This window comes from Embleya sp. NPDC025285, from assembly GCF_055558835.1.
Genome location: NZ_JBVHLU010000006.1, coordinates 55,589 through 103,842, shown reverse-complemented (window position 1 = coordinate 103,842; position 48,254 = coordinate 55,589). Strand labels below are relative to the sequence as shown.

Annotated in this window: 41 protein-coding genes (1 of these 41 cut by a window edge); 27 read left to right on the top strand and 14 right to left on the bottom strand. The window is 71.1% G+C overall.

Going from position 1 to position 48,254, the window contains the following annotated elements; translation table 11 throughout:
• Positions 1 to 483, bottom strand: a 483-nt coding sequence (locus tag ACZ4FV_RS06135; RefSeq protein ID WP_465321972.1) for a glycoside hydrolase family 78 protein, incomplete at its 3' end; no start/stop codon positions are given.
• Between the two features lie 167 nt (positions 484 to 650).
• Between ACZ4FV_RS06135 and ACZ4FV_RS06130 the strand changes: the two genes are divergently transcribed.
• The gene (locus ACZ4FV_RS06130; protein WP_395869040.1) at positions 651 to 3,164 is read left to right on the top strand and encodes a DEAD/DEAH box helicase; all 2,514 of its coding nucleotides are present in this window, start codon (positions 651 to 653) and stop codon (positions 3,162 to 3,164) included.
• A 33-nt stretch (positions 3,165 to 3,197) separates the two neighbouring features.
• A complete protein-coding gene (locus ACZ4FV_RS06125; RefSeq protein WP_395869038.1) occupies positions 3,198 to 3,584 on the top strand; it encodes a hypothetical protein in 387 nt (128 codons plus the stop codon).
• An 88-nt stretch (positions 3,585 to 3,672) separates the two neighbouring features.
• On the opposite strand, the gene ACZ4FV_RS06120 is transcribed toward ACZ4FV_RS06125, so the two are convergent.
• Together ACZ4FV_RS06120 and ACZ4FV_RS06115 are read right to left on the bottom strand one after the other, a co-directional pair.
• Positions 3,673 to 4,992: an ammonium transporter gene (locus ACZ4FV_RS06120; protein ID WP_395869036.1), complete on the bottom strand. Its 1,320-nt coding sequence runs from the start codon at positions 4,990 to 4,992 to the stop codon at positions 3,673 to 3,675.
• Positions 4,993 to 5,204: 212 nt separating this feature from the next.
• Positions 5,205 to 6,098: an IclR family transcriptional regulator gene (locus ACZ4FV_RS06115; protein ID WP_465321970.1), complete on the bottom strand. Its 894-nt coding sequence runs from the start codon at positions 6,096 to 6,098 to the stop codon at positions 5,205 to 5,207.
• 119 nt (positions 6,099 to 6,217) lie between these two features.
• Between ACZ4FV_RS06115 and ACZ4FV_RS06110 the strand changes: the two genes are divergently transcribed.
• The 4 genes from ACZ4FV_RS06110 to ACZ4FV_RS06095 all read left to right on the top strand — a co-directional run bounded on the left by ACZ4FV_RS06110 (position 6,218) and on the right by ACZ4FV_RS06095 (position 11,576).
• Complete coding sequence (locus tag ACZ4FV_RS06110; RefSeq protein WP_395869031.1) at positions 6,218 to 7,330, top strand: LLM class flavin-dependent oxidoreductase; 1,113 nt, start codon at positions 6,218 to 6,220, stop codon at positions 7,328 to 7,330.
• Between the two features lie 38 nt (positions 7,331 to 7,368).
• The gene (locus ACZ4FV_RS06105) at positions 7,369 to 8,967 is read left to right on the top strand and encodes an alpha/beta hydrolase (RefSeq protein ID WP_465321969.1); all 1,599 of its coding nucleotides are present in this window, start codon (positions 7,369 to 7,371) and stop codon (positions 8,965 to 8,967) included.
• A gap of 119 nt (positions 8,968 to 9,086) precedes the next feature.
• Entirely contained in the window at positions 9,087 to 11,039 is a 1,953-nt protein-coding gene (locus ACZ4FV_RS06100; protein WP_395869027.1) for a TerD family protein, read from the top strand.
• 102 nt (positions 11,040 to 11,141) lie between these two features.
• Positions 11,142 to 11,576: an SRPBCC family protein gene (locus tag ACZ4FV_RS06095; RefSeq protein ID WP_395869025.1), complete on the top strand. Its 435-nt coding sequence runs from the start codon at positions 11,142 to 11,144 to the stop codon at positions 11,574 to 11,576.
• A 96-nt stretch (positions 11,577 to 11,672) separates the two neighbouring features.
• Here ACZ4FV_RS06095 and ACZ4FV_RS06090 read toward each other — a convergent pair whose 3' ends face one another.
• Both ACZ4FV_RS06090 and ACZ4FV_RS06085 read right to left on the bottom strand, forming a co-directional pair.
• Positions 11,673 to 12,392, bottom strand: a complete 720-nt coding sequence (locus tag ACZ4FV_RS06090; protein ID WP_395869023.1) for a M50 family metallopeptidase — start codon at positions 12,390 to 12,392, stop codon at positions 11,673 to 11,675.
• An 85-nt stretch (positions 12,393 to 12,477) separates the two neighbouring features.
• A complete protein-coding gene (locus tag ACZ4FV_RS06085) occupies positions 12,478 to 13,482 on the bottom strand; it encodes an FHA domain-containing protein (protein WP_465321967.1) in 1,005 nt (334 codons plus the stop codon).
• A 181-nt stretch (positions 13,483 to 13,663) separates the two neighbouring features.
• Here ACZ4FV_RS06085 and ACZ4FV_RS06080 point away from each other — a divergent pair, with 181 nt between their 5' ends.
• Positions 13,664 to 14,455 (top strand): ATP-grasp domain-containing protein, encoded by a 792-nt coding sequence (locus ACZ4FV_RS06080; protein WP_402239948.1) that lies wholly within the window; start codon positions 13,664 to 13,666, stop codon positions 14,453 to 14,455.
• A gap of 52 nt (positions 14,456 to 14,507) precedes the next feature.
• Here the strand turns inward: ACZ4FV_RS06080 and ACZ4FV_RS06075 are convergent, their stop codons facing one another.
• Entirely contained in the window at positions 14,508 to 14,987 is a 480-nt protein-coding gene (locus ACZ4FV_RS06075; protein ID WP_465321965.1) for a hypothetical protein, read from the bottom strand.
• 317 nt (positions 14,988 to 15,304) lie between these two features.
• Here ACZ4FV_RS06075 and ACZ4FV_RS06070 point away from each other — a divergent pair, with 317 nt between their 5' ends.
• The 8 genes from ACZ4FV_RS06070 to ACZ4FV_RS06035 all read left to right on the top strand — a co-directional run bounded on the left by ACZ4FV_RS06070 (position 15,305) and on the right by ACZ4FV_RS06035 (position 25,708).
• Complete coding sequence (locus ACZ4FV_RS06070; RefSeq protein WP_402239944.1) at positions 15,305 to 16,228, top strand: helix-turn-helix domain-containing protein; 924 nt, start codon at positions 15,305 to 15,307, stop codon at positions 16,226 to 16,228.
• Entirely contained in the window at positions 16,221 to 16,412 is a 192-nt protein-coding gene (locus tag ACZ4FV_RS06065; protein ID WP_395869014.1) for a DUF397 domain-containing protein, read from the top strand. Before ACZ4FV_RS06070 ends, ACZ4FV_RS06065 begins: the two co-directional genes overlap by 8 nt.
• A 240-nt stretch (positions 16,413 to 16,652) precedes the next feature.
• Positions 16,653 to 19,241: a valine--tRNA ligase gene (valS, locus tag ACZ4FV_RS06060; RefSeq protein WP_402239942.1), complete on the top strand. Its 2,589-nt coding sequence runs from the start codon at positions 16,653 to 16,655 to the stop codon at positions 19,239 to 19,241.
• A gap of 96 nt (positions 19,242 to 19,337) precedes the next feature.
• A complete protein-coding gene (locus ACZ4FV_RS06055; protein ID WP_402239939.1) occupies positions 19,338 to 20,276 on the top strand; it encodes a DUF7065 domain-containing protein in 939 nt (312 codons plus the stop codon).
• Between the two features lie 232 nt (positions 20,277 to 20,508).
• Positions 20,509 to 22,506: a SpoIIE family protein phosphatase gene (locus ACZ4FV_RS06050; protein ID WP_465321964.1), complete on the top strand. Its 1,998-nt coding sequence runs from the start codon at positions 20,509 to 20,511 to the stop codon at positions 22,504 to 22,506.
• A gap of 155 nt (positions 22,507 to 22,661) precedes the next feature.
• Entirely contained in the window at positions 22,662 to 23,594 is a 933-nt protein-coding gene (locus ACZ4FV_RS06045) for a heme/hemin ABC transporter substrate-binding protein (protein WP_465321961.1), read from the top strand.
• Positions 23,595 to 23,783: 189 nt separating this feature from the next.
• Positions 23,784 to 24,884 carry a FecCD family ABC transporter permease gene (locus tag ACZ4FV_RS06040; protein ID WP_395869258.1) on the top strand — a complete coding sequence of 367 codons (1,101 nt, stop codon included), beginning with the start codon at positions 23,784 to 23,786 and terminating at the stop codon, positions 24,882 to 24,884.
• Positions 24,884 to 25,708 carry a heme ABC transporter ATP-binding protein gene (locus ACZ4FV_RS06035; RefSeq protein WP_402239934.1) on the top strand — a complete coding sequence of 275 codons (825 nt, stop codon included), beginning with the start codon at positions 24,884 to 24,886 and terminating at the stop codon, positions 25,706 to 25,708. The genes ACZ4FV_RS06040 and ACZ4FV_RS06035 overlap by 1 nt, the downstream gene beginning before the upstream one ends.
• Positions 25,709 to 25,853: 145 nt before the next feature.
• Here the strand turns inward: ACZ4FV_RS06035 and ACZ4FV_RS06030 are convergent, their stop codons facing one another.
• The gene (locus tag ACZ4FV_RS06030) at positions 25,854 to 26,777 is read right to left on the bottom strand and encodes an alpha/beta hydrolase (RefSeq protein WP_465321960.1); all 924 of its coding nucleotides are present in this window, start codon (positions 26,775 to 26,777) and stop codon (positions 25,854 to 25,856) included.
• Between the two features lie 84 nt (positions 26,778 to 26,861).
• Positions 26,862 to 28,040, bottom strand: coding sequence for an FAD-dependent monooxygenase (locus ACZ4FV_RS06025; RefSeq protein WP_402239931.1), 1,179 nt, complete (start codon positions 28,038 to 28,040; stop codon positions 26,862 to 26,864).
• 169 nt (positions 28,041 to 28,209) lie between these two features.
• Here ACZ4FV_RS06025 and ACZ4FV_RS06020 point away from each other — a divergent pair, with 169 nt between their 5' ends.
• Both ACZ4FV_RS06020 and ACZ4FV_RS06015 read left to right on the top strand, forming a co-directional pair.
• Positions 28,210 to 28,902 (top strand): TetR/AcrR family transcriptional regulator, encoded by a 693-nt coding sequence (locus tag ACZ4FV_RS06020; RefSeq protein ID WP_395868999.1) that lies wholly within the window; start codon positions 28,210 to 28,212, stop codon positions 28,900 to 28,902.
• A gap of 61 nt (positions 28,903 to 28,963) precedes the next feature.
• A complete protein-coding gene (locus ACZ4FV_RS06015; RefSeq protein ID WP_402239928.1) occupies positions 28,964 to 30,526 on the top strand; it encodes an APC family permease in 1,563 nt (520 codons plus the stop codon).
• 98 nt (positions 30,527 to 30,624) lie between these two features.
• On the opposite strand, the gene ACZ4FV_RS06010 is transcribed toward ACZ4FV_RS06015, so the two are convergent.
• From ACZ4FV_RS06010 to ACZ4FV_RS06000, 3 genes are all read right to left on the bottom strand, one after another.
• Positions 30,625 to 31,224, bottom strand: a complete 600-nt coding sequence (locus tag ACZ4FV_RS06010) for an LURP-one-related family protein (protein WP_395868997.1) — start codon at positions 31,222 to 31,224, stop codon at positions 30,625 to 30,627.
• A 575-nt stretch (positions 31,225 to 31,799) separates the two neighbouring features.
• Entirely contained in the window at positions 31,800 to 31,988 is a 189-nt protein-coding gene (locus ACZ4FV_RS06005) for a hypothetical protein (protein WP_395868995.1), read from the bottom strand.
• The gene (locus ACZ4FV_RS06000) at positions 31,985 to 32,236 is read right to left on the bottom strand and encodes a hypothetical protein (RefSeq protein WP_465321958.1); all 252 of its coding nucleotides are present in this window, start codon (positions 32,234 to 32,236) and stop codon (positions 31,985 to 31,987) included. Before ACZ4FV_RS06000 ends, ACZ4FV_RS06005 begins: the two co-directional genes overlap by 4 nt.
• Before the next feature lie 107 nt (positions 32,237 to 32,343).
• On the opposite strand from ACZ4FV_RS06000, the gene ACZ4FV_RS05995 reads away from it, so the two are divergent.
• Together ACZ4FV_RS05995 and ACZ4FV_RS05990 are read left to right on the top strand one after the other, a co-directional pair.
• Positions 32,344 to 33,162, top strand: a complete 819-nt coding sequence (locus ACZ4FV_RS05995; RefSeq protein WP_395868991.1) for a helix-turn-helix domain-containing protein — start codon at positions 32,344 to 32,346, stop codon at positions 33,160 to 33,162.
• On the top strand, positions 33,159 to 33,356 hold the full coding sequence (locus ACZ4FV_RS05990; protein WP_395868989.1) for a DUF397 domain-containing protein: 198 nt from the start codon (positions 33,159 to 33,161) through the stop codon (positions 33,354 to 33,356). The genes ACZ4FV_RS05995 and ACZ4FV_RS05990 overlap by 4 nt, the downstream gene beginning before the upstream one ends.
• A 70-nt stretch (positions 33,357 to 33,426) precedes the next feature.
• Here ACZ4FV_RS05990 and ACZ4FV_RS05985 read toward each other — a convergent pair whose 3' ends face one another.
• Entirely contained in the window at positions 33,427 to 34,119 is a 693-nt protein-coding gene (locus tag ACZ4FV_RS05985; RefSeq protein ID WP_395868987.1) for a nucleotidyltransferase domain-containing protein, read from the bottom strand.
• 104 nt (positions 34,120 to 34,223) lie between these two features.
• Positions 34,224 to 34,940, bottom strand: coding sequence for a hypothetical protein (locus ACZ4FV_RS05980; protein WP_395868985.1), 717 nt, complete (start codon positions 34,938 to 34,940; stop codon positions 34,224 to 34,226).
• 219 nt (positions 34,941 to 35,159) lie between these two features.
• Between ACZ4FV_RS05980 and ACZ4FV_RS05975 the strand changes: the two genes are divergently transcribed.
• The 8 genes from ACZ4FV_RS05975 to ACZ4FV_RS05940 all read left to right on the top strand — a co-directional run bounded on the left by ACZ4FV_RS05975 (position 35,160) and on the right by ACZ4FV_RS05940 (position 47,353).
• Positions 35,160 to 35,972: a hypothetical protein gene (locus ACZ4FV_RS05975; RefSeq protein WP_395868983.1), complete on the top strand. Its 813-nt coding sequence runs from the start codon at positions 35,160 to 35,162 to the stop codon at positions 35,970 to 35,972.
• Between the two features lie 355 nt (positions 35,973 to 36,327).
• A complete protein-coding gene (locus tag ACZ4FV_RS05970; protein ID WP_395868981.1) occupies positions 36,328 to 37,926 on the top strand; it encodes an acyl-CoA carboxylase subunit beta in 1,599 nt (532 codons plus the stop codon).
• Between the two features lie 183 nt (positions 37,927 to 38,109).
• Positions 38,110 to 40,092, top strand: a complete 1,983-nt coding sequence (locus tag ACZ4FV_RS05965; protein WP_402239921.1) for an acetyl/propionyl/methylcrotonyl-CoA carboxylase subunit alpha — start codon at positions 38,110 to 38,112, stop codon at positions 40,090 to 40,092.
• On the top strand, positions 40,089 to 41,876 hold the full coding sequence (locus ACZ4FV_RS05960) for an acyclic terpene utilization AtuA family protein (RefSeq protein ID WP_465321955.1): 1,788 nt from the start codon (positions 40,089 to 40,091) through the stop codon (positions 41,874 to 41,876). The genes ACZ4FV_RS05965 and ACZ4FV_RS05960 overlap by 4 nt, the downstream gene beginning before the upstream one ends.
• A 3-nt stretch (positions 41,877 to 41,879) precedes the next feature.
• Positions 41,880 to 43,046 (top strand): acyl-CoA dehydrogenase family protein, encoded by a 1,167-nt coding sequence (locus tag ACZ4FV_RS05955; RefSeq protein ID WP_402239917.1) that lies wholly within the window; start codon positions 41,880 to 41,882, stop codon positions 43,044 to 43,046.
• A gap of 230 nt (positions 43,047 to 43,276) precedes the next feature.
• Positions 43,277 to 44,554 carry an alpha/beta hydrolase gene (locus ACZ4FV_RS05950; protein WP_395868973.1) on the top strand — a complete coding sequence of 426 codons (1,278 nt, stop codon included), beginning with the start codon at positions 43,277 to 43,279 and terminating at the stop codon, positions 44,552 to 44,554.
• Between the two features lie 224 nt (positions 44,555 to 44,778).
• Positions 44,779 to 46,341: an AMP-binding protein gene (locus ACZ4FV_RS05945; RefSeq protein WP_402239913.1), complete on the top strand. Its 1,563-nt coding sequence runs from the start codon at positions 44,779 to 44,781 to the stop codon at positions 46,339 to 46,341.
• A gap of 52 nt (positions 46,342 to 46,393) precedes the next feature.
• Entirely contained in the window at positions 46,394 to 47,353 is a 960-nt protein-coding gene (locus ACZ4FV_RS05940) for a DUF1152 domain-containing protein (protein ID WP_402239910.1), read from the top strand.
• 80 nt (positions 47,354 to 47,433) lie between these two features.
• On the opposite strand, the gene ACZ4FV_RS05935 is transcribed toward ACZ4FV_RS05940, so the two are convergent.
• Positions 47,434 to 48,254 carry the 3' portion of a DUF6745 domain-containing protein gene (locus tag ACZ4FV_RS05935; RefSeq protein WP_465322019.1) on the bottom strand. It continues 208 nt past the right edge of the window, so the window shows 821 of its 1,029 coding nt (coding positions 209-1,029); its start codon lies beyond the right edge, outside the window — the gene reads right to left on this strand; its stop codon occupies positions 47,434 to 47,436.

The window sequence follows — 48,254 nt, the reverse complement described above, 5'->3', positions numbered from 1 at the left end:
TTGTGGTGTGCGGGTGGCTTGCGGTGCGTAGTCCTGGGGCGTCGGGCGGGCCGTCCACCGGGTTTTGGGGCTCCAGGGGGAGTCGTGGCCGTGGGTGTCGCGGATTCGGACGGTCCAGTAGTAGGTCGCGCCCGGTTCGTAGCGGAAGCCCGATGGGCGGATGCCCGTATGTCGGGTGGAGTGGACCAGGCCGCTGTCCCAGGCGTTCGGGTCCACGCCGCCGCGGGTGATCGTGTCGACGGCGTAGGGATCGGTCGAGACGACCAGGCGGTAGCCGGCCTGAGGAGGGGTCCTCCCGACCGGGCGTAACGTCCAGCCGATCCCGCCGGTGTCCCCGTTCGGGTCGTACGGCAGCGCCTCCACCGTCGGTGCGACGTCGGATGCGGCGGTCCGGCCGTGGGTCGTGCAGCCGAGCAGGCCGGCCGCCAGGGTTCCCGCGAACGCCACGCGCCCCAACTGCCCCATGCGTCGTGCGGGCCTCACGAGCACCCCTGTCCCCGGTGACGGATGATCACCGCGACCCTAGGGATGTGACACGCGTCACCGGAAGCCGGGCGGCCCGGCGCCCGGACCGCCCGCGGCGACGCGCGGGGATCGGCGGTATCCGGGTTGCGTGCGGGCGCGGGGCCGGGAGCAGGCAGGATAGACGGGTGACTCTCATCGATCTGCTCCCCGCCGAGGCCGACCCCGACGCCCTGTACGAAGCCTTCGCGGCGTACGCGGAAGAGCGCGGCCTCACCCTGTATCCCGCGCAGGAAGAGGCGCTGATCGAGCTGGTCTCGGGCAACAACGTGATCCTGAATACGCCGACCGGCTCGGGGAAGAGCCTGGTCGCCGCCGGCGGGCACTTCGCGGCGATGGCCCGCAAGGAGCGCAGCTTCTACACCGCGCCGATCAAGGCGCTGGTCTCGGAGAAGTTCTTCGACCTGGTGGCCCAGTTCGGCACCGAGAACGTCGGCATGATGACCGGCGACGCCTCGGTCAACGCGACCGCGCCGATCATCTGCTGTACCGCCGAGGTGCTGGCCAACATCGCGCTGCGCGACGGCGCGGACGCGGACGTCGGCTTCGTGGTGATGGACGAGTTCCACTATTACGGCGACCCGGATCGGGGCTGGGCCTGGCAGATCCCGCTGATCGAACTGCCGAAGGCGCAGTTCCTGCTGATGTCCGCGACGCTCGGCGACATGGACCGCTTCCGGAGCGACCTCAAGCGGCGCACCGGTCGGACCACCGCGATCGTCAAGTCGGCCACCCGCCCGGTCCCGCTGTACTTCTCCTATCGGGTCACTCCGCTGCACGAGACCATCGAGGAGCTGCTGACCACGCGTGAGGCGCCGATCTACATCGTGCACTTCACCCAGGCGTCGGCGGTCGAGCGGGCCCAGTCGCTGATGAGCATCAACATGTGCACGCGCGCGGAGAAGGACCAGATCGCGTCGGTGATCGGCGGTTTCCGGTTCACCACCAAGTTCGGCCGGCAGCTCTCGCGGTGGGTGCGGCACGGGATCGGTGTGCACCACGCGGGCATGCTGCCCAAGTACCGCCGGCTGGTGGAGCGCCTGGCCCAGGCCGGTCTGCTCAAGGTGATCTGCGGTACGGACACGCTGGGCGTCGGGGTCAACGTGCCGATCCGCACGGTGTTGTTCACCGCGTTGTCCAAGTACGACGGCCAGCGGGTGCGCCGGCTGCGGGCGCGCGAGTTCCACCAGATCGCCGGGCGGGCCGGGCGGGCCGGCTTCGACACGGTGGGCAACGTGGTCGCGCAGGCCCCCGAGTACGAGATCGAGAACATCAAGGCGCTGGCCAAGGCCGGGGACGACCCGAAGAAGCGCCGCAAGGTGGTCCGCAAGAAGGCCCCCGAGGGCTTCGTCGGCTGGAACGAGGAGACCTACACCAGGCTCCAGGAGGCCGAGCCGGAGCCGTTGGCGTCGCGCTTCCGGGTCACCCACGCGATGCTGCTCGCGGTGATCAACCGGCCCGGCAACGCGTTCGAGGCGATGCGGCACCTGCTCACCGACAACGACGAGCCGCGCGCCCAACAGTTGCGGCACATCCGGCAGGCCATCGCGATCTATCGCTCGCTTTTGGACGGCGGCGTGGTGGAGAAGCTCGCCGAGGCGGACGAGGAGGGCCGGACCGTCCGCCTCACCGTGGACCTCCAAGCCGACTTCGCGCTCAACCAGCCGCTGTCCACCTTCGCGCTGGCCGCGTTCGACCTGCTCGACCCGGAGGCACCGACCTACGCGCTGGACGTGCTCTCGGTGGTCGAGGCCACGCTCGACGATCCGCGCCAGATCCTCGCCGCGCAGCTCAACAAGGCCAAGGGCGAGGCGGTCGGGCAGATGAAGGCGGACGGGATCGAGTACGAGGAGCGGATGGAGCGCCTCGCCGACATCCAATACCCGCGCCCGCTAGAGGAGTTGCTCGAACACGCCTACGCGATCTACATGCGCAGCCACCCTTGGGTCGGTGACCACCCGCTGTCGCCCAAGTCGATCGTGCGGGACATGTACGAGCGGGCGATGACCTTCGGCGACTACGTCGGCTGGTACGAACTCGCGCGCACCGAGGGCATCGTGCTGCGCTACCTGGCGAGCGCCTACAAGGCGCTCAACCAGACCGTGCCGGACGACGCGAAGAACGAGGACCTGCACGATCTGATCGCGTGGCTGGGCGAGTTGGTCCGCCAGGTCGACTCCAGCCTGCTCGACGAGTGGGAGAAGCTGGCCAATCCGGACGCGACCCAGGAGGAACTCGACGACATCGAGGGCCGCACCACGCCGGTCACCGCGAACGAGCGGGCGTTTCGGGTGCTGGTGCGCAACGCGCTCTTTCGTCGGGTGGAACTCGCGGCGTTGCGGCGCTACTTCCAGCTCGGCGAGCTGTCCGAGCAGGAGGGCGACGGCAACTGGGACGCGGAGCGCTGGCAGGACGCGCTGGAGGGTTATTGGGACGAGCACGACTCGATCGGCACCGGTCCCGACGCGCGCGGCCCCAAGCTCATGCAGATCACCAAGGAGGACTCCGCGTGGCGGGTCCGCCAGGTGTTCGACGACCCGGCCCAGGACCACGACTGGGGGATCACCGCCGAGGTGGACCTGACCGAGTCGGACGAGACCGGGCGCGCGGTGTTGCGGGTGGTCGCGGTCGACCGGATGTGAACCCGGGGCCCGGCGTTGGGGCAGACTGGGCCCATGACGAAGAAGCGGTCCACCGTCGACGCACACGGTTCGATCCTGTCCTGGCGCTCGCACAACTCGGTGTTGTCGATCGCGTCGGAAGGCTCGGTGTTGTCGATCGGGTCGGTGGGTTCGGTGTTGTCGGTGGGCTCGGTCGGCTCCGCGCTGTCCCTCGGCTCGATCGGCTCGGCGCTCTCCGCCGCGTCGATCGGCTCCTACCTGGGGGCGGCATCGGCGTTCTCGGCCCAGTCGGTGTGGTCCGCCTTCTCGATCCAGTCCAGCGGCGCCGTCTTCGACCACCACAACGCCCGAAAGCTCGCCGCCCGCCGAGCGCTCCTGCCGGCGAGCGCCGCGATCGCCGGCCTCGCCACGGCGGCAATCCTGGTCCGCCGATCGCGCTGACCCCCTCGGCCGTACGCGCCGGCCCGGCCGCTCCTGAGCGCCGGCCGTACGCGGACGCGGCCGAAAGGAGCCCGACCGGCGAGTCGGCTCAGTCCGCGTCGAGGCCCTCGGCCGGTTGGGTGCCGGGGCGGAAGGGCATGCTGCCGGTTCGTTTGGTGCCGGCGAACGCGGTGAGGTCGTAGGCCGTTTCGGCGTGTACCGCCAGATCCAGGCCCAGTTGTTCGTGGTCGGCGTGGGCGCGGAAGCCGATGGTGCGGTCGATCGCCTTGGCGATCGTGTACGTGACGCCGAAGGAGAACGCGGAGACCACCACGATCGCCACCAACTGCTTGCCGAGCAGCGCGGCGCCGCCGCCGTGCAGCAGGCCCTCCGGGCCGCCGGTGACGTCCTTGGCCGCGAACAGGCCGATCAGCAGCGTGCCGACCACGCCGCCGACGTAGTGCACGCCGACCACGTCGAGCGAGTCGTCGTAGCCGAAGCGGTGCTTCCAGCCCACCGCGAAGCTGCACAGGACACCCGCCGCCAGGCCGATCACCAGTGCGCCGGGCAGGTCCACCACGCCGCAGGCCGGGGTGATCGCGACCAGGCCGGCGACCGCGCCGGAGGCGGCGCCGAGCGTGGTGGCGTGTCCGTCCCGGCGCTTCTCCACCGCGAGCCAGCCGATCAGCGCGGTGCACCCGGCCGCCTGCGTGTTCACCAGTGCCTGTGCGGCCAGGCCGTTCGCGCCCAGCGCCGAGCCGCCGTTGAAGCCGAACCAGCCGAACCACAGCAGACCCGCGCCGAGCACCACGAGCGGCAGGTTGTGCGGTCGCATCGGATCCCGCTTGAAGCCGATCCGGGGGCCGAGCACCAGGGCCACCGCCATGCCCGCGGCGCCGCAGTTGATCTCGACCACCAGGCCGCCCGCGAAGTCGAGCGCGCCGAGCCGGTGCGCGATCCACCCGTTCGGCCCCCACACCCAGTGCGCGAGCGGTACGTACACGCACAGCACCCACACCGCGCAGAAGAGCACCCACGCCTTGAACCGGGTGCGGTCCGCGATCGCCCCGGAGATCAGTGCCACGGTCAGGATCGCGAAGGTCAACTGGAAGGCCATGAACAGCAGCTCGGGCACCGTGCCGTGCAGGTCGGTGGGCTTGATGCCGGCCATGAACGGCTTGTCGAGCGCGCCGAGCAGTCCGCCGCCCAGATCGTCGCCGAACGCCAGGCCGTAGCCGAAGGCGATCCACACCACGGTCACCACGGCGATCGCCACGAAGCTCATCATCAGCATGTTCAGCACGCTCTTGGCCCGGACCATGCCGCCGTAGAAGATCGCCAGGGCGGGGGTCATCAGCAGCACGAGCGCGGTGGCCACGAGCAGCCACGCGGTGTCTCCGGCGTTCAGGGCGTCGGTCGCGACGGTCATGCGGCTCCCTCGTGGGCCTGATCTGGTCTCAGGTCAGGGTGGGCAGGCCGAGTTTCCTGGCGTATACCTCGGTGTTACGCGCGGGTTAAGGAACCCGCCCCGTGTTACGCGCGCATTGCCCGACGATGAGCGAGTGCGCACGCGGTGAGCGGGTCGACACGTACGTGAAACACGACCCGCCCGGCGGGGCGAGTGCCCGATCGGCGCCCGGCCTACTCCGGTACCCGGCCGCCCGAGCGGCGGGTCACCAGCCGCGCGACCGAGCCCAATCGTTCGCCGTGGGCCATCACCTGACGGCCCGTCACGCCCTTGAGCCCGTTCAGGGTGAGAGCGACCGCGACCCGGCCGGCGGCGTCGAAGACCGGGGCGACCAGGGTCGAGATGTCGTAGACGGTGTCCGGGTCCACCGCGATCAGCTCGTACTCCTCCTCGCCCAGCGCGGCGGCCAACTCGGCCAACCGGTCACGCAGCAGCGCGGCCTCGCGCGGATGTTCGGCCATACGCTCCAGCGTGCCGCCGATCCGGGTCCGGGTCGGGCTGTCCAGGGTGATCGAGTACCCGCGCTCGCGGACCGCGGCCAGGGTGGGCGGCAGATGCACCCGGGCCGTACCGCGCACACGCTCGTCCAGCCGGTCCAACCACGCGTCGACCTCGGCCGGCGCCGACCACGCGTGGAAGACCTGGCCGAGCGGCGGCACCATGCGCAACCGCTGACCGACCCGGACGTCGGCCGAGGCCAACTGCGGCCGGCCCTCCACGGCCAGGATGACGATCTCGTCACCCACCGCGACGCTGGCGATCAGCTCGGTGGCGAACTCGTCGGCCAGCCCGCCCATCTCGGCCCGGGCCAGGTCCACCGCCCGATTGCCGCGCAGCGCCGCGTCGCCGAGCGCGACCAGGGCCGGGCCCAGCTCGTAGGTCTTGCGGCGCGGATGCCGGACCAGGTAGCCGGCGTCCTCCAGGGCCTGAAGCACCGACAGGGCGGACGCGAGGTTGATGCCCAGGGCGGAGTGCAGCTCGGACAGCGTGTAGGCGTCGCCCGGGTGGGCGGCGAAGAAGTTCAGGATCTCCACCGCGCGACCGGCGGCGAGGGCGGGACGGACCATGACGGCGACTTTCCGACCCGGCGGGCACCTTGTGGCCGGTACCTGGGCGGGTCACACTCGGGACCACGGAATACGGGATTCGAAAACATTTTTCAGCATATCGAAAATGGGGTGCTCCGATGAAGCTCGACGTGCTCTACGAAGTGGACGTGCCGCGCCCGTGGCACGGTGAACACCCCTACGGCCAGCGGCGCGAGGAGCAGCGCGCGTATCGCGAGGCGATCGAGCAGATCCGGCTGGCCGACCGGGTCGGGTTCCACACCGTCTGGGCGGTCGAGCACCACTTTCGCGAGGGCCGCTCGCACATGCCCGCCTCGGAGGTCTTCCTGGGCCACCTGGCCGGGATCACCGAGCGGATCCGGATGGGCTTCGGCGTCACGCTGACCCCGTTCGGCTTCACCCCGCCGCAGCGGATCGCGGAGAAGGTCGCGACCGTGGACATCCTGTCCGGCGGCCGGGTCGAGTGGGGCACCGGCCGCTCCACCCCGATGGAGCAGACCGCGTTCGGCGTGGACATCGCCAAGTCCCGGGACGACTGGCGCGAGGCGATCGAGATCGTCACCGGCATGTGGCGCGAGGAGTACTTCGAGTACGAGTCGGAGCGGTTCTCCTTCCCGCGCCGGATGGTCACCCCCAAGCCGTTCCAGGACCCGCACCCACCGTGCTGGATGGCAGCCACCTCGCAGGGTTCGGCGGAGATCGCCGGTCGCAACGGGCTGGGCATGTTGTCCTTCTCGATCATGCAGCCGTTGGAGACGATGGCCGCCCAGGTCGCCGCCTACCGCGCGGCGGCGGCGAACCCGACCCCGCTCACCGACGTGACCACGAACAAGGTCGCGGCCTACACGCTGGTGCACACCACCGGGAGCAAGCAGGTCGACCGGCGGGTCTGGGACTCGGTCGCGTGGTGGTACAAGAACCTGGCCATGTTCACCCTCGAATGGGAACTGCCGCACCTGTCCCCGGCCGAGCAGGACAAGACCTTCCCGCTGCTCAAGCCGATGTTCGAGGGCAACGTCCCGGTGGAGACCTTCGACGCGGCGGACATGATCGTGATCGGTGACGTGGAGACCTGCGTACGCAAGATGAAGCGCTACGCGGACCTGGGGGTGGACGAACTGATCTGCTACGTCCAGTGGGGCTTCCTGGAACACCAGGACATCCTGCGGACGATCGAAATCCTCGGCAAAGAGGTCATTCCGGAACTGGAGAAGTATCAGCCAAACAAATAGTGGGCACAGTCGGTCGGTTACTGATAATCCTTGGCGCCGTGACCACCTCCATATACGCGTCGCGCCTGCGACGCATCGCTCCCGTCGGCCTCGCCCTCGTGCTGGCCGCCGGGTGCGGCGGCTCCGGCGGCGGAGCCGAGTCGAAGACCGAGCGGCGGCCCACCGCCGCGCCTTCGCCCACCGGTACCGCCACCGCGAGCACCCCGACGGCCAAGCCGATCGGTGCGGACGACCCGGCGCTCAAGGAGTTCTACGGCCGGAAGCCGGCCTGGGCAAAGTGCGCCGACGACAAGGCCACCAAGGCGGACGAAAGCCTGCTGGAGTGCGCGAAGTTGCGGGTGCCGCTGGACTACGCGAATCCGGCGGCCGAGGCGATCGAGGTGCAGGCGTACCGCAAGAAGGCCACGGGGGAGCGGCTGGGCGTGCTGGCCGTCGACCCCGGCGGCCCGGGATCGGGCGTGCTGCGCATGGTGGCCGGGTTCGGGCAACGCCCGGCGCTCGCCGAACGCTACGACGTGGTCGGCATCGACCCGCGCGGCACCGGTGACAGCAACCCGGTCACCTGCGTCGACAACGCCGGCATCGACCGGCTGCGCGGCCTCGACCCGACCCCGGACGACGCGGCCGAACTGGCCTCGATCTCGGCGTTCTACGCGGAGTTCGCCGACGGCTGCACCGCGCGCGGCGGCAAGCTGCTCGCGCACCTGGGCACCCGGGAGGTGGTGGGCGACCTCGACGTCCTGCGCGGTGCGCTGGGCGAGGACAAGCTCAACTACTTCGGCTACTCCTACGGCACCTTCCTCGGCGCCGTGTACCTGGAGACGTTCCCGGGCCACAGCGGCCGGATGGTGCTGGACGCGCCGATGAACCCTGCACTGGACCGGGTCGCGGCCGCGCGCAGCCAGGCCCGCGGCTTCGAACAGACCTTCCGGGCCTTCCTGGCCGACTGCCTGAAGCAGTCGGACTGCCCGTTCGACGGCACGGTCGACGAAGCGGTGCGCACCCTCGCCGACCGGCTGCACAAGCTGGGCGAGAAGCCCTTCAAGGCCGCGGGCGGTCGCACCATCGGCGAGGGTGAGGCCGTCAACGCGATCTCCCAGGCGGTCTACAGCGAACAGGCCTGGAAGGACCTGCGCGCGACCCTGGCGATCTACCTGGGCGACGACGCGCGCCGGGCCGCCTCGGCCACCGACTACTGGCTGGGCCGCGAGGAGGACGGCTCCTACCCGCGCGACCACGCCGCGGCCAATGTGACGATCAACTGTGCCGACGGACGGCAGTTGACCATCGCCGAGGCCGACGCGCTGGCCAAGGAACTGGCCGACCCGCTGCCGATCACCGGACCCGGCGTGGCCTGGTCCTTCGCCGCGCAGTGCCGACCGGCCGGCGCCGATCGGGCCCGCCCGATCAGCGCGCCGACCGCGCCGCCGGTGCTGATCGTCGGTTCCACGGGCGACCCGGCGACGCCGTACGAGCAGGCCCAGGCGCTCACCCCGCAACTGCCCGGCGCGGTCCTGCTCACCCGCGAGGCCAACGGGCACGGCTCCTACAACCGCGGGAACACGTGCGTGGACACCGCGGTGGAGACCTACCTGATCAAGGGCGAACTGCCGGCGGCCGGTACACGCTGCACGTGACCCGGGCGGACATCCGTCGAAACCGTCGGTGCCGCACGATGTCGAGCGGGCTCGCACACCGCGCCCCGGATTGCGCGCTCTGCCCGGCACGTTCCACCGGCGCGTTGTACGGTCCGTGAGTGACAGTCACATCCCTGGTTCCCTGGCCCGCCGACTACCCCGGCGACTACGCGGTCGTCGACGTCGAGACCACCGGGCTGCGAAGTTCGGATCGCATCGTCTCGGTCGCCGTGGAGTTACTCGACCGAGCCGGTACGGTGACCGACCGCTGGTCGACGCTGGTGGACCCGCGACGCGATCCCGGACCGGTGCACATCCACGGCCTGACCCCGGAACGGCTCGCGGGCGCGCCCACGTTCGACCGGATCGCCGACGACCTGGCCGAGTACCTCGCCGGACGAGTCCTGGTCGCGCACAACGCGCCGTTCGACTGGGGCATGTTGACCGCGGAGTTCGGCCGTCTGGACACGCCGTGGCCGATGCGGCGGCGGTTGTGCACGATGGCGCTGGCCCGGCACCTGGAACTGCCGATCGGCGACTACCGACTGGCCACCCTCGCGGCGCACTACCGGGTGCGGCAACTGCGCGCGCACGACGCGGTGGACGACGCCCGGGTGCTCGGCGAGATCTTCCGGTACAGCCTGCACGAAGCGGCGGGCGCCGGCCTGCCGCTGCCGCTGACCGTGCCGGACGCCGGCTCCGGGCTGCGCCGCGCCGCCGCCGCCCGCACGCGCCGTCCCGAGCGGTCGGTGTCGGCCAAGGCGCCCTGCCCGTGGACGAATCCGGGCCGGCTCGACCTCGGGGTGGGGCTGATCCAGGGCATGCGGGTGGCGTTCACCGGCGGGGGCGGCCGATCGCGCGAGGAGTCGGAGCGGCGGGCGACCGAGGCCGGTCTGTACGTGGCGACCTCGGTCAGCGGGAAGACCTCGGTGCTGGTGACCGACGACGCGGGCAGCGGCAGCGGCAAGAACCGCAAGGCCGCGCAACTGGGTACACCGGTGATCGACGAGGCCACGTTCGCGCGCTTGTTGGCGCGGGTGTCGCCGGGCACGGCGGTGGCCCGCCCGACGGCGGCGCCGGTGGTCGCGCCGGCGGTGCTTCCGGCGCCCCGTACGGAGCCCGACCCGGAGCCCGAGACGGATCGCGGGCCGGCATCCGTGGCCGGCGCGGCCGGTGCGATCCAGGCGCCCGTCCCGGCCGAGGCGCCGAGCGCGCCCCCGTCGGGCCCGGCCCCGGTCGCTCCGCCGCGCGTCCCCATTCGCCCGACGGTGCGTCAGGTCCTGGTCCTCCAGGGCCGGGACGAGCACGGCGAGGGCGGCCGGGTGCGCCAACTCGTCCTCGACTCCGGCGCTCGGCTCCGGATCAACCTCACCTCGACCGTGGACACCGTGGTGGTGCTGCCCGGCGCGGCGACCGATCCCCGGATCGCCCGGGCGCGGGCGTTCGGCGCGGTGTGCCTGACCGAGGCGCAATGGCACGCCTCACTCGCCGACGCGCCCGAGTCCGGCCCCCGAGCCGAGCCCGGGGCCGGCCCGGCCGGTAGGGGCGACAACCTCCCGCGCGGCGGCACCGTGCAACTGCCCGGCGGCGCCGACCCGGGCCGGTGGACGCTGAACGCGTCCTGGGCCTGGGAGCGCCCGGACGAGGACATCGACATCGTGGCCTTTCTGCTCGACGAGCACGAACGGGTACGCGGCGACGCCGATTTCGTGTTCTGGAACCAACCGGCCACCCCGTCGGAGACGGTCGCCCTCGACGCGTCCGGCCCGGCCGAGCAGACGGTCACGCTCGAACTGGATGCGCTGCCACGTGACGTACGTCGCGTCGTCATCGCGGCCTCGGTCGACGGAGCGAGCACATTCGCGGCGGTCGGGCCGATCGAGATCGACGTGGCGCCTTTCCAGGCCACCTCGTTCGTCCGCTCGGTGCTCGACGCCGCCACCGTCGAACGGGTGTTGCTGCTGGGCACGTTCTACCGCCACGGCGCCGGCTGGAAGTTCCGTACGGAGGGCCAGGGCTACGAGTTCGACCTCGCCGCACTGGCAGGCTCGTTCGGCGTGGAGATCGCCTGAGACCCGTTGCCGACCGGCCGCTGGGGGGAGTGCGATTCGGTACCCGGGCGGCGGAGTGGTTTGCTTGACCCGGCCGACAGCAATCGAGGGCAAGGAGTGGTCATGGCGCAGGTCAGGGCAACCGCACAGACGACTGTGGCGGCGAAACCGGAAACGGTTTTCGCGGCCGTCGCCGATTACGCGGACGTGCGGCCCAAGCTGCTCACCGAGCACTTCTCGGAGTACGACGTGCGCGAGGGCGGCAAGGGCGCCGGCACGGTGGCGCACTGGCGGCTGCAGGCCACGAGCAAGCGGTCGCGAGACTGCCTGGTGACGGTCACCGAGCCGGCCCCCCTGACGCTGGTGGAGACCGACGCCAACTCGTCGATGGTCACCACGTGGACCGTGTCGCCGGCGGGCGCGGGCAGCCGGGTCGAGGTCGTCACGGTGTGGAACGGGGCGGGCGGCATCGGGGGCTTCTTCGAGAAGACCTTCGCGCCCGCCGGGCTCAAGCGGATCTACGACGGCGTGCTCGCGAAGCTGCCCGACGCGCTCTGATCGCGGGTTCCACGAGACGTGGGACGACGCCGGCCGGCCCCACCGCGAGGTGGAGCCGGCCGGCGTCGGGCCGATCGTTTTGGTGTGCGGCAGCGCTCAGGTGAGCAGCGAGCCCGCGCCGATGCCCAGGGCCGCGGCCGAGACCAGGCCGAAGAAGCCGACCCACACCGTCCCGGGGATCTTGGTCAGGTCGGCGAGCTGATCCGCGTCCGACCACGGCGCGCGGCCACGACCGCGCATTTGCTGAAGCTCGAAGACCGGCCGCACCCCGGACACCAGCAGGAACCACACCAGCAGGTACGCGAACGCCGCCTGGATCCGCGCACTGGCCAGCCAGGAGATCGCGAAGATCACCCCGCCGGTGGTCAGCAGCACCAGCGCGCCGAACCAGTTGCGTATCGCGATGAACATCAGCGCGAGCAGCACCAGCGCCACCCACAACACCATGGTGATGTGCGCGCCCGCGAGCAGCGCCGCACCACCCGCGCCCAGGATGGACGGCGTGATGTAGCCGGCCATCGCGGTGAAGATCATGCCCAGGCCCGTCGGCTTGCCCACCGACACGGTCACCCCGGAGGTGTCCGAGTGCAGTCGGATGCCGGACAATCGGCGCCCGCTGAGCAGCGCGACCATCGCGTGCCCGCCTTCGTGCGCGATCGTCACGACCGAGCGCAGCGGTCGCCAGGTCGGGCGGTACAGCACCACCACGACCGCGACCGCCCCGGTCACGAGCGCGAGCCAACTCGGCGGATCCGGTTGGGTTCCGACCACCCGGTCCCACAGGTCCTGCAACGACACCGTGTCGACGCTGCTCACGCCACCCCTCTCGTCTCACGTCCGCCCCCGCCCCGCCTCGAACGCTACCGCCCGCCGAGCCCTGCGGTTCGCGCCCGCCCCCGGCTCATCCCCGCGGTACGGCCCGCCGCGCCACGTGCTCGGTGTGCTCGACGTCGCGCGGCGCGGCCTTCGGGTCGAAGTCGTGCGCGCCGACCTCGACGCGCACACCGCCGCCGAGCACGAGCCGGTCGCGCGGGGCGAGCATCTCCTCCACGTCGACGGCCAACGGCCGACCGGGTTCGTGGCCGGCTCCGTTCCAGCGCTCGATCTCGGTGCCGTTGGCCGAACCCAGGTCGACCGCGAGCACCCGCTCACCGGCGCGTCCGGTCGCGAAGCGCAGCAGTAGGTGCTGCCGGCTGACGTAGCGCACCGCCTCGCCGAATCGGTGCTGCCGGGTGCCCAGGTTGTAGCCGTTCGCGATCCGGCCCCGGCCCAGGACCAGATTGATGCCCAACTCCAGCGGCAGGCGTTCGATCGACTCGCCGGTGGCGTGGTCGGCCAACTCCACCTGTCGGGTCGCCCGCCGGGGGCCCTGGGCCGCGAGCACACTCGCGCACTCCGGGCAGAGCGCCCGCGCGCCGACGTCCACGCGCGGCCACACCGGGATCAGGCCCGTCCACGTGCGCGCGTACGGACAGCGCGGTTCGATGCACCGCCACCGGGTGTTCAGGATCTCCGGGCCCGGGTGCGGCCGCGCGGACCCGTCGAGCCCTTCGACGTCTTCCTCCGGCGCGAGCGGTCGGAGCGGCTCGGGGTCGATGCCGCGCGGGACGAAGTGCACGCCGTGCTCGTCCTGGTGCCAGTGATGGAAACGTTCCGGGTGCGACCGGACCCACGGATGCCGAGCACGGAAGTCGAGGAAGAGGTCCCCGCTGAGCACGTGCAGCCCCTCGGCCTCGGCGCGTTCGAGCAGGAACGTGTCCGCGACCGCACGCACGCTCACCTCGCCCCGGGCCGCGCGGCGCGACAATTCGCTGCGGTCGGCCGCGTCCAGAGCCGGCAACAGCGCCTTGGCCACCACGAGTTCGACCCGGACGCCGGCACCGTGCCGGGCCCGCCACGCGCTCACGACCGCGTCGAGCCGGGCCGCAAAAGGCCCCTTCGCGCCGATCGGATGAAGCCCTTCGGAGTGACACACATCGGCCACATCCACGATCGCGTTCCACACACCGTCCCCCTGACCGAGCCCTCGTGCAATTCCTATCCGAAACCCGGTCGCCGCGCCGGGCTACACGCCCTAACGTGCGATCGTGATCGAGACCCTGGCCCTGTCCGCGCAAGCCACCACGACCGCAGACCTGTTGGCCCGCGCCGCCGTCGAGCGCGGCATGGCGGTCGCCGTGCTCGACGGTCCGCGGCCCGACCTGCGCGGATCGGCGGTCTACTACGGCGGACCCCGGTTCGCCGACACGGTGGCCGAGTCGCTGGACATAGCTTTGCTGGAGCCGGCCGACCACTGGCTGACCACGCTGGACGAGCGCTGGACCCGGCGGGCGATCACGCGGACGACCATGGCCGAGGCGCGGCGGCTGCGCGTGCCGGCTTTCGTCAAGCCGCCGAGCGACAAGTCGTTCGAGGCGGCCGTGTACGCCGACGGCACCCGACTGCCGCCCGCCGTTCCCGGCGAAACCCCGGTCCTGGTCAGTGAGATCCGGACATTCGTCGCCGAATACCGGCTGTTCGTGTTGGACGGCGTCGTGCACACCGGCTCGCGCTACGCGCGCTTCGGCCGACTCGACCCGCTGCCGCTCACCGAGGATCCGCGGGCCGGCGAACTCCTGGCCTTCGCCGCCGAGATGCTCGCCCACACCGCCGCCGACCTACCCGGCGCGGTCGTGGTGGACGTCGGCCTGGCCGGCACCGCCGACACGGCCGAGGAGTACTGGGTGGTGGTCGAGGCCAACATGGCCTGGTTCAGCAACATCTACGCCGCGGACCCACCCCGCTGCCTCGACGCGATCCGAACCGCCGCCGGTCCGCGCGCCTCGCTACGCCCGACCGACACCCCTTTCGTCCGCCCGTCCCCGCTCACCCACACGTAGTTCGCGCCCGTTTCCGGCTTCGACGGGCCATGGCCTCGGGTGCCGGGGCGGCTCAGGGCGTGGGGCCGGGGCGGTGGGATTCGGCGTGGAGGTAGGCGGCGGCCAAGGTCGGGACGCAGGTCAGGTTGGTGCTCAGGCCCGGGCGCACGATCCAGGTCATCGACGAGCCGGGGTAGGGACGCGGGCCGGGCAGGGTGAGGCAGCCGCCGTGGCCGACGTAGTGGTATCGGGTGCCGTCGGCCGGGCCGACGGCGGGGCCGACGGCGGCGAGCCAGGCCTCGGCGCTGCCGGGGCCGACCAGATAGGCCCACTTGCCCGCGTGTTCCTCGGCGATTACCGCCCCGACGGGTTCGGCGGCGGCCGTGAGCAGGTCGAGCACGGCGGCGCCGAGGTCGACCCGCATCACCACGGCGTCGAACAGACGACCGGTGTCCGCGGCGCGCCGTGCACCCGGGTTGGTCAGCCACGTGTACCGCGTTTCGCGCGGATCGCGGGTGGCGGCGCTGATCCACGCGATCCCTGCCTGGTTCACGCCGGCATCTTGCTCCTGCAGCACGTTCCCTCGCCTCCCAAAGGTCGGGAAAAGGCGCGATCGGTCACTTGCGCGAGCAGCCCGACGGGTGGTCGAGGTGTCGCTGTAAGTAGCGTCCTCGGTGGGCGCAATAAGTGCAAGTCAAACAACTCACTCGACTTGCAGAGTGTCGGACATGAGTACCATGACGGGCGACTCGCCGCGGTGAAGCCCGGAAAAGCCGGTGAAGCCGGTGAAGCCGGTAAAGATGATGAACGGCTCGAAGCCTCGGCGCGGCCGGAATACCTCGACGGAAGTGCTCGGGAGCGGGAGGAAAAATGGGCGCGGAGCAATACCCGACGGTGCGCAGACGCGTTCTGGGTGCCAACCTGCGTCGCCTGCGCGAGGACAAGTCGCTGTTGCTGGAGGACGCCGCCGACGCCCTCTCCTGCCATCCGGCGAAGGTCAGTCGGATCGAGTCCGGGCGCAGTGGGATTCGGGCGCTGGATCTGAAGGCGCTGCTGGATCTGTACGAGGTGGGCGACGCACAGGCGCGGGAGGGCTGGCTGGCGCTCGCCCGCGAGGGCCGCCGACAGCGCTGGTGGCGCGACCTGGCCGATCAACTTCCCCAGGACTTCCTGGACTTGATCGGACTGGAGGCCGAGGTGGCGTCCTGCCTGGGCTTCCAGCCGAGCATCATTCCCGGGTTGTTCCAGACCGAGGAGTACGCGACGGCGGTGATCCGCGGCGGCACGGTCGGACCGGTCGACGAGCAGTGCCGCACCAGGGTCCGGGTGCGGCTGGATCGACAGCGCGTGCTCACCCGCGAGGAACCGGCCCCACTGGAGGTGTTGATGGTGATCGGCGAGGCCGCTTTGCGCCAGGAAATAGGCGGCCATCGGGTGCTTCGGGAACAACTCGTGCACTTGATCGAAATTGCACAACTATCGAACGTGACCGTGCAAGTACTACCCTTTTCGGCAGGCGCCTATCCGGGCGGCCCCACGCCGTTCTCGATCTACGGATTCCCTCCCCCGTCGGGGATGGAAGTGGTTTCGCTGGAGAACATCACCAGCCACGCGTACCTGGAAAGAGCCCAGGACACCGCTCACTACGGCAAGGTCTTCGCCGACTTGCGGGGCATCGCGCTCAGCCCTGTCGAGTCGGAGGCCTTCATCGCGGCCAGTGCCCAGCAACTCGCAGACCGAGCCGCTCGAAACCGGAGCGACTCGCCCACCGAGAAGGAAGAACGCCATGCCTGAGAACAACGCCCCCCGTTGGTTCAAGAGCTCCTACAGCATGCAGAACGGCGACTGCACCGAGATCCGCCCGCACCCGGACGGCGCCGTCGAGGTACGGGACAGCAAGGACCCGGCCGTCGGGCTGCTGACCCTCGCCCGCACCCCCTGGCGCACATTCGTCAGCGCGCTGCGCACCGACGCCTGACCCCTGCGTCACCGGCCCCCGAGGTCCGCGAGCCGCCCGCCCCCCCGATGGGCGACTCGCGGACCTCCCGTCGTTCCGAGGCACCCGCGGCTCCCGCAGGCTCCGCCGGGCCCGCCGATCCGGCCGGCCCGGCCCACCGACCGGCCGCGACACCCACTGCCGGCTCCGGAATCGGTTCGAGTCCGGACGAGGCGCCGGGTACGCTCCGGGGGCATGGCTGCCCCGACTGGTTCCCCCCGCATGCCCGACAAGCCCCCCCTCGACGGGCTGGAAGCGAAATGGTCGCGCGTCTGGGAAGAGACGGGCGTATACCGCTTCGACCGGAGCCGGACCCGCGACGAGGTCTACTCGATCGACACCCCGCCGCCGACGGTCAGCGGATCGCTGCACGTGGGCCACGTGTTCTCCTACACCCACACCGACGCCATCGCGCGCTACCGCCGGATGTGCGGGCGCGAGGTGTTCTACCCGATGGGCTGGGACGACAACGGCCTGCCCACCGAGCGGCGCGTGCAGAACCACTTCGGCGTGCGTTGCGATCCCGCGCTGCCCTACGACGCCGACTTCGTGCCGCCCACGTCGCCCGGCAAGCAGCAGATCCCGGTCTCCCGGCGGAACTTCATCGAACTGTGCGAGCGGCTGACCCACGAGGACGAGAAGGCGTTCGAGGAACTGTGGCGGCTGCTCGGGCTGTCCGTCGACTGGACGATGACCTACCAGACCATCGACACGGTCTCGCGGACCGCCTCCCAGCGGGCCTTCCTGCGCAACCTGGAGCGCGGCGAGGCCTATCCGGCCGAGGCCCCCACGCTGTGGGACGTCACCTTCCGCACCGCCGTCGCACAGGCCGAGTTGGAGGACCGCGAGCGCCCCGGTGCCTTCCACCGCCTGGCGTTTCGCGCGCCGACCGGTGATGCGCTGGAAATCGCGACCACCCGACCGGAGTTGTTGCCGGCGTGCGTCGCACTCGTCGCACATCCCGACGACACCCGCTACACCCACCTGTTCGGGAACAGCGTGCGCACGCCGCTGTTCAACGTCGCGGTGCCGGTGTACGCGCACCCGCTGGCCGATCCGGACAAGGGTTCCGGGATCGCCATGGTGTGCACGTTCGGTGACACCACCGATGTCACCTGGTGGCGCGAACTGCGCCTGGAAACCCGGGCGGTGCTCGGCTGGGACGGCCGCTTCCTGAGCGAACCGCCGAGCGGGATCGACGCCCCCGAGGCGGTCGCGGCCTACGCGCGACTGGCCGGCGCGACCGTGTTCACCGCGCGCGAGCGAATCGTGGCGATGCTGCGCGAGAGCGGCGAGCTGATCGGCGAGCCGAAGCCGATCACGCACACGGTGAAGTTCTACGAGAAGGGCGACAAGCCGCTCGAGATCGTCACCACCCGGCAGTGGTACCTGCGCAACGGCGGACGCGACGCCGACCTGCGCGCCCGACTCCTGGCCAGGGGCGCCGAGTTGACCTGGCATCCGGCGCACATGAAGGTGCGCTACGACAACTGGGTCGAGGGCCTCAACGGCGACTGGCTGATCAGCCGGCAGCGTTTCTTCGGTGTGCCGGTGCCGCTGTGGTACCCGCTGGACGCGGACGGCCGGCCGCGCCACGACACGCCGTTGCGCCCGGCCGAGGCGGACCTGCCGATCGATCCGTACACCGATGTGCCGCCCGGATACCAGGAGCAACAGCGCGGCGAGCCCGGCGGGTTCGTCGGCGACGCGGACGTGATGGACACCTGGGCCACCTCCTCGCTCACGCCGCAGATCGCGGGCGGCTGGTGTCGCGACGAGGACCTGTTCGCCCGGGTCTTCCCGATGGACCTGCGGCCGCAGGCACACGAGATCATCCGCACCTGGCTGTTCTCCGCCGTGGTGCGGGCGGACGCCGAGCACGAAAGCCTGCCGTTCGCGCACGCGGCGATCTCCGGCTGGATCCTGGACCCGGACCGCAAGAAGATGTCCAAGTCCAAGGGCAACGTGGTGACCCCGGTCGACCTGCTCGCCCAACACGGCTCGGACGCGGTGCGCTATTGGGCGGCGAACGGCCGGCCGGGCGTGGACACCGCGTTCGACGTCGGCCAGATGAAGGTCGGCCGGCGGCTCGCGATCAAGCTGCTCAACGTCGGCCGCTTCGTGCTCTCGATCGGCGCGGCAGAGGCGGGCGGCGCGGACCCGGCGGCCGAGGCGGACCCGGCGGTCGAGGCGGACCGGGCACACGATGCGGTCGAGGTCCCCGAGGCGGTGACCGAACCGCTGGACCTGGCGCTGCTGGCCGAACTGGCGGAGGTGGTCCGTGCGGCGACCGAGGCGTTCGAGGACTACGACTACGCGCGGGCGCTGGACCGGACCGAGCGGTTCTTCTGGTACTTCTGCGACGACTACGTGGAACTGGTCAAGGCCCGCGCCTACGGCGAGGCCGGGTCGCCGGCGGGCGCCGCGTCGGCCCGGGCCGCCCTCGCGAGCGCGCTGTCCGTACTGCTGCGGTTGCTCGCGCCGGTGTTGCCGTTCGCGACCGAGGAGGTGTGGTCGTGGTGGCGGGACGGCTCGGTGCACCGGGCGAGTTGGCCCGAGCCGCACGCGCCGGCGGCCGATCGGGCGTTGTTGGGTACCGCGTCCGAGTTGATCGCCGGTGTGCGCAAGGCCAAGTCCGCCGCGCAGGTGTCGATGCGGGCCGAGGTGGCGGGCGTCACGATCACCGGCGCCCCGGCCCAGTTGGCCCGGGCGGCCCTGGTCGAGACGGATCTGCGCGCGGCCGGACACATCACCCGGATCGACCGCGTTGCCGCGGAGGGACCGCTCACAGTGGACGTCACCCTCGAATAGCCGGCACGGCGGTCGCCCGCCGGGCTGAGCGGTCGCCCACGGTGCTCGTCGGCGAAAGTCATTGACTCGGCCAAGTACCCGTAGTACCCGTTGGCCATGACCACTCACCACCCCGACGACATGTTCCACCCGCCGACCAACGACGACCCGTACTGGTCGGAGACCTCCTGGTTCACCTTCACGGTTCCGGAAAAGCGGCTGTCCGGGCAGCTCTATCCGTTCTTCCGGGCGAACCAGGGGGTCGCGGCGGGCGGCGCGTACTTCTGGGACGACAGCGGGCAACATCCGCACGAGGCGGTCTACGCCAAGAACTTCTGGCATCTGCCGATCCCCGACCAGGACCTGACCGACCTGCGCCTGCCGAACGGCTTCCGGGTGCGCTGCGTGGAACCGCAACGGGTGTACGAGGTCGGCTACGACGACCCGGACGGCGGCGACGAGATCCACGTCGACCTGACCTTCACCGGGGTCCTGCCGCCGCACTATCTCGGCGAAAAGCACGTCGACCAGCCCGGCCGCTACACCGGCACGCTCGTGCTGCGTGGCGAGGAGATCCCGGTCGACTCGTACGGTTTCCGGGACCGCTCGTGGGGACCGCGCTCGCAGTTCGGTCCCGGCCTGATGCAGTCGCCCGCCAGACGCGGCGGCTACAGCTACGCGACTGCCTCCGACCGGGACGCCTTCCACAGCATCACCATGGACTTCGGCACGGGCTGCGTGTCCATCCACGGCTACCTGCTCCGCGACGGCACCTGGGCCAAGCTGGCCAAGGGCCGCCGTGAGGTGGTCGAACGCGAGGACACCACCGGCTGGGCCACCCGGATCGTGCTCGACGCGGTGGACGAACTCGGCCGCGAACTGCACGCCGAGGGGCGCATGCACAACCGGCTCGGCTTCTTCCTGAACCCGAACCTGTTCACCGTCAACGGCCTCACCGAGTGGACCTTCGACGGCGTCACCGCGTGGGGCGAGGACCACGAGAACTTCTCCGCGGCCGAGATCCGCCGGCACAGCCGGGCCTGGCGCGAGCGCTGAAACGACCGCGCGGCGCGCGCAACGGGCGCCTCGGACCGGGCGGAGCGGATCGCGCGGCGCGGACTCGGCGGCGCCGAACGAACGGGTCCAAGGTCCCCGTGCGTGGGGTGCATGGTCCCTGAGCGAGGTGTCCCGGACCCGGCTACGGTCGAATCAGGAGGACGGGCCGAGCCCCCACGCCGCCGCGGCGTGTCCACGCATGCGCATGTGTGGCGACCGGCCCGACACGGCGATGAGGCGAGGCGGAGAAATCACGGAGATCGTGCTCGACCCGGCCGTCGCGGCCGCCCGGGTGGGAGCGGACGGCCGGATCCTGGCCCGCACGCCACGCTTCGCCCGGGCCGTCGGCCTGCTCGGCGAGGCGCCCGGACAACCGCTCCCGTCCCTGATCGGCGACCGACTCGGGCCCGACGCCCGGGAGGCGTGGCGGGAGCTGGTCCGCGAGGCGCGAGCCACGCCGGGGCGGCCGGCGACCAAGGTGGTCGAGCTGCCGACCGCGGACGGCATCGCGGTGGTCTGCCTGTTCGAGGCGGTCGCGCACGGACCCGACACCGTGCTGCGCGAGCTGCGCGGGCACAGCGAGCTGGAGGCCCAGCTCGTGCACTTCCGCCTGGCCGCGAAACTGGGCGGATTCGGACTGTGGACGTGGGACCCGGACTCGGGCACGTGGCGCTGGCACGGCGGCCGGCCACGGCTGCACGCTCCGGACGCGGACGCCGAAGGCGGCGACGCCGGCCCGCGTTGGCTCGCCGACGTCCACCCCGAGGATCGGGCGGACCTCACCCGACGGATCGAGGCGCTTCGCCCCGGGGGCGTCGACGAGGACCGCACCATGTTCCGGGTGCGCGGCGCGGACGGTTGGCACTGGGTCGAGTCGCACATGCGCAGGCTCCGGCTGGGCATCGACGGCCGCGACGTGATTGTGGGTGTCGACCACGACCAGACCGAGGTGGTCCGGCTGCGCGCCGAGGCCGAGCGGCGTCTGAGCGCGGCGCGCGAACGCGGCGAGCGACTGGCCGAGGTGTCCGCGGCGCTGATCCGCGCGGTCACCGAGGACGAACTGAGCGCGGTGATGCTCGACCGGGTGGCCCCGGTGTTCGGCGGTACGGGCGCCCTGGTCGCGCTGGTGGACCACGACCGGCTGCGGATGTCCTTCGGGCCCGGGGTACGGGCGGACCTGATGCCCGCCCTGGAGCGGATCGCCCCGACCGCGGATCGTCCGCTGGGGTGGGCGATTCGCACCGGAGAGCCGATCTTCGTCGAATCGCTCGCGGAGCACACCGCGGGATGGCCCGACGCGCCCGAACTGATCGAGGCCACCGACGCCCGGGCGTACGCGATCATCCCGTTCGCCGGCGGCGACCGTCCGATCGGCGGCCTCGCGGTGACCTACGACCGCGAGCACCGGCCGACCCAGGACGAGCGGGCGCTGATGCGCACCTTCGGTCAGTTGGCCGGTCAGGCGATCGAGCGGATCCGGCTGCAACAGGCCCGCGCCGAACTCGCCGAGGCGCTCCAGCGCACCATGCTGCCCGCGCGCCTGCCGGTGGTGCCGGGCCTGGAGGTCGCGGTGCGCTACGCGCCGGCCCGGGACGGGTTGTCGGTGGGCGGCGACTGGTACGACGTGATCGCCCGCGATGACGGCACCGCGTTGGTGGCCATCGGCGACGCGCAGGGCCACGACGTGGACGCGGCCGCGTTCATGGGGCAGGTGCGCACCACCAAGCGGGCCTTCGCGGCCGAGGACGCCGACCCGGGCCGGGTGTTGCGCCGGACCAACGACCTGCTGGCCGCGCTGCACCGGGACGCCTTCGCCAGTTGCACGCTGCTGGGCATCGACCCGGCGACCGGTGCGTGCGCGGTGGGCCGGTCGGGCCACGTACCGATGATCGTGCTCACCCCGGACGGGCGATCGCAGGTGCTGGAGACGCCCGGCGGGCCGGTGCTCGGCATCCTGGAGGGCGCGGACTACCCGACCCACGAGCTGCGGCTGACCCCGGGCTCGATCGTCGTGCTGGTCACCGACGGAGTGGTGGAGTCGCGCGAACGGCCCATCGACATCGGCCTGCAGCGGGCGGCCGAGCGGGCCCGCGGGTGCGCCGACGCGGGCGTCGAGGCGATCGCGGACGCGGTGCTCGCGGCGGCGGACGAGACCGGCAACGTCGACGACGCGGCGGTGTTGGTGCTGCGCCTGCCGCTGCCGGGGGAGTGGACCGCGGCTCGCGTGTGACGTTGTCCACCCGACCCGGGCTTGAAGTTAGGCAAGCCTCACCTTTAAGTTGCGCAGTAGGACAGGCAAGGCTTGCCTAAGAAATCGGGCCGCTCGTCCGCCTACTCCACAGCTCGAAAGGCCGCCGGATGCGTCTGCGTCGAACAAGCTTGAAGGTGGCCGCGGCCGTCCTCGCCATCACCGCGTTCGCCACGGCGTGCGGTGGCGACGACGAAGACAAGTCCGACGGCAAGACCGGCCAGGCCGCAGCCGGTACGGCGTTGCCCGCCACGGTGGACACCACGATGGGCAAGGTCACCGTCAAGGACGCGAGCCGGATCGTCCCGCTCGGCGGCGACATCGCACAGACGGTGTACGCGCTCGGCCTGGCCTCGAACGTCGTCGGCGTGGACACCTCCGGCGCGGTCCTGCCGGAGAGCAAGGGCAAGGCGACCTTCGGCAACTCGCGGACCCTCAACCCCGAGGGCATCCTCGCCCAGCGGCCCACGGTCGCCATCGGCAGCGCCTCGGTCGGGCCGCGCAGCGCGATCGACCAACTCAAGGCGGCCGGCGTACCGATCGTGCTGATCCCGGACAGCAGCAAGCCCGAGGACGCGATCACCCGGATCACCACCATCGCCACCGCGCTGGGCGTGCCGGACAAGGGCAGGACGCTCGCCGACCGGACCGCCGGCGAGATCGCCACGGCCAAGGCCAAGGGCGCGCAGGCCACCACCAAGCCGCGCGTGGCGTTCCTGTACATCCGCGGGCAGGCCAACCTGTACCAGATCGGCGGCAAGGGCCTGGGCCCGGACAGCATGATCACCGCCGCCGGCGGCATCGACACCGGCACCGAGTTGGGCGTGGAGATGTCCGCCGCGTTGACCCCCGAGGCGATGGTCGCGGCCAAGCCCGACGTCATCCTGGTCTTCCAGAAGGGCCTGGAGTCGGTCGGCGGCGTCGACGGCGTGCTCAAGCTGCCGGGTGTCGCACAAACGCCCGCCGGCCAGAACCGCAAGGTCGTCGCGATGGACGACCTGGAACTGGGCGGTGGCGGTCCGACCGCGGGCGTCGCGCTGAACAAGCTCGTCGATCTGCTGCATGGCTAGGGTCGGCCGAGCCTCGGCCCGTGCCGCCGCGCAGGCGCCGGCCGGGCCCTCTCGGTCCGCGCGGCGCCCGCGGACACACGACGGGAAGGTACAGGGGAGCCCGTGGCAACGGTGACGGAGCGTCAAGAACCCACGGACGAACCGGCTTCACCGCCGCCCGTGGTCGAACTCACCAAGACCGCGGCGCCGGTGGCGGCGGATCCGGAGACGGCGGCCTCGGAGCCGAAGGCTCCGGACGCGGCTGCCCCCGTGGTGGCGACCCCACGCAAACACGGCCGGTGGCTGATGCCCACGCTCGTGCTGCTGCTCCTGGCCACGAGCGTCGTGTCGGCCGGCATGGGCGCCTTCGACATCCCGTCCGATCAGGTGCTCTCCTCGGTACTACACCACCTGGGCCTGGACATCGGCCACGTGTCGCAGGCCAACGAGGCCGTGTTGTGGAACATCCGCTTCCCGCGCATCGTGCTCGGCATCATGGTCGGCGCGTGCCTGGGCTGCGCCGGGGCCGCGATGCAGGGCGTGTTCGGCAACCCGCTCGCCGAGCCCGGCGTGATCGGGGTGTCCTCCGGCGCGGCACTGGGCGCGGTGGGCGCGATCGTGATGGGCGTCTCCACGTTCGGCTCCTGGACGGTGACCGCCTTCGCTTTCGCCGGCGGCCTGATCACCACGCTGTTCGTCTACCTGCTCTCCCGTGCGGACGGCCGCACCGAAGTGGTCACCCTGGTACTGACCGGCATCGCGATCAACGCGCTGGCCGGCGCCGCGATCGGGCTGTTCACCTTCGTCGCCGACGACGCCGAACTGCGCAGCATCACCTTCTGGAACCTGGGCAGCGTCGGCGGGGCGAGCTGGAAGATCATCGGCGCGCTCGCGCCGTTCGCGATCATCGGCCTGCTGATCCTGCCCCGGTACGCCCGGGCGTTGGACATCATGGCGCTCGGCGAACGCGGCGCCCGACACCTGGGCGTGGACACCGAACGGGTCCGCATCGTGGTGGTCGTGCTCAGCGCCACCCTGGTCGGTGCGGCGGTCGCCGCGGCCGGGGTGATCACCTTCGTCGGCCTGGTCGTTCCGCACATCATCCGGCTGATCGCCGGTCCCCGACACCGGCTGCTGCTGCCGGCGAGCGCCGTCCTGGGCGCGCTCGTCACCGTCGGCGCCGACCTCGCGGCGCGCACCATCGCGATGCCCAAGGAGGTACCGCTCGGTGTGCTCAGCGCGCTGATCGGTGCCCCGTTCTTCCTGTGGCTGCTGCGCAGGACCCGTTCCCGACAAGGAGGTTGGGCCTGATGAGGCTGCTCGCCCGGAATCGCGGCGCGGCGACCGCGCCCACTCCCGAGTCCGGCGCGATCGGCGTCGAGGCCGAGAACGTCGGCTTCGCCGTCGCCGGCCGCAACCTGGTCGACGGCGTCTCGCTGAATGTGCGACACGGCGAGATCGTCGCGGTGCTCGGACCCAACGGCGCGGGCAAGTCGACCCTGCTCGGCCTGCTCACCGGTGATCTGACGCCGCATCAGGGCACCGTGCGGATCGCCGATCGGCCGTTGTCCGACTACTCGCAGCGCGAACTGGCCTTGCGCCGCGCGGTGTTGCCGCAGAATGTCACGCTGTCCTTCCCGTTCACGGTGGACGAGGTGGTGCGGATGGGCCGCGCGCCGCACGCGGGACTGCCGAGCGAGGAGTCCGAGGACGCCATCGTGGCGCGCTGCCTGGCCGAGACGGATGTCGCGCACCTGGCCGACCGGGCCTACCCGTCGTTGTCCGGTGGCGAGCGGGCCCGGGTCTCACTGGCGAGGGTGCTCGCGCAGGGCGCACCCGTGCTGTTCCTCGACGAGCCCACCGCGGCGCTGGACCTCAAGCACACCGAGGACGTGCTGCGGCTGGCCCGCGCCCGGGCCCGCCGGGGTGACGCGGTGGTGATCGTGTTGCACGACCTCAACCTGGCCGCCGCCTACGCGGACCGGATCGCGCTGCTCGCCGGCGGCCGTCTGGTCGCGTGCGGTCCGCCGGACCGGGTGTGCACCGCACCGGTGTTGTCCGACCTGTACGGCCATCCGGTGGACGTGCTGCGGCGGCCGGGCTCGGACGAGTTGCTGATCCTGCCGTCGCGCTGACGGCGGCCTTGCGCTGTCGCGCCTTCGCCGCAGCCCTGTTGGGTCCGCGCCTGTCGCGTCCGTCTCCGCCCGGTCCGCGTCCGCCCGGTCCGCGTCCGTCGGGCCCGCGTCCGCCCGGTCCTAACCGCCCTACAGGTGCCGTGCTTTACGGGTGCAGTGCCTTGTGCAGTGCGGTGAAAGACCCCGAGGCGCACTCCTCGCAGCGCGGGATCAGGTCCACGAAGCTCATGAAGCCGTGCACCATGTCCTCGAACAGCTCGCACTCGACGGTGTTGCCCGCCGCGCGCAATCGCTCGGCGTAGTCCGCGCCCTCGTCGCGCAGCGGATCGTAGCCGGCCAGCACGACGTGCGCCGGCGCCAGCCCGGACAGGTCCTCGATGGTGCCGATCCGGGCGTACGGGCCCAGTTCGTCGAACCCCCGTCCGCCGAAGTAGTGGCTCATGAACCACGCGATCGAGGCGGCGGTGAGCAGCGGCGCGTGCGCGTTCTCGGCCCGGGACACGGTGTCCTCGACGCCGGTCGCCGGATACCACAGCATCTGCAGGGCCGGCTGCGGGAGGCCGTGGTCGCGGGCCAGCAGACACGTGGTCGCGGACAGGGTGGCGCCCGCGCTGTCGCCGGCCAGGGCGATCCTGGCCGGGTCGGCGCCCAGTTCGGCGGAGTTGTCGAGCACCCAGCGGTACGCGGCGAACGCGTCCTCGGTCGCGGCCGGGAACGGGTGCTCGGGGGCGAGCCGGTAGTCCACCGAGATCACCACACACTCGGCGTGCCGGGCGATCCGCCGGGCCAGCGCGTCGTGGCTGTGCAGACCGCCGATCACGAACCCGCCGCCGTGGAAGAACACGGTCACCGGCAGATCGGGCTGTTCCGAGGGCCGATAGACCCGAGCGGGCAGCGCGTCGACGGCACCCGGGATGGTGCGATCCTCCACCCGGGCCAGCTCGGTCATCACCGGCAGCAGTCCGATCCCGGCGTCGATGGTGGCCCGCGCGGTGGCCGCGTCGCCCACGAACAGATCCTCCGGCATGACACTCAACAGCTCCACGAGCTGCGGATCGATCGCCACCACGTTCCCCCTCCGTCAACCACATACCGGCCGGTACGGAATGTACGGCGCATCCCTCGCGGGTGGAACCCGCAAACACCCGGCGGTTCAGGCCGAAGCCACCGGCGGGCGCCAGGCCAGGACCGTGTCCAGCGGGCGCAGGGCCGCGTCCGGCGCGACCCGGCCGGCAACCCGCAACAACGTGTCCCGGACCGCGACGGCACCTCGGCCCTCCCACTGCGCCATGGCCCCCATGCGGCGCGACTTGCGCACCACATCGGAGGTGCGCGGCAGCCGCCGCGCGGTGTACGCGGGCAGCGCGTCGACCACGCCGTCGGCGTCCGCGCCCGAAAGCACGTCGGCCAGTTCGATCGCGTCCTCCAGTGCCTGATTGCCGCCCTGACCCAGGTTCGGCGTCATCGCGTGCGCCGCGTCGCCGATCAGCACGACCCGTCCCCGGTGGTGGGCCGGCAGCGGCTCGGCCATCTCGTGCACGTCCAGGTGCAGGATTTCCCCGGCCGGCGCCGCTGCGATCAGTTGTGGAATGGGCGCGTGGAAGTCCCGGTACAGGTGCAGCAGTTCGGCCCGCTCGTCACCGTGCGTCGCGCCCGCGGGGCGGTTCGCGGTCGCGTACCAGTACACCCGGCCGTCGGCGAGCGGCATCGCGCCGAAGACCAGGCCGCGGCCCCAGGTCTCGCCGGGGACGATGTCCATGCCCGGCACGATCGCGCGCCACGTGGTGAATCCGGCATAGCGCGGGCCGGGGTGCTCGGGGAAGAGCGCCCGGCGGATCGGCGAGCGGATCCCGTCCGCGGCGACCACGAGGTCGGCGGTCAGGGTGTCGCCGGCCGCGGTGGTCACCGAGGCCCGCTCGTCCGGGCCGCCGGGGCGCACGGTCAGCACGGTCGTCCCGGTGCGCAGCGCGTGCGCCGGCAGGCTCGCGTGCAGTACGCGCATCAGTTCGGCCCGGGGAGCGAGCACCACCGGTTCGCCGAAGCGCTCGACGAAGGCTTCGCCGCTGGTCGGCGCGAGCACCCGCCCATCCGGGCGACGCAGCGTCGCGGCGCCCTGGATCGCGGCCAGTTTGCGCAGAGGACTGCCCGCGTCGACCGCGTCCAGGGCGCGCAGCCCGTTGGGCGCGACGACGATGGCCGCGCCGATCGGCTCCAGCGTGGCGGCGCGCTCCAGGACCAGGACCGACCACCCGTTCCGGTGCAGGGCGGTCGCGGCGGTGAGCCCGCCGGGTCCGGCGCCGACGATGATCGCCTCGGGCTTCGTGACGGACATGGTTCCCCCTGATGGGTCGTTCCTTCTCGACATCCACTACAGGTGTAGAGGACGTGTCAATGACTCTACATGTGTAGTGGACAGGATCTCTACGCCTGTAGTGGGCGGATCTCTACGGGTGTAGTGGGTCGGATCTCTACATCCGTAGTGGCGTGGCAGGCTGGCTCGCGTGACCACCGCGAAGCGCACCAGCCCCGACCGTTCGGACCGACTCGTCCTGATCGCCGACACCGCGATCCGCCTGCTCGTCGAGCGCGGCATGCGCGGACTGACCCATCGCGCCGTGGACGAGGGCGCCGGCCTGCCGCCCGGCTCCACGTCGTACTACGCCCGCACGCGTGCCGCGCTCCTGGAGGTGGCGTTGGCGCGGATGACCGTCCTGGAGGCGGGCAAGTTCGCGCCCGCGCTGACCGACGGCGAGCTGCCGGCCGCGCTGCCCGGCGATGTGGCGGGCATCGCCGACCTGGTCGCGGTGATCGTGGGCGACGCGATCCGGGACGGGCGGGAGCAGAAGATCGCCCGCTACGAACTGGCGCTGGAGGCGACCCGGCGGCCCGAGTTGCGCGGGGTGTACGACGAGGCGGGCGCCGCGTTCCGGGGTGCGGCGGTCGGTATGTTGGCCGCGCTCGGCTCGCCCGCGCCCGAGCGGCACGGCCGGTCCCTGGTCGCGTGGTGCGAAGGGGTGATGTTCGACTCGATCGTGGGCGCCGGGTGGGCGACGCCGCCGTCGCGGGACGATATCCGGGTCGGGGTCACCGAACTCCTGTCCGGAATGCTCGGCGATGCGGCCCTTCGGTCCACCGGTCGGTCCGCTGGAAAAGCCCCAACGAGTGACATGAGCGACTCACCGGATCGTTCGTGACCCCCTTGGTCAAAAGTCGTTTCATCCTGACTTAGTCTGTTCGCTTGTGAAGAACGAGCACGTGCGCCACAGGGGCGATAGGCACCACCGGGTAGGGGAGTCGCACTACCTCCCGGAGTCCGATCTCAAGGACAAGGGCCTGAACCGAAATTCCATCGGTCTGCTGGGGAGCGTGGTCGTCGCCATCTCCACGGTGGCGCCGGTGTACACCCTTACCGGCGCGCTCGGCCCCACGGTCAACAAGGTCGGCACACAGGCCCCGGCGATCTTCCTGGTCGGCTTCATCCCGATGTTGCTCGTCGCCTTCGCCTACCGCGAACTCAGCAAGGCCGTGCCGGACGCGGGCACCTCGTTCACCTGGACGGTCAAGGCGTTCGGCCCGAGGGTGGGCTGGCTGTGCGGCTGGGGCCTGGTGATGGCGACCGTCATCGTGCTGTCCAACCTGGCCGGCATCGGCACGTCGTTCTTCTACCTCGCGCTCGGCGAGGCGTTCAACAGCGACTGGGTCAAGGAGCTGGACGACAACAAGCTGGTGCACGTGCCCACGTGCCTGGTCTTCATCGCGATCGCGACCGCGATCAGCTATCGCGGGATGACCGTGACCAAGCGGGTCCAATACGTACTCGTGGCGCTGCAACTGGCGGTGCTCGCGCTGTTCGTCGTGATGGCGATCGCCAAGGCCACCGGCGGTGACGTGCCCACGTCGATCCCGTTCTCGTGGAGCTGGTTCAACCCGTTCGAGATCGACGGCGGCTTCACCGCGCTGACCGCGGGTCTGTCGTTGTCGATCTTCATGTACTGGGGTTGGGACACCGCCCTGAGCATCAACGAGGAGACCGCCGGCGGTCCCAAGGTCCCGGGGCGGGCCGCGATCATCTCGGTCCTGTTCATCGTGGTCGCCTACCTGATGACCGGCGTCGCCACCCTGATGTACGCGGGCACCGGAACCACCGGGCTGGGCCTGAACAACGACGAGGACGACAACATCTTCGCGAAGCTGGCCGACCCGGTGATGGGTTCGGGTCTGGGCATCCTGATGTTCGTCGCGGTGCTCGCCAGTTCGATCGCCAGCCTCCAGACCACCTTCATCCCGGTGGCCCGCACGCTGCTGTCGATGAGTGCGTACGAGGCGGTGCCCAAGGTGTTCTCGCGCGTGCATCCCACGTTCAAGACACCGGGCTTCGCGACCGTCTCGGCCGGCGTCGCGACCGGCGCGTTCTACACGATCATGACGATCCTGTCGGAGAACGTGCTCACCGACACGATCTACGCGCTCGGCCTGATGATCTGCTTCTACTACTCGCTGACCGCGTTCTCCTGCGTCTGGTACTTCCGCAAGGACCTCTCGCGCAGCCTGCACGAGGCGATGATCAAGGGCGTGATGCCGGCGCTGGGCGGCCTGATGCTGGGCGCGATCTTCATAAAGACCCTGGTCGACGTGGCCGACCCCAACTACGGCGACGGCAACCGCGTGGCCGGCGTCGGGAGTGTCTTCATCATCGGCGTCGGCCTGCTGGTCCTCGGCGCGGTGTTGATGGAGGTGCAGCGGTTCAGGAGCCCGGCGTTCTTCCGAGGAGAGATTCTCAAGCGGGACACGCCGGTACTGGTGCCGGACACGGACTGACGAACCCACCGCGCGCACGGCGGCCCCCGCGCACACGCCGGCCGGTTCGGGGACGGTCGGCGTGCGCGGGGAGGGGTGGCGGGTGCGCGCCGGGGTGGTCAGCGGTTCTGGATGGCGTCCATCGCGACCGCGACGCAGATCGCCAGGCGGCGGTCCATGGTCGAGTCCGGCAGCTTGACCAGGTACTGGTCGCGGAGCTTCATCTGGCGCTCGACGGTCAGGACGGCGTTGCCGGCCTCGTCGACGAAGTCGAAGTGGTAGGTCGGGGCGGGCAGCCACGCGCCGACCACGGGTATGAAGCCCCAGACGCGACGCAGGATCGCGCCGAAGAGGCTGCGCTCCTGGCCGACGGCCTTGGCGGCGTCCGGGCGTTCGAGGTTCCAGGTGGAGCGCAGGAGGGACTTCTTGAAGTCCTTGGAGAACATGCCGAGGTTGGTGCCCTCGACGCCGGTCACGTCGTGCTGGGCGCGCACGTCGAGCATCTGGCGTGCCTTGAAGCGGGCGAGTTCGGTGGTCTTGGTGTCATCCGTGTAGAGGATGACCTCTTCCTTGAGCTTGCCGCGCTTCTGCTGGGCGAACGCGATCACCGGTCCGTGTTGCCCGTCCGGACCGACCAGGTGAACCACGTACTGGTTCACGATCGGGCGGAAGTTCTGACGGATGATCAGCTGCGTTTCGTTCTGGAACGGCATGGTCATGACGTGCGGGATCCCCCAGGGATACGGAGCGTTGGAGACCCAGAGATTCGGGGCCTCGGGAGCGCACAACCTATCGGTGTTCCAACGACATCGGCAGCGCGATTTCCAGTGGAAACCTCTCGTTGCGCATTCGTGTTCAACGCGTTCGCCGAGGACGCCCCATTTCGTCGTTCGGACCTGCCGAACCGCACTTTGTGTAGTCGGGGTGCTACGCGAGCGGGGCTGCCGTGTGGGTGCTTTTTTGCGGCACGGTGAAAATGCTCATCGGTGGGGTGGTGCGTGCTCGACTTCGTGGATCCAACGAACCCAGAACACGCCGCCGTCGAGGGGCTGTACGCACACGGATCGCCCGGGTGGGAAATCGTCGAGCGCGATCACCGTGCCGGCGGGTTGTCCGAGGCGCTGGGTGGGATCGATGATCCGCACGTGATCGCCCAGCCGGATCGGGGGGCGAGGGTGTGGGCTCGGCGCGTCGTGGCGTTCGTCGCTCTTGACGATGCGGACGAGCTCCGCGCCCGGATCGGAACTCCCGGGCCCGGGCGCGGCGAAACGACGGCGGGGCGTGCCGCGCGGGTTCACGGCGCGATCCGGTGGCTTCGACGCGCCTCGTGCACCGGGACGGCGGCCGTTGCGTCGTTCCGCCCTCGAACGTCGGCGGATACACCCGGCAGCCGGACGGCCCGGCGCACGAGCACCGCCAGGTAGGCGGTTCGCTCCGCCGCGACGGTCGACTCGACTTCACGCGCTTCGTTGACGTCGTTCATCGGGTCTCGCCGGTGGCCTCTTCGTCCAGCACCACGAGGTTGGCGCAGTGGGTGCGGAACTCGGTCCCGCCCGGAAGACGCACAAACGCTTGCATGTGGATGACCGCCGCGAAGACGCCAATACGGCCCGAGAGTTCACAGCGGACGAAGCTTTTGTTGTTCGCCTTCCAGAAACGGGTCACGTCATCCCTGGTCCAGTCGCAGGGCTCGGTGGGATATGCCTCGGCGGTCTTCCTGTCGATGGGCATGGATGCATCTCCGTTCGTCGCTTTCCGTGTTCAAAGCGTGACGCATTCTCATAGGCTTCGACAGGAGGGCGCTGTGGCCCACGAGCTGGACAACAAGGGGACTTGGCATGGTTGAGCGCGACGTCGAAGACGACTATTCGGCCCGAGAGGTCCTGGCGAACCAGCTCAGCCGTCTGCGGGAAGCCAGCGGGAAATCACTCGCCCAGCTCGCCGAGGACACCCGATACGACCGCTCCTACCTGCATCGCCTTGAAACAGGCGAACGTCTATCCGAGCGTCCTGTCATGAAGGCATTGGACGACGTCTACGAGACCAGGGGCTTGTTGGTGTGGTTGTGGAAACGAGCGCGGAAGGAGGCGGCCCGAGAGCGCTACCACGAGTTCATGTACTGGGAAGCGCAGGCCACGATCATGCACAAGTACATGCTTGCGGTGCCGGGCCTGTTGCAGACGGAGGCGTATGCGAGAACTGTCCTGTCGTCGCAACCGATGACCAATAAGGACGAACTGGAGGCGCAAGTCGCCGAGCGTATTGCCCGACAGGATCTGCTGTACCGGGATCCGCCGCCGAGCCTGCGGGTCATCCTGGACGAGGCTGCGATCAGGCGCCCGCTCGCGGACTCGAAGCTCTGGCAGGCGCAACTCGCGCGGATCGTCGAGGCGGCGCAAACTCCGCACACCGTCATTCAGTTGCTTCCATTCGCAGCGGGATCACACGACCTGATGGGTGGTTCCCTTTCGCTGCTTTGGATGTCGGACGGGACCGGGGTTGCCTACCTGGAAGGAAGCAAGTCGGGTGAACTCATCGAGGATCCGGGCGAGGTTGGGCTGCACCGCTTGTCCTACGATCGAGTACGGGACTCGGCGCTCTCCCCGGACGAGTCCGTGAGCTTCATCAAGCGGGTCATGGAGGAAGAAGCATCATGAACGAGACCCCCATCGCGAAGGCTGCGGCGTGGCGTAAGAGCACCTACAGCAATGGGGGCGATGCCAACTGCGTGGAGGTGGCAGTCGGCGTTTCGGGTGTTGTCCCGGTTCGAGACAGCAAAGACGTGCGTGTCGGTCACCTCTTGGTGCCCTCTGCCTCGTGGGCGGCCCTGACGGCTGCGCTCACCCGCTGATCAGGGCATAGAGCCGCCCTGGCGACTTGGCGGCTCCGCTACGAGATGAAGGTCGGCTGACCCATCGGGTTCACCCCGTGAGTGCGGCCAGCCGGAGGTCGACCACGAGGGTGTTGATCGCTTCGCGGTCGGGGCGGTCGGGGAGGACCGAGTCGATGGCGTCGAGGGTGGCCTTCTCGCGTTCGAAGCGTTGCGTGAACGCCTCGGGGTTCTCGGCGGCGAGCCGACCCGCAGCGAAGAGGTCTTCGCGGTGGGCGCTGACGTCGAGCAGCAACTCGCCCGTGCGGAGCACGTGTTGGGCCTGGAGCAGGAGTCGTAGGCAGTGCCGGCCGTGTTTGGCGGTGCGCTTGGCCGTGTCGGAGGAGAAGCCATCCTTGCCCGCCTCGTGCCGACCCAGCAGCCGCTTGGCCTGTTGGATGGCGTAGCCGCCGTAGGCCGACCGCACGTATTCGGTGGACAGGAACGCGCCGCGCAGGGACCGGAGTCGGCGGCCCGCCTCGGTCTCGACCCGGTACTCGGGGAGCCAGAGCAGCTCGGTCACCGTCGGGTTGCACTTGAGCGCCAGCCCGCAGTACTTGCCCAGTTCGTGCATCGTCACGTCGGGCTTCGTGGTCACCTTGGAGCCGCTCGTCACCGTGGCGCCGTTCAGCCCGAGGACCTCGCGCGAGTCGGCGATGTACACGCCGAGCAGGTCCTCGTCCGACTCCGCCGTGGCCAGCCCATAGGCGGTCGAGCCGACCACTCCCATCAGCAGTGTGCGCATCTCGCCGATCCTCGCTCCCATGATCCTGCGGCCGAGCCCGAAGTATCCGACATCCCGCGCACGATGCGAATCCCGTTTTCCCGCCCGCGCACCCATCGACGCCGTCAGGACCGCCGGGACAACGCGTGGCCCAGGGCGACGACCCAGACCAGCAGCAGCGGCAGGGACAGCAGGGCCAACTGCGCGAACGCGGTGTTCAGGAGCAGGTAGCCGAGGCCGGAGCCGACGATCGTGGCGGCGAGGGCATGGCCGGTGAGCGATTCCCAGCGGCGCAGCGGCACGACCCGGCGCGCGGCGACACCCACGCCCAACGCCAGCGCGGCGAGGGCGAACATCTTGACCCCGTCGATGCGCTGGACCAGCTCGAACAGCCCGCCCGCGAGTCCGGGATCGGCTGCGTCGGCCCGGCCGATGGCGACCAGTTCGAGCACCAGTTGCACGGCGGCGAGCACGGCCGAGGTCAGGCCCGCCCAACCCGCGAAGCGGGTGGCCCGGTCCCGGCCGCCGGCCGCCCGGCGCAGCAGCGCGACACCGAGTACGGCCAGCGCGCCGGCCGCGAGCCCGTGTACGAGGACGGATTGCGCGACGGCCCGGCTCGCGTCGTCGACGTACGCGGAGGTGATCTGGGCGGCCGAGTCGCCCAGCTCCGGCGTGGTGCCGGCCGCGACGGTGAGGCCGGCGACCCAGGCGGCGGCGTGGGTGACACCGGCGACGAGCGGTTGCCGGTTCCGTGCGCCGGGTGCGTGCGGCAGCGGCGTGGCCTGCTCGCCCGAGGCGGGCGTCGCGGTCATCGTGTCCGTCGTGTTCATGGTGATGGTCATGAGGTCGTCTCCCGAGATTCGATCGGCTAACGGCGTTAGCCGCTTGGGTTCATCATCCGGCTAACGATGTTAGCCGTCAAGCCATCCCGGTCACTTCGCTTCATCTCCGCTTGCCTGAATACCCCCGGGGGGTATAGCTTTCGGTTGTGGCCGCGACCGAGGCCACCGAACGGCCGGACCGGCCCGCTCGACCACACCACTCGATTCCGGGAGCCCGTCATGACCGTCCACGCCCACCACGCCGCAGCCCCCGCCACGCCCGAGGGCCTCCAGGTCTCCCGCGACGGCTACACGCTGGTCCCGGTCGCGGCGCCCGCCGGCACCTTCGCGTTCCGGATCGACGGCCCCGACGGAGCTCCGGTGCGCGAGTACCTACCGCAACACGACAAGGACCTGCACCTGATCGTGGTCCGCCGCGACCTGAGCGGCTTCCGGCACGTTCACCCGGTGCTGGGCGAGGACGGCGTCTGGACCCAGGAACTCACCCTCGACCGGGCCGGCACCTACCGCGTCTTCACCGATTTCGCCCCGGCCGCCACCGGCACCCCGCTCACCCTCGGCGTGGACATCCACGTCGCCGGCGACTTCCGGCCGGTGCCGCTGCCCGCGCCCGCGCCGACCGCCGAGGTGGACGGGTACACGGTGACCCTGGCCGGTGAGCCGGCCGCCGGGCAGGGCGCGCACATCACCCTCGCGGTGGCCCGGGACGGCCGCCCCGTCACCGACCTGGAGCCGTACCTCGCCGCGTTCGGGCACCTCGTGGTGCTGCGCGAGGGCGATCTGGCCTACCTGCACGTACACCCGGGCGGCGCACCGGGCGACGGGATCACCCCGGCAGGCCCGGAGATCGCCTTCCACACCGAGCTGCCCAGCGTCGGCACCTACCGGTTCTTCCTCGACTTCCAGCACGGCGGCGTGGTGCGGACCGCGGAATTCACCGTCGAGGCCGCGAGGCCGACCGCCGCGCCGACCGGCGAGCCCGCCGACGCGCACGCGGGCCACCACGGTCACCACGGCCACCACCACGGCTGACCCGGACCGCCGGACCGACCCGACCCCGACACCGACGCGATCCCGCCATCCCGGGCCCGCGTCGGTGTCGTGTTTTCCCGGGCAGGGGGTACCGGAGCGGTGATCCGCCACCCATCCCGCCGCCCCGGAGGACCCACATGGCCGACGCCCGACCGCGACCAGCCCCCGCCGTCACCCCATCGGCCCACTCCGCCCGCGCCGCCACTCCACACCCACCCGGAGCCCTTCCGCGCCGTCGATCGCCGTACCGCGCCGACCCTTCCGTAGCCAAGTGACCGGCCGTTAACATCCGGAAGCTGCCTTCGACATGCGTCGATATGCGTCGACGTGCTTCGTCAGGCGAGGAGGCGACGTCGTGCCCGTACTTCGTTCCCGGCTCGATCCCCGGTCGGACACCTACCGGGACAACCGCACGGCGCAGCTCGCCGCCCTCGCGGCGCTGCACGAACAGCTCGACCTGGCCCGCGCCGGCGGCGGCGAGCGCTACGTCGAACGGCACCTGGCGCGCGGGCGGCTGACCGCACGTCAGCGGATCGAGCTGCTGCTCGACCAGGACGCGCCCTTCCTGGAACTGTCCTCACTCGCCGCGTGGGGTACCGAGTTCACCGTCGGCGCGGGTCTGGTCACCGGCATCGGCCCGGTCTCCGGCGTGGAGTGCGTGCTGATCGCCAACGACCCGACGGTGCGCGGCGGTTCGCTCAACCCATACGCCCTGCGCAAGAACCTGCGTGCGCTGGAGATCGCCCGCCGCAACCGGCTGCCGGTGATCAGCCTGGTCGAGTCCGGCGGGGCCGATCTGCCCACCCAAGCCGAGTTGTTCGTCCCCGGTGGGCGGGTCTTCCACGACCTGACCGAGCTGTCCGCGCTGGGCATTCCCACCATCGCGCTGGTGTTCGGCAACTCGACGGCGGGCGGCGCGTACATCCCGGGGCTGTGCGATCACTCGGTGCTCGTGGCCGGGCAGGCCAAGGTGTTCCTGGGCGGTCCGCCGCTGGTGCGGATGGCCACCGGCGAGGAGGCCGACGACGAGGAGTTGGGCGGCGCCGCGATGCACGCGCGCGTGTCCGGGCTCGCCGATCACTACGCCGTCGACGAGTACGACTGCCTGCGGATCGGGCGGCGGATCGTGGCCGACCTGAACTGGCGCAAACGCGGACCCGGACCGACGAAGCCGGCGGACGAGCCGCTGTACGACATCGACGAGGTGCTCGGCCTGGTCTCGGCGGATCTGCGAGTCCCTTTCGATCCAAGGGAGTTGCTGGCCCGGGTCGTGGACGGCTCGCGGTTCGGCGAGTACAAGCCCGGCTACGGGACCAGCCTGGTCACCGGATGGGCGTCCGTGCACGGCTTCCCGGTCGGCGTACTGGCCAACGCGCGCGGCGTGTTGTTCGGCGAAGAGTCGAAGAAGGCCGCCGAGTTCATCCAGTTGGCGAACCGCTCGGACACCCCACTGCTGTTCCTCCAGAACACCACCGGCTACATGGTGGGCACCGCGTACGAGCAGGGCGGCATCGTCAAGGACGGCGCCAAGATGATCAACGCGGTGACCAACTCGACCGTGCCGCATCTGACCCTGAACATCGGCGCGTCCTTCGGCGCGGGCAACTACGGCATGTCCGGCCGCGCCTTCGACCCGCGGCTGCTGTTCGCGTGGCCGACCGCGAAGCTCGCGGTGATGGGCGCCGCGCAACTGGCCGGCGTGTTGTCCATCGTCGGCCGACAGGCCGCCGCCGCGCGCGGGATGCCCTTCGACGAGGACGTGGACGAACTGCGGCGCGGCGCGATCGAGGCGCAGATCGAGCGTGAGTCGCACGCCTTCTTCGTCACCGCGCGGCTCTACGACGACGGCGTGATCGACCCGCGCGACACCCGCACCGTGCTCGGCATCGCACTGTCGGCGGCCCACTCGGCACCGATCGCGGGCACCACGGGATACGGGGTCTTCCGGATGTGACCCGCCTCGCAACCGCCGCCGGCGGCAACACCGCGAGCGCCGCCCACACCCCAAGCACTCGACGCCAGGCACCCGAAACCGAAACCGACCCCACCCGGCACCGACCCGAACCGCACCGATTTGCAACCGGAATCAACCGGGAAACCCGCACCGACCCGGAAACCCGCACCCCGAGGGGATCGTATGCCGCTCATCCGCAGGCTGTTGATCGCCAACCGCGGCGAGATCGCGGTTCGCATCGCCCGCACCGCGCACACGATGGGCATCGACACCGTGGCCGTGTACGCCGACCCCGATGTCGACTCGCCGCACGTGGCGGCGGCCGACCAGGCCGTCCGGCTGCCGGGTGACGCGGCCGCGGACACCTATCTGCGCGGCGACCTGCTGGTCGAGGCGGCCCGCACCACCGGCGCCGACGCGATCCACCCGGGCTACGGGTTCCTGTCCGAGAACGCCGACTTCGCCCGGCAGGTCGAGGCCGCCGGGCTCGTGTTCGTCGGACCCGCCCCGGACACCATCGCCGCGATGGGCGACAAGCTCGCCGCGAAAAAACTGCTGGGCGCCGCCGGTGTGCCGGTCCTCCCGGGTGGCATCGTCCGCGACGACGCGAAGGCCGAAGCGCTCGACGCGCTCGCGGCCCGGATCGGCTTCCCGCTCCTGGTCAAGGCCGCCTTCGGCGGCGGCGGTCGAGGCATGCGCGCGGTGCGCGAACAGGCGGACCTCGCCCGGGCGGTGGCCGCCGCCCGGCGCGAGGCGGGCACCGCGTTCGGCGACGACACCGTCTTCCTGGAGCGCCTGGTCGAGCGACCGCGGCACGTCGAGGTACAGATCTTCGGGGACAGCCACGGAAACGTGCTCGCGCTCTTCGAACGGGACTGCTCGGTCCAGCGCCGGCACCAGAAACTGATCGAGGAGAGCCCCTCGCCCGCCGTCGACCGGGCGCTGCGCGAGCGGCTGTGCGCGGCGGCCGTCGCCGCGGGTCGGGCGATCGGCTATGTCGGCGCGGGAACCGTCGAGTTCGTGCTCGACCCCGCCGGCGCCTTCCACCTCCTGGAGGTCAACACCCGACTCCAGGTCGAGCATCCGGTCACCGAACTGACCACCGGACTCGACCTGGTCCGGCTGCAACTCCTTGTCGCCCAGGGCCACGCCCTGCCCGACGCACCGGTCGCCGTCGGCCACGCGATCGAGGCCCGGCTGTACGCGGAGGACCCGGTACGCGACTACGCCCCCTCGGTCGGCATACTGCACCGCTTCGAAATCCCCGAGACGGACGGCATCCGGGTGGACGCCGGCGTGGTCACCGGCAGCCGGGTCGGTCCGCACTACGACGCGCTGCTGGCCAAGGTGATCGCGTACGCGCCGACCCGCGACGAGGCCTGCCGCAAGCTCGCCCACGCGCTTGCCCGGGCCCGGCTGCACGGCGTACGCACCAACCGGGACCTGCTCGTGGGCATCCTGCGCTCGCCGGAGTTCGCCGCCGGTGACGCGGACACCGGCTTCCTGACCCGGCATTCGGCCGCCGACCTGTGCGCCGCCGACCCGGCGGTGTCCGCGATCCACGCCGCCGCCGCGGCACTTGCCGGGCAGGCCGAGCGGCGCGCGGCGGCCCGCGTACTGACGGGCATCCCCAGCGGCTGGCGCAACGTCCGCAGCGCCGACCAGCAGGTGACCTACTCGCACGACACGGACGGCCCTACGACCGTCACCTACCGCCTCCCGGACCATCTCGCCATCGACGGAAAGCCCCTGCCCGGACTGGTCGTTCACGCCGCGCACGCGGATCGGGTGGACCTGGGCGCGGACGGCGTGCGGCGCACGATCGCGGTGCACCGGGTCGGCGACACGATCTACCTGGACAGCCCGCTCGGCGCGAGCGAGTTGATCGAACTGCCCCGCCTGCCCGAACCCGCCGAGTCCGAGGCCGAACCCGCCGGCTCGCTGCTGGCCGTGATGCCCGGCACCGTGGTGCGGGTCGCGGTCGCCGAGGGCGAGCACGTGGTGGCCGGACAACTCGTGCTGGCGGTGGAGGCGATGAAGATGGAGCACGAGGTGACCGCGCCACACGGGGGCGTGGTGACCCACCTGCCGGTCGGCCCCGGAGAACCGGTGGACGCCGGCGCGGTGTTGGCCGTGGTGACCGCCCCGGTGGAGGCGGCCGGATGAGCGGGACGCGACGACGAGAGGACCCTGCGGGTGACGAGCGTGCCGCCCGCCGCCCGGTGCGGATCGCGAACTGCTCCGGTTTCTACGGCGATCGGCTCGCCGCCGCCCGCGAGATGGTCGAGGACGGCCCGATCGACGTGCTCACCGGCGACTATCTCGCCGAGCTGACCATGTCCATCCTGTGGAAGGCCCGGGCCAAGGATCCCGCCGCCAGCTACGCGCGCACCTTCGTGACCCAGCTGGAACAGGTCATGGGCACCTGCCTGGACCGGGGCATCCGGATCGTTTCGAACGCCGGCGGCCTCAACCCGGCCGGCCTCGCCGAGCGGCTGCGGGCGAGCGCGGAACGCCTGGGCCTGGCCCCACGGATCGCCTACGTCACCGGCGACGACGTGCTGGACCGGATCGACGCCGGCCCGCGCGCGGTGACCGCCAACGCCTACCTCGGCGGCTGGGGCATCGCCGAAGCGCTCGCCGAGGGCGCGGACATCGTGATCTGTCCGCGGGTGACCGACGCGTCGCTGGTGGTCGGCCCGGCCGCGTGGTGGCACGGCTGGCGGCGCACGGACCACGATCGGCTCGCCGGCGCGATCGTCGCCGGCCATGTGATCGAGTGCGGTCCGCAGGCCACGGGTGGCAACTACCCCTTCCTCGGTGACCTGCCGCGCCTGCAACGCCCCGGCCGCACCGCCGACTTCGCGCTGGACACCCGTCGCCCCGGCTTCCCGATCGCCGAGGTCGCCGCGGACGGATCCTCGGTGATCACCAAGCACCGCGGCACCGGCGGCCTGGTCTCGATCGGCACGGTCACCGCGCAACTCCTGTACGAGATCGCCGGACCCGCCTACGCCAACCCGGACGCCGTGGCCCGCTTCGACACCATCACGCTGGGCCGAGCCGGCGCGGACCGGGTCCGGATCCGCGGCGTACGCGGCCTGCCGCCGCCGCCCACCCTCAAGGTCGCCGTCAACGAGCTCGGCGGCTACCGCAACACCATGACCATGGTGCTGACCGGCCTGGACATCGAGGCCAAGGCCGCGCACGCCGAACGCATGTTGTTCGACACGCTCGGCGGCCGGGATCGATTCGCCGAGGTAGACGTGCGGCTGATCCGCTACGACCGACCCGACGCACCGACCAACGAGCAGGCCACCGCGCATCTGCGGGTCACCGTCAAGGACCCCGACCCCACCAAGGTCGGCCGGGCCTTCTCCGGCGCGGTCGTCGAACTCGCGCTGGCCGGCTACCCGGGCTTCCACACCACCACGCCACCCACCGCCGAGACCGCGTACGGCGTCTTCCGCGCCGCGTGGATCCCGGCGACCGAGGTCGAGCACACCGTGGTGCTGCCCGACGGCACAGCCAAGGTGATCGCCCCGCCCGAACACACCGCACCGCTGCCCGATCCCATGCCCGCCCCCGAACCCGCGGCCCGCGACGGGGGACCGACCCGCCGGGTCCCGCTCGGACTGGTCTGTGGCGCGCGTTCCGGCGACAAGGGCGGCGACGCCAACCTCGGCCTGTGGGCCCGCGACGACGTGGGATTCCGCTGGCTGCGCGGACACCTGACGGTGGATCGACTGCGCGAACTGCTCCCCGAGGCTGCCGAATTGCCGATCCGGCGGTACGTGCTGGAGAACCTGCGCGCGGTCAACTTCGTGATCGCCGGCCTGCTCGGCGAGGGCGTCGCGGCCTCCACCCGCCCGGACCCGCAGGCCAAGGGCCTGGCCGAGTACATCCGGTCCCGGCACACCGACATTCCCACGACGCTGCTGGACGGGTGAGCCATGCGATTCGACGAGAGCGACGAACACCGGGCCCTGCGCGCGGCGGTGGGGGCGATCACCGACGGATTCGGCCCCGGCTACTTCGCCGAGCACAGCCGCGACCGCCGGCCCACCACCGAACTGTGGCGGGCCCTCGGCGAACACGGCTACATCGGCGTCAACATCCCGCAGGAGTATGGCGGCGGGGGCGGCGGCCTGGTCGAGCTGGCGATCGTATGCGAGGAGGTCGCCGCACACGGCTGCCCCCTGCTGCTGCTCCTGGTCTCCGGCGCGATCGCGGGCGAGGTGCTCACCCGGTTCGGCACCGCCGAGCAGAAGGGCACCTGGCTGCCCCTCCTGGCGTCGGGCAGGGGCAAGATCGTGTTCGCGATCACCGAGCCCGACGCGGGCTCCAACACCCACCGCCTGGCCACCACCGCGACCCGGGACGGCGAGGGCTGGTTGTTGCGCGGCACCAAGCAGTTCATCTCCGGCGTCGACGAGGCCGACGCGATCCTGGTGGTCGCCCGAACCGGCACCGACCCCGGCTCCGGGCGCGGCCGGCTCTCGCTGTTCCTGGTGGACGCGAACCACCCGCGCCTGACCGCGAACCCGCTGGCGATCGAAGGCGCGGCGCCGGAGCGGCAGTTCACGCTGTTCTTCGACGACGTACCGGTGTCCGCCGACCGCCTGATCGGTACCGAGGGCGACGGGCTGCGCCAGGTGTTCCACGGCCTGAACCCGGAGCGGGTGACCGGCGCGGCACTGGGCGTGGGCATCGCCCGCCACGCGCTCGCCCGAGCCGCCGAGTACGCCCGTACCCGCGAGGTGTGGGGCGCCCCCATCGGCACCCACCAGGCCATCGCGCACCCGCTCGCCGAGGCCGCGATCGAGGTCGAGCTGGCCGCGCTGATGACGGCCCGGGCGGCCTGGCTGCACGACGCGGGCGAGCACATGGTCAAGGCCGCGGGAGAGGCCGCGAACATGGCCAAGTACGCCGCCGCCGAGGCCGCCGTGCACGCGGTCGACGCCGCCATCCAGACCCACGGCGGCAACGGCATGAGCCGCGACTACGGACTGGTCCCGCTGTGGGGTATCGCCCGCACGCTGCGGATCGCCCCGGTCAGCCGGGAGATGATCCTCAATCATGTGGCGCAGCACACACTCGGATTGCCGCGTTCGTACTGACCACGCTCGACCATGGCCCGACCACGTCCGGGGCGCGCCCGGAGGGCGGAGGAGCCGGCGGGCTCGCGTGCGACTTGTGAATGACGCGGCCATGGACTCTGGATCGACGCGCGCACGCGCCGCCGGGCACAGGATGGACGGGCAGGCTGCTCCGCTCCCGGCGCGACTGTGTGGGGTGCGGGCCGGGATCGGAGCTATCGGTCGGGCCCGGCGAAGAAGGCAGTGGGAGCGTGGATCAAGAGTTGGCGGGACGCCCCTTCTGGGACGTGGACATCACGAGCATCTGGTTCGTCATAGGCATGGCGGTCGTCACCGCCGGCACCGCGTTCGCCACCGTCTGGTTCTGGAACCGCCCCACCCTCCAGCGCACCCGCCGCATCTGCACCCTGCTGTTCACCCAGCTCATGGTGACCTTCACCATCCTGGCCGCGGTCAACGCGCAGATGTACTTCTACTCGACCCTGTCCGACCTGATGCACATCGCCGACGGACCGTCCGTGCCGGACGTGCCGGTGGCCACCGTGAAGGTCAAGCACCTCGACCCCAAGCCGGCCGTCCCGTTCTCCGACGACGGCGGCAAGGGCCTGCCGTTCATGGTCACCAAGCCCCCGCTGACCGACCAGCCCAGGGCCCCGCACCCCCGGCGCAAGGGCGCCGACCCCAAGCACGGCGTGCTGGTCAACACGAGCATCCAGGGCCCACGTACCGGCTACCGGCTGGACACCTTCGTCTACCTGCCCGCCGCCTACTTCGCGCCGGAGAACACCCGCGCCCGCTTTCCGGTGATCCAGCTCACCTCCGGCTTCCCCGGCACGCCCGACACCTGGCTGCGCCGGATGAAGGTGCACCAAATGCTCGCCGGCCTGATGGAATCGGGCCGGATGCCGCCGACCATCGTGGTGATCGCGGCCCAGAACCCGATCGCGGGCCGGGACAGCGAATGCGTGGACGCCCCGGGCGGCTCCCGCGCGGACACCTACCTCGGCCAGGACGTGCCGGACGCCATCACGGCCAACTTCCGGACCGCGCCCGCGCCGGCGCACTGGGGTCTGCTCGGCTACTCCACCGGCGGTTTCTGCTCCGCGAACCTGATCCTGCGCCACCCCGACCGCTACGCGGCGGCGGCCAGCCTCTCCGGCTACTTCAAGGCGATCACCGACATGACCACCGGCGACCTGTATCGCGGCGACGAAGGGCTGCGCCGGGCCAACAGCCCGCTGTACACCATCGAGGACGCGCGCAGGCCGCCGGTGCGGATGTACCTGTTCGCGGCCAAGGGTGAGGGCAAAACGGCCCGGGAAGCACGCGACTTCGCTCGCAGGTTCCGGCCGACGGACACCGTGAAGGTGCGGATCGAGCCGTCCGGCGGGCACAACTTCGGCACCTGGGCCAAGGGTCTGCCGGCCGCGTTCGAGTGGCTGGGGCGCGAACTGGCGCCGCCGGCGGGGGATCGGCCCGGCGGCGAGGTACGCGGACCGGCCTTCGCGGGTGGGCGACCGCTGCACTGAGCGGGCTTCGAGAGCGCTCGGAGCCGCCCCCGGGAGGGCCCGGGGACCCGCTTGACGCGCACGGACCGGGCACGTGCGTCGCGGACCCGCTCGGCGCGGACGCGGGCGGTGTCTTCAATACGGCTGGGTACGGTGCGAGACTTCTGCGGCGCCATCCGAACGGAAGCTCAGGAGCCCGCGCCCCGCTCGGGAGCGGGACCGTCGCACCGAGACGAGGATCGCCCATGCATCCCGGTGTCATCGCCGCCGCGCACCCCGACCGCCCCGCCGTGATCATGGCCGACACCGGCCGTGTCGTCACCTACGCCGAACTGGACGCGGAATCCAACCGCTTCGCACACCTGCTGTACGACGCCGGGCTGCGTCCCGGCGACCACATCGCCATCGCGCTGGAGAACCACCCGCTCTACCTCGCGCTCACCTGGGCCGCGCAGCGCTCCGGGTTGATCTACACGCCGATCGGCGTTCGGCTGCACCCGGACGAGCTGGTGTACGTGGTGGACAACTGCGGGGCCCGGGTGTTCGTCTCCTCGGCCGCGCAGGCCGAACTCGCGAGTGCCGTCCTCGGGCGCGCGCCCCGGGTGGAGCGGCTGCTGATGCTGGACGGCGCGGCGCCGGGTTTCGAGCCGTACGAAGTCGCGGTCCGACCGTACCCGAGCACGCCGATCGCGACCGAGGTCGAGGGCGCGGACATGTTGTACTCCTCCGGCACCACCGGTCGCCCCAAGGGCGTGTTGCCCACCCGCGAGGACCACCCGGCGGGCACCGGACCGGCCCTGACGCTGTTTCACCTGATCGGCGCGCTGTACGGGATGAACACCTCGGGCGAGGGCGGCGACGTCTACCTGTGTCCCGCGCCGCTCTACCACGCGGCCCCGTTGCGCTATTGCATGCAGTTTCTGCGGGGCGGGCACACCGTGGTGGTCCTGGAGCGCTTCGACCCCGAGGCCGCGCTCGCCGCGATCGAGCGGTACCGGGTGACGCACAGCCAGTGGGTGCCGACCATGTTCGTCCGGATGCTCAAACTGCCGGTCGAGGTGCGCGAGCGGTACGACCTGTCGTCGCTGCGCTACGCGGTGCACGCGGCGGCGCCGTGTCCGCCCGAGGTCAAGGAACGCATGATGGCCTGGTGGGGGCCGGTGGTGTACGAGTACTACGCCGGTACCGAGGGCAACGGCTACGTCGGCTGCACCCCGGAGGAATGGCTCGCGCACCCGGGCACGGTGGGGCGGGCGATCCTGGGCACCCCGCACATCTGCGACGAGGAGGGCCGCGAACTGCCGGTAGGCGAGCACGGCATCGTCTATTTCGCCGACGGGCCGCGGTTCTCGTACCACCGCGACCCGGCCAAGACCGAGGCCGGCCGCGATCCCGGCGGCCGGGGCTGGACCACGCTGGGCGACATCGGCCGGCTGGACGCGGACGGCTACCTGTATCTGACGGATCGTCAAGCACACATGATCATCAGTGGTGGGGTGAACGTGTACCCGCAGGAGGTGGAGAACCTGCTCGCACTGCATCCCGCGATCGCCGACGTCGCGGTGTTCGGCATTCCGCACGAGGACCTGGGCGAGCAGGTCAAGGCGGTTGTGCAACCGGCCGAAAGCGCGTTGGTGGGACCTGAGTTGGCCGACGAGCTGATCGCCTACTGCCGCGCACGGCTGGCCCACCACAAGTGTCCTCGGTCGGTGGACTTCCGCGCCGAACTGCCTCGGCACGCGACCGGGAAGCTGTACAAGCGCCTGCTGGTCGAGGAGTACCGCGCGGCCGCGGTGGGTTCGTCCTGAGCACGGCCAATTGCCTTGACGCGCGGCATGATCACCTTGGTACGGTCCGCGCGTGTTCACCCTCACCGAACCCCCGATCTTCGGCCGTCTCCGGGACGCCCGCTCCGTGTTGATCGCCGGTGCGGGCGGCGGCTTCGACGTGTTCGCCGGCCTGCCGCTCGGTCTGGCGCTGACCGAGCAGGGCAAACGGGTGCACTACGCGAACCTGTCGTTCGTGACGGTGGATCGACTCCCCTCCCGCGACCGGCTGTTGCCGGGACTGGCGGCGGTACGGCCGGACACGCCGGGCAACGACGACTACTTCCCGGAGCGGGCACTGGCGATGTGGCTTGCGCGCAACGGACTTCCGGAGACGGTGTACGCGTTCGGGAAGACCGGGGTCGAGCCGTTGCGGGCCGCCTACCGCCGGTTGGTCAAGGACCTGGACGTGGACGCGATCGTGCTCGTGGACGGCGGTACCGACATCCTGATGCGCGGCGACGAGGCGTCGTTGGGCACTCCGGAGGAGGACATGACCAGCCTCGCCGCGGTGGCCGGCGTACGGGTGCCGACCCGGCTGGTCGTCTCGCTCGGCTTCGGCATCGACTCCTACCACGGCATCTGCCACGCCCAGGTGTTGGAGAACCTGGCCGCGCTCACCCGCTCGGGGCACTACCTCGGCGCGCTGTCGATCCCGCGCGAATCGCGTGAGGGGGCGCTGTATCTGGACGCGGTGGCATACGCGAATCGGCTCACCCCGCGGCGATCGAGCATCGTGCACGGATCGGTCGGCGCGGCGTTGCAGGGGCGGTTCGGCGACGCGCATTTCACCGAACGCACTGGCAACAGCGAGCTGTTCATCAATCCGTTGATGAGTGTGTACTTCACTGTCGACCTGGCCGGGCTGGCCGAACGCTCGTTGTACCTGTCGCTGTTGGAGGGCAGCGTGACGATCTGGGACGTCGCGCGCCGGATCGACGAGTTCCGCGACGGGTTGGCGACCACTCGGCCGAGGCAGACGATCCCGCACTGACGTGCGGGGGCGCCGGCCCGGGACGGTGTTCGGGACGCGAGGCGGTCGTGCCGCGGCATGGCGGGGCCGGTGACCGGGCGTCAGGTTTCGCGCAGTGGGCGGTAGTCCTGCGGGCTCAGGCCGAACGTCCAGGCCACGCCCTCGCGGGCGGTCTCGGTGTCCGGCGGTACGCGCAGCCAATAGGTGCGGGTGGTGCCGTCCGGTTCGGGGGTGGAGTTGAGCACCTCGACCATCACGATCGGCTCGTCGTCGTCGAGTTCGATCTCCCACAACACGCCGGTCTCGTCCCGGTCCAGCGGTTGCGCGCCGACCTCGCGCAGGTAGCGGTCGTAGCCGTAGATCTCCAGCATCACCCGGCGCAGCTCGGCGTTGTCCTCGTTGTGGATCGCGCGTACGGTCAGCCGGCTGCCGCCGGGGCCGAGCCCGCCGACGAAGTCGGCCGGGACGGGCATCCCGCGCCACGCGTGCAGCGCGAAGCCGTCGGCGTAGCTCAGTGCGGGGCCGTCGCCGTTGTGCAGCCGCGACTGGTCGTCGCGGTGCATCGTGGTGGGCCGCTCGCTGACGAGCACGACCCGCTCGTACGGCCACCACCAGCCGATGTGCCGGGCCACCTCGCCGAGTTCGGCCAGGAGCGGGAACTCGAACTCGGGGAAGCGCTCCTTGAGTCCGTCGAAGACCGCGAGCCAGGCCGCGTCGTGCTGACCGCCCAGGGCACTGTGCGTGGTCGCGCGGACCTTGTCCGCGACGTCCCAGCGGCCTCGCGAGGCGGGGGTGCGCACGGACGGGTCCCACGCGCCGACGCCGGAGTGCACGGCCTCACGGATCCGTTCGGTGAGCTGCCGGGTGGGCTCCCACAGCCGATCGGCGCCCTCGGCCCAGGCGAGATCCCAGCCGGTTGCGC

What these genes read in the sequence shown, in the direction of transcription:
- ACZ4FV_RS06010 (WP_395868997.1), bottom strand. Translation starts at nt 31,224, where the DNA reads ATGACCATGCCGTTCCAGAACGAAACGCAGCTGATCATCCGTCAGAAC.
- ACZ4FV_RS05980 (WP_395868985.1), bottom strand. Translation starts at nt 34,940, where the DNA reads ATGACCATCACCATGAACACGACGGACACGATGACCGCGACGCCCGCC.
- ACZ4FV_RS05985 (WP_395868987.1), bottom strand. Translation starts at nt 34,119, where the DNA reads ATGCGCACACTGCTGATGGGAGTGGTCGGCTCGACCGCCTATGGGCTG.
- ACZ4FV_RS06125 (WP_395869038.1), top strand. Translation starts at nt 3,198, where the DNA reads ATGACGAAGAAGCGGTCCACCGTCGACGCACACGGTTCGATCCTGTCC.
- ACZ4FV_RS06110 (WP_395869031.1), top strand. Translation starts at nt 6,218, where the DNA reads ATGAAGCTCGACGTGCTCTACGAAGTGGACGTGCCGCGCCCGTGGCAC.
- ACZ4FV_RS05990 (WP_395868989.1), top strand. Translation starts at nt 33,159, where the DNA reads ATGAACGAGACCCCCATCGCGAAGGCTGCGGCGTGGCGTAAGAGCACC.
- ACZ4FV_RS06115 (WP_465321970.1), bottom strand. Translation starts at nt 6,098, where the DNA reads ATGGTCCGTCCCGCCCTCGCCGCCGGTCGCGCGGTGGAGATCCTGAAC.
- ACZ4FV_RS05965 (WP_402239921.1), top strand. Translation starts at nt 38,110, where the DNA reads ATGCCGCTCATCCGCAGGCTGTTGATCGCCAACCGCGGCGAGATCGCG.
- ACZ4FV_RS05960 (WP_465321955.1), top strand. Translation starts at nt 40,089, where the DNA reads ATGAGCGGGACGCGACGACGAGAGGACCCTGCGGGTGACGAGCGTGCC.
- ACZ4FV_RS06000 (WP_465321958.1), bottom strand. Translation starts at nt 32,236, where the DNA reads ATGCCCATCGACAGGAAGACCGCCGAGGCATATCCCACCGAGCCCTGC.
- ACZ4FV_RS05945 (WP_402239913.1), top strand. Translation starts at nt 44,779, where the DNA reads ATGCATCCCGGTGTCATCGCCGCCGCGCACCCCGACCGCCCCGCCGTG.
- ACZ4FV_RS06095 (WP_395869025.1), top strand. Translation starts at nt 11,142, where the DNA reads ATGGCGCAGGTCAGGGCAACCGCACAGACGACTGTGGCGGCGAAACCG.
- ACZ4FV_RS06035 (WP_402239934.1), top strand. Translation starts at nt 24,884, where the DNA reads ATGAGGCTGCTCGCCCGGAATCGCGGCGCGGCGACCGCGCCCACTCCC.
- ACZ4FV_RS06025 (WP_402239931.1), bottom strand. Translation starts at nt 28,040, where the DNA reads ATGTCCGTCACGAAGCCCGAGGCGATCATCGTCGGCGCCGGACCCGGC.
- ACZ4FV_RS05975 (WP_395868983.1), top strand. Translation starts at nt 35,160, where the DNA reads ATGACCGTCCACGCCCACCACGCCGCAGCCCCCGCCACGCCCGAGGGC.
- ACZ4FV_RS05955 (WP_402239917.1), top strand. Translation starts at nt 41,880, where the DNA reads ATGCGATTCGACGAGAGCGACGAACACCGGGCCCTGCGCGCGGCGGTG.
- ACZ4FV_RS06070 (WP_402239944.1), top strand. Translation starts at nt 15,305, where the DNA reads ATGGGCGCGGAGCAATACCCGACGGTGCGCAGACGCGTTCTGGGTGCC.
- ACZ4FV_RS06120 (WP_395869036.1), bottom strand. Translation starts at nt 4,992, where the DNA reads ATGACCGTCGCGACCGACGCCCTGAACGCCGGAGACACCGCGTGGCTG.
- ACZ4FV_RS06005 (WP_395868995.1), bottom strand. Translation starts at nt 31,988, where the DNA reads ATGAACGACGTCAACGAAGCGCGTGAAGTCGAGTCGACCGTCGCGGCG.
- valS (WP_402239942.1), top strand. Translation starts at nt 16,653, where the DNA reads ATGCCCGACAAGCCCCCCCTCGACGGGCTGGAAGCGAAATGGTCGCGC.
- ACZ4FV_RS06050 (WP_465321964.1), top strand. Translation starts at nt 20,509, where the DNA reads ATGAGGCGAGGCGGAGAAATCACGGAGATCGTGCTCGACCCGGCCGTC.
- ACZ4FV_RS06065 (WP_395869014.1), top strand. Translation starts at nt 16,221, where the DNA reads ATGCCTGAGAACAACGCCCCCCGTTGGTTCAAGAGCTCCTACAGCATG.
- ACZ4FV_RS05995 (WP_395868991.1), top strand. Translation starts at nt 32,344, where the DNA reads ATGGTTGAGCGCGACGTCGAAGACGACTATTCGGCCCGAGAGGTCCTG.
- ACZ4FV_RS06055 (WP_402239939.1), top strand. Translation starts at nt 19,338, where the DNA reads ATGACCACTCACCACCCCGACGACATGTTCCACCCGCCGACCAACGAC.